The organism is Rhizobium sp. P1_B8, assembly GCF_056406515.1.
This window is the reverse complement of record NZ_JBFTZZ010000023.1, coordinates 57672-100107: the sequence shown is the minus strand read 5'-3', so window position 1 is coordinate 100107 and position 42436 is coordinate 57672. Positions and strand designations below refer to the sequence as shown.

Sequence of the window (42436 nt, the reverse complement as noted above, 5' to 3'; positions counted from 1 at the left end):
CAGCGTCATCTGATCGAGTGCTGCTTCTCCAAACTCAAACAATTTCGACGCATCGCCACCAGATACGAGAAAACCGCCCGAAACTATCGGGCAATGATCGCAATTGCCGCAACAATCCTGTGGCTCAGGTAACTGTCCACAGCTCCTAGCGCACAAGCCCGGAAATCGAAGCGGATTTCCGGAGAGGATGACGCGAAAACGAAAACAACAGAGCCCGCGCGTCCGATAGGAGGTGCGGGCTCTTGGTTTAGAGCCTTTCCGGGTTAGATTGAAGCATTCTGTTGGCTCAAACGGAGTCGGATGGTCGACCGGCCGGCGCGCGTCGTAGCCAAGCTCTACGGCCAAGCCGGCCGGTCGATCAGCCGGCCCGTTTCAGCCAACCCGAAGGGCCGGGCATCTTTCCGCCAGGGCAAAGGCGATCGACTCGGACGTACCAAGGGGTATGCCCTTCGCCAATCGCCTTTGCCTGACGAAAACCGGCTCCGGCAGAATGCCTCAATCTATCCCGGAAAGGCTCTAGCTCTCGAAGACATGCGCCTTGCCGGCGATGTCGAGGCGAACGAGGTCGCCTCGCGCCGGAAGCGCGACGCTCGAGGTCTTGATCAGGATTGGCGGCAGGGCGACGCCGTCGAGCGAAACCGCAACAGTGCAGACCGCACCGCCGAACTCCACCTCGACGACACGTCCGCCATAGTTGCGATCGCCGTCATCGGCAACAACACGAATCTGCTCGGGCCGCAGCATGATCTCGGCCTTGCCCTGACGACTGCCCTCGACGGCGACGCGGCCGAGGGCGCAGTCGGCAAGGCCGTTTCGGATGATGGCGGGAAGCAGCACGGCATCGCCGAGAAACAGTGCCGTCTCGCGATCGCGCGGATGCAGATACAATGATTGCGGCGATCCGGCCTGGATCAGCCGTCCTTCCCTGAGCACTGCGACCTGATCGGCAAAGGTCAACGCCTCTTCCTGGTCATGGGTGACGAGAATGGTGGTGATGCCGGCCGCCTGCAGCACGCGCGCAACCGCCTTGCGCATGTTTTCTCGCAGGCCGGTATCGAGTGCCGAGAAAGGTTCGTCGAGCAGCATCAGCCGCGGCTTGCGGCCGAGCGCGCGGGCCAGCGCCACACGCTGCTGCTGCCCGCCGGAAAGCTGATGCGGGCGCCGCGCCAGCATGCCGCGGTCGAGCTCGACCATGTCGAGCAACTCGACGATGCGCTTCTCGCGATCGGCTGCGCCTCGTTCGAAGCCGAAGCCGATATTCTCGGCAACGCTTAAGTGCGGAAACAGCGCGCCGTCCTGCGAGACGATGCCGATACCGCGCTTGTGTGCCGGTACTGTCGCCGGACCGTCCGCGAGCAGGTCGCCATCCAGCGTCACTCTGCCGACATCGGGTTGCTCGAAGCCGGCAATGATGCGCAGCAGCGTCGTCTTGCCCGAACCGGACGGGCCGACGACGGCCGTGCGGCTTCCGGCCGAGACCTCGAGCGAAATATCCTTCAGCGCCTGGACGGGGCCATAGCGCTTGCTGATGTTCTCGATCGTGAGCAGCGTCATTGGCCGGCGGTCCGTTTCGATTGGGTATAGAGCATCAGGGTGAGCGGCAGCGACAGCACGACCATCATGAAGGCGTAAGGGGCGGCCGAGACATAGTCTATCTCGCTGGTCAGCGACCAGAATTTCGTCGCCAGCGTATCGACGCCATTGGGCGACAGCATCAATGTTGCCGTGAGTTCATTGGTGATGCCGAGTGCGGCCAGCGCGACGCTGGCGGCCGCTCCGGGTGCGGCAAGCCGCATGGTGATCTGCCGCACCGCCTGGCCTGGGGTGCGGCCGAGGCCCATCGCGGCGCGCTCCAGCTCCACCGGGGCCTGGGCGATGCTGGCGCGCAGCCCGACCATGGCCCGCGGCAGGAAAAGCATCACATAGGCGACGAGCAGCGTTGCGAATGTCTGATAGAGCGGCAGCACGAGACGCACGGTGATCGTCACCAACGCCAGCGCCACGACGACGCCCGGCAGCGAGCCGACATAATAATGGCAGGCTTCGAGCACGCGCTGGAGGCGGCCGGGCGCCCGCACGGAAAGCCAGGCCATGGGTGCTGCGGCAATCGTCGCCAGCACGCCGCCGACAATGGCAAGCACGATCGTCTGCAGGAAAGCGTTGCCGACTTCGATGCGCCAGATATCGGTGCCGCCGAGATAGAGCCAGCGGCCAAGCGTCACCAGCGGCACGCCGAGCGTCAGTACCGCCAGGATGACAGGTAGCAAAACGGCGGGCACCACGAACCAGCCCAGCCGGCGGCGGTCCGTGGGGCGTGGCGAGCCCGAGCCGACGCGGGCATAACGTTCGTTGCCGCGCACCAACACCTCGAAGCCGAGCAGAAAAAGACAGCAGGCGACGAGCACGCCGCCGAGCATGTTGGAAGCCGGGCTGTTGTAGGAGGACTGGAACTGGTCGACGATCGCCGTCGCGAAAGTGTCGAACCGGATCATGACGAACAGGCCGTACTCCGAAAGCAGATGCAGCGCGATCAGCAGCGAGCCGCCGCAGATGGCGAGTCTGAGCTGCGGCAGCACGGCCCGGAAGAAGACCCGCCACGGATTGAGCCCCAGCGAAGCCGCGGCATCCTCGATGGCCGGATCGAGGCGGCGCAATGCTGCTGCGACCGGCAGGTAGAGGAACGGGTAGTAGGCGATGACCGAGACGAAGACGCCGCTCTGCAGGCCGCGCATGCCGGGAACCAGGCTGACCCAGGCATAACTGTGCACGAAGGCGGGCACGGCGAGCGGAGCGATCGCCAGCCAGGCCCAGAGCCGCGCAAAAGGAATGTCCGTCCGCTCGGTCAGCCAGGCGAGCGTCACCGCAAGCGCGATCGACACCGGGATGGTGATCGATTCCAGGAGAATCGTATTGACGAGAAGTTCACCGACGCGCGGTCGGAAGACCAGGGCCTTCACCGTTTCCCAGCCGACATCGTAGGTCACCCAGCCGATGAAGCCGAGCGGCACGAGACTGAAGATCGCGACGATGGTTGCGAGGAGGACCACGGAAGCGTGCGGCATGCGTCCGCGTGGCAAAGCCATTCGCGTGGCCCTCGGCGCGACCGGCGCCTGGTTGCCGGATGCGAGCAATCTGTTGTCCTGCAGCAAGGCCGATGCCTTTACACGCTGAAAAAGGAAGGCAACCGCCTTGGAAAGGCGGTTGCCGGATATCGTCATGCCCTAAGGTTTTCTTGAGCCAAATGCAATAGTTTTGGCCGGAAGACGCCTGCGGCAGAAAGGTCTAAGCATGTCGCGCAAAAGTGTGCCGCGGTTTTGCGACGACGACATGCGGAAAACGACAGATCTAAAGTGTGGCGCGCCACGCTTTAGATCAAGCCGGCGGCCGTCATCAGCTCCACGACCTTCTTGCTGTCGAGGGTCGAAGCTTCGACCTTCGGAGCATTGAGATCGGCAAGCGGAGTGAGCTTGTCGTTGGAAGGCGCATCCTTGCCGATGGCATATTCATAGGAATCGCCGTCCTTGAGGACTGCCTGGCCGGCCTTGCTGGTGAGGAACTTTAGGAAAGCCTGGGCTTCCTTCATGTGCTGCGTGGACTTCAGGATGCCGCCGCCCGAAACGCTGACGAAAGCGCCCGGATCCTGGTTCTTGAAGTAGTGCAGGCCGACATTCTTGCTGTTCTCACCGGTTTTGGCCTGATCGCCGAACCAATAATAGTGATAGATGATCGCCCCTTCGACTTCGCCGGCGTTGACCGCCTTCATGGCGACGCTGTTGCCCTTGTAGGGCGTGGCGTTTTCCTTGAGAGCCTTCAGCCAGTCGGCCGTCGACTGCTCGCCCTTGAGCTGCAGCAGGGCGGCGACGATGGCCTGGAAGTCGGCACCGGCAGGTGCTGCTCCCCAGCGGCCCTTCCAAGCCGGATCTGCGAGGTCGAGCATCGACTTCGGCAGCTTGTCTTCGGTGAGCTTGGTCTTGTCATAGGCAAAAACGGTGGTGCGGGCGGCAATGCCGGTCCACATGCCGTCGGCCGGGCGATACTGATCCGGAACCTGATCCAGCGTTTCCTTTTCGATGGGGGCGAAGAGGCCCGCGCCATCGACCAGCGTCATCGCCGGCGAATTCTCGGTCAGGAAGACATCCGCGGGAGAGGCGTCGCCTTCCTGGATGATCTGGTTGGCGAATTGCATGTCGCTGCCCTGGCGCATGGTGACCTTGATGCCGGTCTCCTTGGTGAAGGCATCGATCCATTCACGGCCCAGGCTTTCGTGCTGGGCATTGTAAACGACGAGACCTTCGTCCTGCGCACTAGCGCTGCCAGCGAGCGCAGTGGCGGAGAGAAGCGAAGCGGCAAGCGCGAGGGAAAAACGGTTAAGAGCAATGTTCATGATGGCCTCCGTGACGATGTCACCCGAGCTCTCCAAGGGCGATGAGAGGCGTATATTTTTCCTGACTGCGGATTTCAAGTTTGGCTTGGCCAGAAAAGCCATCACAATATCTTGACTAAATATTTCATGTTACAGGGGAATAAATCTCGATTTGGCAAAAAAGGCGACGCTTCCCGAGCGCCGCCTCTCTTTGCAGACTTTTGCAGCCGGCTTATTCGACGTCGAACTTGACGCCCTGCGCAAGCGGCAGCGTCCTGCCGTAATTGATCGTGTTGGTGGAGCGGCGCATATAGGCCTTCCAGGAATCCGAGCCGGATTCGCGGCCGCCGCCGGTTTCCTTCTCGCCACCGAAGGCGCCGCCGATCTCGGCACCGGATGGCCCGAGGTTGACGTTGGCGATGCCGCAATCCGAACCGCGGGCGGACACGAAGGTCTCGGCCTCGCGCATGTCGTTGGTGAAGATCGACGACGACAGCCCCTGCGGCACGGCATTGTGCAGCGCCAGCACGTCGTCGAAATCGCTATACTTCATCACATAGAGGATCGGCGCGAAGGTCTCGTGCTCGACCGGCCCGGTCTGATCAGGCATTTCGACCAGCGCCGGACGAACGTAGAAGGCGTCAGCCGAACCGCTTTCGACGCGGTCACCGCCGGTCACCGTGCCGCCGGCCGACTTCGCCTCGCCAAGCGCAGCCTGCATCTTCTCGAAAGCCTGGCCGTCGATTAGCGGTCCGACAAGCGTACCGCTTTCCAACGGATTGCCGATGGTGACGGAGCCGTAGGCCTTCTGCAGGCGCGGCACCAGTTGGTCGTAGACGCTGGCATGGACGAAGAGACGGCGCAGCGTCGTGCAGCGCTGGCCGGCCGTGCCCATGGCGGAGAAGGCGACGCCGCGCAGCGTCAGGTCGAGATCGGCCGTCGGGCAGACGATCGCCGCATTGTTGCCGCCGAGCTCGAGAATGGCGCGGGCAAATCGCTGCGACAGGCGCGGGCCGACGGCGCGGCCCATGGCCGTCGAGCCTGTGGCGGACACCAGTGGGATCTTCGGATGATCGACCAGCACTTCGCCGACCTCGCGGCCGCCGATGATCAGCGTCGACAGATTGGCCGGTGCGCTACCGCCCTCGGCGACGAAACGCTTCAGCGCCTTCTCGAACAGCGCCTGCACCGCAAGCGCCGTCAACGGCGTCTTTTCCGAAGGCTTCCAGACGGTGGAATTGCCGCAGACCATCGCAAGCGCCGCATTCCACGACCAGACGGCAACAGGGAAGTTGAAGGCGGAGATGATGCCGATCACGCCGAGCGGGTGCCAGCTTTCCATCATCCTGTGCTCCGAGCGCTCGGTGGCGATCGTCAGGCCGTAGAGCTGACGGGAAAGGCCGACGGCGAAATCGCAGATGTCGATCATCTCCTGCACTTCACCGAGGCCTTCGGAGGTAATCTTGCCGACCTCGATCGAGACGAGACGGCCGAGCGCCGTCTTTGCGGCGCGCAGCTCCTCGCCGAGCAGGCGGACCAGTTCGCCGCGCTTCGGCGCCGGCACAGCACGCCATTCGAGGAAAGCCTGGTGCGCCGCTTCGATCGCCGCTTTCGTCTCGGAAATGGAATGTTCCCTGAGTTTGCCGATTTCCTTGCCGGTGACCGGCGAGGTGACGGAAAGCGTGCCGCCGTGACAGCAGCTGGCATCGACGCCGAGTTCGGCAAGCAGCTTGGCGGTTTCGGTGGCGAGATCGAGGACGGCGATGGTCATTGTCGTGTTTCCAATCTTATTGTGCTTAGAAGCGTGCATCGGCGAAATGGGCGACCTGAGCGCCGGCTTCGTACCATATTTCCTTGAGCGCACGGAAGCTCGGTTTGCTGGGCGCGGTCAGCGGCAGCGGCAGATCGGCTTCGCCAATCCGGCCGAGGACATGCTCCGCCAGCGTGCGACCAAAGACCGTGCCGGGCGCAATGCCGCGGCCATTGTAACCCGAAAAGCCGACGACATTCGGGGCGAATTTGTGGAAGCGCGGCAGCGCATTGTCGGTCATGCCGATCTGGCCATACCATTCGCACTCGAATTCGACATCGCCGATAATAGGGAAGAGCCGCTTCAATGCGCGTTTGGCCCAGCCCTTGTGTATGGCCAACCCGGTATTGCGCAGCGCCCCGACACTGCCGAAAACGAGCCGGCCGGCCTGGTCCATGCGGAAGGAGGAGAGGATTTCCTTGGTATCCCATGCGCCTTCGCGCCCCGGCAGGATCGACTGACGCAGATTGTGGCCGAGCGGCACGGTGGCAAAATTGAAATAGGGCAGATGCACCTGTTCGCTGCGCACCTGCTCCCACGGACCGGTGCTGTAGGCATCTGTCGCGACGATGATCCACTCGGCGCTGACTTCGCCGCTTGCCGTCTTCACGGTCCAGCGGCTGCCATTCCGCTCAGTAGCGATGACCGGACTGGATGTATGAATGGCGACGCCGGCCTTGAAGGCGGCATGGGCAAGACCGCGCGCATAGGCAAGCGGCTGCAGCGTGCCGGCGCGTTTGTCGAGCAGCGAACCGGTATAGGCATCACTGCCGATGCGCTTTGCCGTTTCCGCCGCATCAAGCAGCGTCACGGCTGCGCCGCGGGCGGACCATTGCGCCGCGCGATCCTCGATCTCCTTCAGCCCATCCGGGCCGACCGCGCAATGCAGCGTGCCGTTCCGTTCGAGTTCGCAGGCAATCTGATGTTTGTCGATCAGCTCCATGACGAGCTTCGGCGCATTGCCGAGCAGATCGAGCAGACGTTCGCCATGCACCGGGCCGAGCACGCTGGGCAGATCGTTGGGCATCACCCACATGCCGGCATTGATCAGCCCGACATTGCGCCCGGCACCGCCGAAGCCGATCTCCTTGGCCTCCAGCAACACCACCTTCGACCCGGCTTCGGCAAGATGAAGGGCGGAAGAGAGGCCGGTGTAACCGCCGCCGACGATGACGACGTCGGCCGAAATCGCGCCGTCGAGAGGCGAGGTCGTCGGCGCTTCGGGCGCTGTCTTTTCCCAGAGGCCGTGGGAGCGCGGATCATTCAGCATGGCTCAGTCCGATCAGAGCGAAATCGCGGATACTCTAATGCATAAAAGAAAGTGTTGAACTTGCCATTTCACGCAACGGTCTTCAGCGGCAGGCCCGCAAGGTCGAGCGCGGCCAGTGCCGAATCCAGCGATGCAGCCTGACGTTCGGCGTAAAGTGCCAGCTCGTCCTGAACGGTAGCACCCAGTGCTGCCTCGAAGGCGTCACGGTTCGAGCGGGTCGCGTAGTTCTGCTGCTGGTCGGTGCCGAGGTTCGACTGGAAGATGCCGGCCGCGCTGACGGGCAGGAAGTCTTCGTAGACGATGGGGGTGAAGGCAAGGTAACCCTTGGCGATCAGCGCCTCCGGATCGCCGGGCAGCATGCTGCCGGCCGCGGCGGCAATGCCCGCAGGCGTCGCGGCATAGCGGAAGAAGGCCAGATCCGCCCTGCGCAACTCATCCCAGCTGTCCGGGAGTGCCTTGAAACGTGCGGCGAGTTCGTCGTCGTAGGCGCCGGCCTTGGCGCCGCCGGCGCCCACCTGCACCTCGCCGCGAACCGAGGCGAGCAGCCGGTCGTAGAGCGCCCGGCCCTTCGCCGTCAACGCCACGCCGCGCTGTTCGATCTCCCCGAAGCGGGCGGTATGCGTCCCTTGAATCGCACCATCATCATCGGAAAAGGCGATCGCTTCCTCCAGCGCCTTGAAACTCGTCTGTCGCAGCAGGATATCGCAATGACGGCGCGGCGGGCCTTCGATGACAGCCTTCGGCGTGATGCCGCGTTCCGGCATGCGGGCCTGGACCGCGTCGATATCGAGCGTGCGCGGCGTCAAATGGTTGATATGCGGCCCCTTGAAGCTGACGACGTCGGCGATCAGCCGATGCGCATCATGCAGCCGCTTATAGGTTTCGGCGCTGACTGTCGCCTCGCCATGCCAGCGGAAGGTTTCCAGCGCCTCGGCGACGAATTCCGTCGCTTCCGCCTCGGTCAGGCCGCCGTTCTGCTCGTGGCGCTCGATCAACGCGACGGCACGCGGCGTGTAGATCCGCCGTTTCGCCAGAATGGCTTCGGCTTCGCCGCGCAACTCCTCGTCCTCGATCAGCTCCAATCGCAACAGCGAGGTGAAGACGCGGAATGGATTGACGTTGAGCGCTGCCTCGTCGATGGGCCGGAAGCTGGTGGAATGAACCGGCACACCGGCGACCGAAAGATCGTAATAGCCGACCGGCTGCATGCCCATGACTGCAAACAGCCGGCGGATGGTGAAGAGCTCGTCAGCCGTACCGAGCCGGATGGCACCGTGGCGCTCGACATCGATGCGCTCCAGCTCGCCGGCTTGGGCCAGACGTTCGCGCAGATCGGGATCGTTTTCGAGGCAGCCGGCATTCACATCCGCCACCAGTTCGATCAGCGTGCCGTATTGCGGCACCTCCGCCCGATACATCTGCGACATCGCCTCGGTGAACAGCGATCGGATGCGGTCTGGGGAAACGAAGGCTTGCGGCATTGGGAAACTCCGGCTCATTCCGTTTTTGCAGGATGAACCTCTTTACACGCGCGACAAAGCCGCAAATATCGCTATTTCGGAAATAGCCCATTCTGAAATGGAATGACCATGCTCACGTCTAGACGTTTTCTGCCATCGATTTCGCATCTCGCCGCCTTCGAGGCGGTTGCCCGCACCGGCAGCGTGACCGCAGCGGCGCGCGAACTCGATCTGACGCAGAGCGCCGTCAGCCGCCAGGTAAGTGCGCTGGAGGAGCAGCTTGGCGTCGAGCTCTTCCTGCGCGAACGCCAGACCATGCGGCTGACGCTTGCCGGTGACGGATATGCTCGCGAGATTCGCGAGGCGCTGCGGCGGATATCGAGCGCCTCGCTGAACCTGCGCGCCAATCCGCATGGCGGCACGCTCAATCTCGCCATCCTGCCGACCTTCGGCACGCGCTGGCTGGCGCCGCGCCTGGGGCGCTTTCTCGCCGCCAATGCCGGCGTGACCATCAATCTGGTGACCCGACTTTCGCCCTTCGATTTCCGCCTCGATTCGATCGACGCCGCCATCCATTTCGGCCATCCGCACTGGCCGGGCGCCGAACTCGCCTTCCTGATGTCGGAGCGCACGGTGCCGGCCTGCAGTCCTGATTTTCTGCAGCGACACGCGATCAAAGCGCCAGAGGATCTGCTTGCCGTTCCGCTTCTGCATCTGACGACGCGCCCTGACGCCTGGGAGCAGTGGTTCGCCAGCAACGACGTTTCCTTCGAAAACGTCCACGGCATGCTCTTCGACCAGTTCGCCACCGCCGCGCAGGCGGCAATCGCCGGCCTCGGCGTCGCCCTGCTGCCAACATTCCTGATGCAGGAGGAGATCAGGCGCGGCGATCTCGTCGCCGCTGTCGACCGTGAAATGGAAAGTCGCGAGCGCTATTATCTCGCCTTTCCGCCCGAGCGCGCCGATTATGCGCCGCTTGCCGCCTTTCGTGACTGGATCGTCGCGGAAGCGACCACCAACCTGGCTGTGTGACGAACGGCTTGCATCGGCATGGCGCTTTCGACCATTATGTGCTCCAAACAACTTTGCAGGAAATCTCCATGAAGCCGATCTTCGTCCAGCTCCAATGCGCACCCGGCAAGACCTATGATGTCGCCGACGCCATCTACCAGACTGAACTGGTCTCGGAGCTCTATTCCACAAGCGGCGACTACGATCTGCTGCTGAAGGTCTATATCGAGGAAGGCCAGGATATCGGCAAATTCATCAACGACAACATCGCCAATATTCCCGGCATCGTCCGCTCGCTGACCACGCTGACCTTCAAGGCATTCTAGAGCAATTCCAGCAAAAGTGCGTAGCGGTTTTGCCAGGCAAAGCGTGAAACGCTATTGCCGGGAATTGCGTGAAAACAAAAGAGATAGAGCGTTTCCGTGATTCGAGAAAAACGGAAACGCTCTAAATTCCCGTCAGACACGGTTAACCCTTTTCGCGAAGATTGGCCCTCGCAAGCGGTCGCCTAAACCGCGCCTTAACGCCGGGCATATCTGGTCGTTGTTATCACGGGCCCGCATCAGCGCGGGCCGGCACGTGCAGCGATAGGTGGAAAATGTCGATCGTCGAGGCAGATAGGGTGCGCGCGAAGCCGAAGTTGGAAACAGCTCCGCTGATCGTCCATGTCGTGCGCCAATTCCTGCCCAATCGCGGCGGCTTGGAAGACGTGGTCGCCAATCTCGCCCGCCAGACCGTGCGCCGCGGTTACCGCGTGCGCGTCGTCACGCTGGATTCGCTCTTCACCGCGCCTGAAGACAAGCTGCCGCTTCGCGAAGATATCGACGGCATCGAGGTGGTGCGCATTCCCTGGTCCGGCTCCAGCCGCTATCCGCTGGCACCGCAGGTTTTCCGCCATCTCGCCGATGCCGATCTCGTCCATGTCCACGCCATCGACTTCTTCTTCGACGCGCTCGCCTGGGGCCGGCTGCTGCACGGAAAACCGATGATCGTCACCACCCATGGCGGCTTCTTCCACACGCGGAAATACGCGGCAATCAAGAAGATCTGGTTCCGGACGCTGACCCGCGCTTCAGCGATGGCCTATCGCCGCGTCGTCTGCTGCAGCGCCTCCGACCTCAAGCAGTTTTCCGAGATCGTGCCAGACAGTCTCCTGATCGAAAACGGCGCCGATATCGGCAAGTTCGCCGACACCGCATCACGCCGGGCAAAGCGCCGCATCGTCACGATCGGCCGGTTCTCCGTGAACAAGCGCATCGACCATCTGCTCGATGCGATGGCCGCGTTGAAGACCCGCGACCCGGAATGGCATCTCGACATCGTCGGCGCCGAATCCGACCTGAACCGGGCGGATGTCGAAGGCGCAATTGAACGCCGTCATCTTTCCGGCCGCGTCACCCTGCATGTGTCGCCCGACAACGACACCATCCGGCGCATCATCGCAGAATCCTCGATTTTCGCCTCCGCCTCGGAATATGAAGGTTTCGGCCTGGTGGCGCTGGAGGCGATGAGCGCCGGCCTCCTGCCGGTGCTGAACGCCAACGATGCCTTTGCGACGCTTGCCGCCCGGCATCCCGTTCTCATGCTTGCCGATTTCACGAATCCTGAGACCGCCGCCACGGCGATCGAAACGGCCTATGAAGACCTTTCGCGCCAACCGGACGTGGTGCGGGCCGGGCTTCTCGACGCCGCGTGCGGCTATTCCTGGGATATCGTCGCCGAACGCTATATCGATCTCTACAGATCGCTTGATGTCGTCGCCGCGGAAAACATCTGATCCCGCCTAAAGCGCGTCGCGATCTTTCAGATTCGCTTGCCGGACTTTAGATCTTTGCTTTCCGCATGTCTTCGGCGCAAAACCGCTGCACACTTTTGCGCGACATGCTTCAGAGCAATTCCAGGAAAAGTGCGAAGCGGTTTTCCGTCCGGAATTGCGTAAATACAAAAGGCTAGAGCGGTCCTGCGCTTCCGTTAAAAGCTGAACCGCTTTGGCTGAAATCCCGGTCATGCTCTGGCGAGACGGATGATCTCGTCGAGCACAAATTTGCGTGATTGCGGCGGCGTCAGATTGTGGTCGGCATCCGGCAGCATCAGCAGGCGCACGTTCGGATAGCGGGAAAGCCTGGCGCCGCGCGGCCCGAAGTGGAAATAGACGTGGTCGAGCCCGACATCGCCCTCGCTGTAGATCAGCGTCAACGGCACCCTGCGCTTGCCGAACAGCGCGAAGGAGTGCCGGACCTCGCGGGCGATATGGCGCCGGTCGGGAAGCAGCTCGAGCACCGGCGCGATCCACGGCGACAGCCGGCGGCCGGCAGCGATGACGATATTCTGCAGCGCCGAAACAACATCCACCTGGCCGCGCAGCAGCCGCTTCAGCGTGTCGAGCCGCGCCAGGCGCTGGCTGTAGTCATCCAGGCTGCGGGGAACGGAGACGACATGCTCCCTGCGCACCGGCATGTCAGGATCCCAGTAATAGACGAAGGGATTGATCGACACGACAGCCTTCAAGCGCTCGTCGGCGACGCCGGCGCGGAAGGCGACATAGCCGCCGCTGCATCGGCCGGCGACCATGACCGGGCCGGCGACGACGCCTTCGAGCAGATCGAGCGCGGCGACCGCATCTCCGGTCTGCGTATCGGAATAAAGTACCTGTTCCGGTGCATCCGGCCGCGGCGGGCTGTCGCCGACATTGGCGGAATCGAAACGCAGCGACACGACGCCTTGGCGGGCGAGCTCGCGCGCCATGTCGACCGTCGTCCGTCCCCAGCCGGCATGCCGGTCATAGGCCGTCGACAGAAAGAGCACGGCATTGCCCTTGATCTCGCCGAGCGGCCGGCTGACGACGCCGACCAGATGATTATGGCTTCCGAAACGGACAGGCGTTTCCGCAAAATCATCGCCGGCAAGCAGCGGGTTGTCGATCACCGCCGGCGAATGGGCGGCGGATGTCTCTGTCGTTGTTGCCTCCAGCCACGTCGTCAGCAGCGCGACGACAGCCATCGGCGTCTTGGCAAACAGCGGATTGGTGGCGAGTTCGTCATAGCCTTCGAAGGCCTTCTGCTCGACATCGGCGCCAAGCGCTTTCATCGCATCGGCAAAGCCGGTATCCTCGGCCTTGGCAGGACGTTCGAGGATCAGATAGCGCGAGGCTGCGAGCCCCTGCGGCGAGGCGATGTTGAGCTTGCCGAGCTCGGCAGCGATTTCCTCGGGCATGACGAGCCCGGCGATCTGCACCTTCGCGGTCTGGACATGCTCCTTGCCGAGGCCGAGATCGGCATCGATGATCTTGGACCACATGTTGAGTTCGCGCAGATAGGCCCTGCCGCTCAGCACCGGCGCCAGCATGACGAGGCTGTCGACGCCTTCGATCGAAGAACCGACGCGGTGGGCAAGCGTCGCGCCGAGGCCCTGCGCGATGAGGATGATACGGTCACAGCCGCTCAGCGACTTCAGCTTGTCAGCTGCCGCACGGATCGAGTTTTCCCAGGTTTCCAGCCTTGCCGGCAGCGCCCCGAAATCGAGCGCGTCACCGGTGCCGCGATAGTCGAAGCGCAGGCTCGGCACGCCAATATCCGAGAAATGCTCGGCCGCGACGCGGAAGAATTTGCGGCTGCACATCTCCTCGAAACCCCAGGGGCTGACGAAGAGCACGGCGGCCGAACGTTTCTTCGTGAGAGGATTCTCAGGCATGAACAGCCCGATCGTGCCGTCGAAGACGACAGGCAGGGCAGCGTTGCGTCCCGCCCCCTCGGCCGGCTCCAGCGAGAATTCGCCGGGCGCGACTTTGGCGCGGTCGGGATCGCCGGGAAGCCGCGGCGCGATGAAATTGATCGCGTGGCCAACCGGTCGCCGCAGCAGGGACGGCATCTTGTCGAGAATGGAGCGCATGACTTCGACATCCTCGCCCGGCACGGCGCGCAGCACCCGGAGCGCCGCGAAATAGGCGAATGCGCCGGCGATGATCGCGCCGACCAATCCGGCCGGACCTTGGACGAATTCCAGCACGGAAATCGCTCCGCAAGCACAGAGGACGGAGGCGAGGGTCACCTTCGTCAGGCTTGCGTAGAGACCCGAAAGCTGGGATCCGAATCCTGTCTGTCTGATCATCATCACCGACATCGCAACGAATACGAGGATGCGCACAAGTGCGGCACCCTCGGCCGCAAGCCTAGGTACGATCAGTAAACAACCCGCTACCATCAGTAGGCCACCTATCACACTGATGTTCAGGCGGGAGCGGGCCCTGTCCATCGACAGCAGGTAGAGGCTGAGGATCTGCATGAAGGTATAGGCGGGAGCGACGAGCGCAAGCAGCGCCACCACCGTCCCGCTGCGGCGGAACGCTTCGCCGAACACCACGAGCACCAGTTCGCTGGAGATCGCGGCAAGCCCGAGGCTCATCGGCAGCACGATATAGGCCATGCTGCGGGTGACGGCGGCGAAGACCTCGACCGGCAATGTCGAATCGTCGCTGCTGTGGCGCCGCTCGGAATAGTAGGGCAGCAGGCTGCCGGTCATCTGGATCGGCAATTGCAGCGCGATATTCGCGATCGACAGGCCGACGGCATAATAACCGACCATCTCCACCGACCAGAACTGCTGCAGGAAGAGCAGCTCGAGCCGGTTGAGGAAAATGGAATCGATGATGAACTGGATCGACAGGATGACGGAGGAAGAGGCGAGATATTTCAGCGAGACCCCGCACCAGTCGCGCCGTGCAAGAAGGATCGGCAGCGTGGCGAAAAACAGCACCAGCTGGCCAAGCGCATAACCGACGAGAACACCCTCGACGCCATAGAAAACGGCACCGACGGCAACGCCGGCAAGCTGCACGATCGAGACGGCGACCGTCAGCTTGAAGAAGGCGCCAAGCTTCTTTTCGCCGATCAGGTAGAATTTGACGAAGGATCCGATCGCCTGGATGAAGAACAGCACGCCGGTGACCAGAGCGACGGATGGCGCGGTGTCGGCCCAGTGCATCTTTTCGGACGTCAGGAAAAACAGCGCGTAGAGCGCCAGCAGCACGACGGTCGAGAACATCATGAAGCTGACGAGGATGGCGGCAAAGCCCCGCCGGCGACGCGCATCGAAACCCTCCGCCGAAAGTTGCGGCAACGTCTTCAGCAGTGTGATGCTGGAGCCGAGCTCGGCAATCGAGGCGCCGGTCACCACCAGCCAGAGCGAAAAGGCGACGATGCCGTTGGCTTCCGGCCCGAGCAACCGCGCGGTTATGATCGAGGAAACGAAGCCCGTCAGCAGCAGCAGCATGCCTGCCGCCGCGTTCATCACCGAGTTTGCGATAATACCCTTCGACATCTGTCCATCCGTCAGGATCGGCCTACCGCCGCATACCCGCCATCTCTAATGCGAAAATGTTAAAATAAAGCGGAGTGACGACCTCAGCTTAGCTGGCCTGCATCGCCGTCAATGTCTGAAGCGCCTTCTCGTAGCTGTTTTCCGCAAGGTAGCGCAGCAGGAACTCCCGCGCCTTCCCGGCCTTCTCTCGTGCACGCTCTGGCGCGCGGAAAATTTCCCTCAAGTACCCGGCCGCCGCCTCGGGTGAGGGGTCGGCCCAGACTGCACCCTCGAGCCCGGCAAATTCGGGATGGGTATCGACCACAGGAATAAGGGGAGAGCCAACCAGCCAGCTATTGTCGGGATCGCAGAAGTCCGCTGTGCCCGACCAGGCCGTGGAAATGACGGGCGTACGCTGCATGATCGCCTCGGCAACCGTCAGCCCGAAGCCCTCGGAACGATGCAGCGAAAGATAGGCGTCGGAACAGCGGATGAGGCCGTTGATATCGGAGTCCGACAGCCTGTCGGTGACGATCTTGATCCGGGTATTGCCCTTAACCGAAGCGACCAGTTCGCGCAGGCCTTCGTCCTTGCCGATATCGCCGCTGGCCTTCATCAACAGGAAGGCGCTGGGGCATTCGGCGGCAAATATCCGGAAGGCCTCGATGACGGCCTGCGGATTCTTCCGGTTGATCGAGGAGCCGGCGCTGAAGATGAAGCTGACGAGAAAGGCGTCTTCCTCAATGCCGAATTTCTGGCGCATGCCTTCGGTCGCCGGCTTCTCGGTAACGGGATGCGGAACGACGATGACCGGCGCCGTGGTGAGCGGCGCAATCGCCAGCCTGGTGAATTCCGACGGCACGAAGACGGCATTCATGTAATGCATCGCATTGCGCCACTCCGCCGGCACGACTTCGAGCTCCCAGGCGAAATAGCCGATGTTGAAAGCGCGGCTGAAATTCGCAACGCCCTTCTTCAGGATGGCGCGCGGCAGCATCGGCGGATTAAGATGCCAGATCCGGCTTCCCGCCGGTTCGGTGGAAAGATGCGACGGCGTCCATCCGGCGAAGGAATTCTCGTCAGGATGCGTGCTGACGTCGGAGAGTGAAATCGCCAGCCCCGCCTCCGACAATGCGTCGGCGCAGAGCCTTGCCGATTCGCCGACACCGACCGCCATCGAGAGATAACCGACGACTTCCACCGGCCTGCGTGGGTTGAAGGCAACACGCGACCGCGGGATCAGCCGCTGCAGGACATGGGCGCGCAGAAGGCGGTATATCGTTCTCAAATCACGGTCTTTCCCAATGGATCGGCATCATTCTTCGCAGGGGCATCAGCCCTCGATTGCGACGCGATGCGAACTGCCTAGACTTCTGATCTCTCCCGCAGGCGGAGTATCGCTTTGCGCGCCGGACAGCGGGTGGAGCTTCACCCGCCGCATCGCGCCGGGGGCAAGGTGGAACCAGTCGTCGTCGGCCCGATAGCCCTCGACGTCGATATGCACCGATTGCGCCAGCCGGTCGGTCCTGAGATCGACGAACCAGTCGTCGTCTCTGCCGAATGATGCTTCGATCCCTGCGTCATGCAGCGCCCTCCCCCGTCCGCAGGGGAAGTGGAAGCTCTCGGCGAGAATGGCGCCGTCCACAAGCGAACGCAGGCGTGCGACGCTTGCATCATGCGCCGGCGGCCCGAAACGGAAGGCATAGGTCGTATCGAAGAAGGCGCCGAACAGCGCGGTGCAGGCAAGACGCTCCGTGTCCCTTGCCGCCAGCTTGAAGGCCCTGCTGCCGCTGACGACCTGCTGTTTTCCGTCGCGCAGGCAGACGACCTCGAGCTCGACGTCGAGCGCGGCATCCGTCTCGTTAACGACATGCACGTCGAGACCGTTCGTTCCCTCGTCGGTGAAGATTGCCTGAACCGGCCGGAAGGCACGGCGCATCGCATACCAGACGGGCTTCGGCTCTCCGGTGGAATCGATCACCCCCCAGCCGGGGCCAGGCAGCAGGTCCTGCAGCGTCCAGACGAGCGCGCCATTGCAGGCCGAGCCTTTGCGCCGCCATTCGGCAAAAGTCTCTTCGATCACCTCCCCGGTGACGGCGCGGGAGAGATCGAGATAGCGTTCCGGATCTTCGCGGCGCAGCTGGGCCGGATCGAAACCGTAGAGAAGCTGCAGGTAGAAGTCGCGAACATCCTCGAAATCCCACGATGCGCTGCGGTCGCGGGGCACGCGAGCCTTCCATAGCGGGCTGTGGACGGCGGGCACGTCGAGATGACGTTGCAGCGTCCTCTGCTGCGGCACATGCGCGAAGGCGAGGCTTTCGGAGGCAAAACGCACATCGGCGCGGCGCGCATCGGCAATCGGCCGCATATAGGCGCCGACGCCGTAATAATGGGCGATACCGGCATTCGGCGAAAAGGGCATCGCTCCGCCATAGGGCGAGTTCGGGACATAGGGCACATCGGGGCGCATGCGCGCGACGACCGCCGGGATGATTTCATCAGTGACCGGTCCGCTCCAGAATTCCGCCGGCAGACCGAGCATTGCCGCCTGCTGGTGGATTTCGCTGCCGCCGCAGAGCACAGCCAGCGAAGGCGACGCCTGCACGCCGTGCAGAAGTTCCTCGACCTCCGCATGCACGTGACCGAGAAAAGCCTTGTCGTTGCGCGGATAATCGAAATTGGCGAACATGAAATCCTGCCAGACGAGCAGACCGAGCTCGTCGCAGAGCGCGAAGAAATCAGGCGTTTCGTAGGCCATGGTGCCGCCGATGCGGATCATGTTCATGCCGGCTCCGGCAGCAAGCCGCAGGAACGGCTCATAATCCGCCCGCCCGCTCGGTAATCGCGCGATATCGGCCGTCGTCCACACGGCGCCACGGCAGAAGATGCGTTCGCCGTTGACGAGGAGCGCGAAGTCATCGCCATCTGCACCGCGGTCGACGTCGATGCGCCGGAAGCCGGTCCTGCCGAGCGGATATTCCACCCCGTCGGAAACCAGCGTCAGCTCATAGAGACGCGCAGCGCCATGCGTATGCGGCCACCAGGGCTCGATATCGGAAAGCTTGAGGATAGCCGAGTAATGACTGTCGCCGACCTTCTCGAAGGGCTGCTCCATCCCGCCGCAGCGCAGCAACATTGAGGGATTCTCGGCATTGCTATGCAGGGACACGCTGAGACGGCCGACACCACTCTCCTCGAATACGGCGCGGATGGAGACATTGTCGATCGAGACGGGATTGCGCCGCACCATCCAAATCGGCCGCCATGGCCCGACGGCATGGATATCGGGGCACCAGCCCGGCATATGACCGAGCAGCGTCGTGCGGAAATTCTTCAAGCCCGCCGGCGTGATCATCTGCGGCCGCCAGCGCGCACGGGGCCCCGGCTCCGACAGGCGGGGACCGAGCGCCCGGAAGCACAAAGCCAGTTCATCGCCGCCCGAAAGCGTCACCGGAATCTCATGCGCCGTGAACATGCTCTCGGAAAACAGGATTTCCTGGCCGTTCAGGAAGACATGGCAGAGCGTCGCCAGTCCTTCGAAACGCAGGATCGCGTCGCCGGGCTCGGCATCGAAAAGCCGGCAGAGATACCAGGCATCCCGTGTGTTCAGCGGCTCGGGATTTTCCCGGTCGAAGAGCCCGGCTTTTTCAAGCGCGGCGGCGACGGTGCCGGGAACCGGTGCTGGAATCAACTGCGCCGAGAGCGGGATGTCGTGCGGCACGGCGCAGGCGCCCGGCTCCGTCAGGATCAGGTTCCAGCCTTCGGAAAGTAGACTTTCCTCGGCACCGATGCTCGCCAAACGCCCCCGCATGGTCAGATCTCCGGCCTCAGATTCGCCCCGCAAGCGACGCCATCATGGAATCCCATGCATCGGCGGCAGGATCAAGAGCTGCCTGCAACGGCTCGAACTTCTTGCGGGTGACAGCGCGGGCAAGCTGGAACTGCACCGATTTCGCCACCTCCGAAATGCGCCTGGCATGCTCGGCGGCAGCCGCAAATTCACCAGGGGAGAGCCAGGTGAGATGATCGGCCGCCAGCTCGAAATTGGCGCCTACCTGGCGAAGCGTGTTGAAGGCGTATTTATGGAAGAAGCCGAACGGCCGTTCCGCCACCGCCTCGACCTGTTGCGGAAAGATGCTTGCAAAGGCGCGGATCGGGTTTTCGCGGGGACGCCTGATGAAGTGAAAGCCGGCCAGCCGCCGCGCGGTCGATCGCAGATGCTCTTCATCAGCCGGTCTTTCCGGGAATCGGGCAAATTCCGTGTAGGGCAGGAACGGCGGGTCGTTTTCCGTCAGCTGCAGCTGGAACAGACCGTCGAAATCCTCGCCTTCGAGACGGAAATAACCGGCATTGTGGAAATAATCGACGCGCTTTGCCGCAACATCCAGGCGGTTGATCGCAACCGTCGTCTTGCCGTGCTCCTGCCGGTAGGCGGTGCCGCGCGTATCCGGCATGTAAAAGGAATCCATTTCGATCAGGCAGAGACGGCCCCGCGCGATCTGAACCTCGGCATGGCGTTCGACACGGTCGTAGATGGCAAGCTCAGTCGCACGAATGCCGTAGAGCGCTTCGAGATCCTCGAGCGGCACCTTGAAGAAGGTGAACTGGTCGCCCTCGAAATCCTGCGTCAGGGTAAAACCCAGCATCGCCTCTGGTGCAACGCCTGATGTCGCCAGCACTTCGATCCAGAGATCGACATAGCAATTGGTTTCCGGCCAGGCGCGCTCGCCGGAATGCAGCGCATGCGCCCGGTAGGTTTCCGGGTCGATTCCCGAAAATACCGATGTCATCGATTTGCTCAGCCCCACAACGCTTTCCGTACGCTGGCCGGCCATTGCTTCACATCGAGCCCGTGATGATGGAAGAGGGCAAGGGCGATGCGCTCCAGTCCGAAGCCGACGCAGGCGGTGTGCGCGACACTGCCGTCTTCGAGATTGAGACCCCATTTGGTGCCGAAGGCATCCTGATGGTAGTTGAAGCTCATGCAGGCGGTCGGATTGGCAGCCGAGGTAATCGGGATCAGCAGCTCGAACTTCAGGTTCTGGTCGCGCTGATTATTGGCGAGCATCTTGCCGGCGCGGCCGAAGAACGGATCATTGGCGACGTCGATCGTCACCTCGAGACCGACGGCCTTCATCATCTCGACACCGCGATCCATCCAGCGCTGGCGGAAATCGGTGACGTGCAGCTCGGTGCCCATGCAGACATATTCACGCATGCGGAACAGCTGCTGGCGGGCCGGGTCTTTCGACGGCTCATGGCGGAAGCAATAGGATTGCAGGTCGAAGAGGCCGCCCGACTTCGGCAGGTTGCCGCGTTTGGCGATCGTCGGATAGAGCGGATAGCAGGCAGCCGGCGTCAGCACGATGTCGGTCGCCTCCTGCCCCTTGGTCCAGTCCTCGCCGACTTCCATGCATTGCAGCAGGCTGACATGATCAAGCTCGCTGCCGCAGAAGCTGTGCACCGTGCCGGCGAGCTGCGGAAAGCTCTTCATGTAGCCGCTCTTTTCGAAGAAGGCGCGGTTCATGCCGGGCGGAAAGCGCATGGCCTCCGCACCATCGGCGCCGCCGAACGTGTCGATCAGGCGCTCGAAGGCAGCGATCACGTCTTCGAACTGGCCGCTACGGCCGTAGAGCCCGTCGATGCCGGTATCGATCAGCAGGCCGGATTCGAAAAGCCGGTCCAGAAACGAGGTCTGCATATCCATGACTGTCACCCCAGTAGGCTAGTGTCCTGCTTATGGACAAGAAGCATGCTCGACGTGTTGCCGAGGATGCGGTCATTCGAGATCATGAGCTGTGCGGAATGCGCGTCGCGCAGATGGCGTCCGAGGCTGAAGGGCGTGCCGTTCTTGTAGCCCATGATGCCGCAGATCAGCATCGCATGGTTGACGATCTCCAGGATCGTCTCGGACGAGGCGATTTTGACGTTGTTCATCGCCACCGCAAATCCCATCGAAGAGAGCCTGTCGGCATCGGCCTTGGCATCTTCGTAGGCCTTGAGGCCGGCAACCACGTTGGATTTCACCATCTGCAGCAGGTTCGAAACCTCGGCAAGGCGCAGCGCGCCCGGCGGCTGGGCATCCGGCGCCTTGCGGGCAGCGGCGCGCACGAAAGCCTGGGCGCGCACAACGGCATCGACGGCGATGCCGTACCAGACGCCGCTCCACAAGAGGTGCGAGGAGGCAAGCATGGATTGCGCCGCGATCTCCGCGAAAGGCTTCGGCAGGATCTGATGCGCCGGCGCTTCGCCCTTGAACAGGAAGCCGTCGGAGCAGGTTCCGCGCATGCCGAGCGTATTCCAGACATGCGTTTTCTCGAGCGTGTACTGGTCCTTGTGGAAGGCCGTCAGCACCTGATCGGAGGAAGCCGCCTGCGCGTGGGCACGCGAGGTGATGAGAATGGCGTCGGCATGCGAGCCATAGGAAATGACGGTCGCATCCTTTTCGAGACGGCACGTGTCGCCATCGACCTCGACCGCACAGATGCTGTTGCGCAGGTTTCCGCCGATACCGCCTTCGGTGGTGGCGGATGCGATCAGCAGCTGCTCAGCGGCGATGCGGCGCATGAAACCGCGATGCCATTCGCTGTCGGCGCCGTGTTCAACGAGGCTCGACAGCTTGATGTGGTGCATGGCGAAGACCATGGCGCTCGCGGCGCAAACCTGGCCGAGCAGCGAGCACAATTCGGCGATCTCGGTGATCGAGGCGGATTCGCCGCCGAGATGGCGCGGCACCTGGATGCCGAGCAGCCTTTCGGCCTTCATCGCATCCACGGCTTCCCGGGGGAAACGGGCTTCAGCATCAACGGCATCCGCGTGCTTCGCAGCGATTTCGGCGACGCGGGCCACCCTTGCGACAAGACCGTCCTGCATGATCTTGACGGGGAAATTCATCACGCGACCTTCCGGCTGTCCCGGATCAGATCGACGGTCCTGGCGATGGCCGAGATGCTCGCGAAGGATTTGCGGTTCAGGAGATTGTCGGGAAATTCGATGTCGAAAGCCTCTTCGAGACCAAGCATCAACTGCACAGAAGCAAAGGACGTCAAACCTGCCGCATAAAGATCGGCGTCGTCGGCGACCTGGTCGATCGACCCAGGAAGCTTGCCGAATTTGGCTACGAGGTCGCGGATTGCCTTATTCATCCCATCACTCCAAGATTCTCATGATCCCGAACCGGCGTTCATCGCCTTGTCATGAGCGTTCTTTTAGTGCGGAAAACAGAACATTCCGCTAATTAATTGAGTTAAATATGACTAAGGCTCATAGTTAGGATTTTAGCGATCCTTTCCGCACTGTCGTAAATAACCATTTTATATCAGTGTCTTATGATAATTTCGACGCTGCGACACACTCTAGCGTCTGGCGTGGCGAGTACAGAAATGACACGCAAAACGCCGACTTTTGTCTCAATCGGCGGGCGGATAGGAATGCTCGCCACCGCGATAATCGGTGACGGAATAACATCCGTCGCCGGTCGCCCGGATCGCGCTCCCACTGACGACGGCCTTGCCGTGACCGCCTGGGATATCGAGGATGTAGGCCGGCTGGCAGAGACCGGAAATCCGCCCGCGCAGCGCCGCGACGATCTCCTGCCCCTCTTCGATCGTCACTCTGAAATGGCCGGTGCCGGGCGCCAGATCTGGATGATGCAGGTAATAGGGTTTGACGCGGATTTCGATGAAAGCCTTCATCAACTCCGCAAGCACGGCGGGATCGTCGTTGACACCCTTGAGCAGCACCGACTGGCTGACCATGGCGATGCCGGCATCGACGAGGCGGGCGCAGGCGGCCCGCGCTTCCGGCGTCAGTTCTCTCACATGATTGGCGTGCAGAGCCACATAGACCGTCTTGCCGCTTGCCCTCAGCGCGTCGATCAGCGCCGCATCGATCTTTTCGGGATCGACGACCGGAACGCGGGTGTGGAAACGCACGATCTTCACATGCGCGATCCCGGCAAGCGTCTCCATGATCTCGTGGAGCCGGCGCGGCGAAAGCACCAGCGGATCGCCGCCGGTGAGGATGACCTCCCAAATCTCCTCGTGACCGCGGATATAATCGAAAGCGGCCTGCATCGCCGCGGCATCGAGCGTGCCGAGGCCCTGCGGCCCGACCATTTCGCGCCGGAAGCAGAAGCGGCAATAGACCGGGCAGACATGAACGGCCTTGAGCAACACACGATCGGGATAGCGGTGAACGATGCCTTCGACGGGGCTGTGGGCATGATCGCCGATCGGATCGGCGCGCTCTTCGCGGGCGACCGTGAGTTCGGCTATATCAGGCACGAATTGCCGAGCGATCGGATCACTGGGATCGGTGCGGTCGATGAGCTTGCTGATCGCAGGCGTCAGGGCAATCGCGTAACGCGCGGCAACCTCCTCGAGACTTGCGCGATCGGCAGACGCGACCAGTCCTGCCTTTACAAGATCGTCGACGCTCTTGATCGGTTTGACGACATTCATCTTCCGTACTCCGCAACCGGCGCCCAGAGCACCTGGTCGATGCGTGATGCTCCCGTTGCGAGCATCACCAGCCGATCGAAGCCGAGCGCGATGCCGCTTGCCTCAGGCATCAGCGCCAGTGCGGCAAGGAAATCCTCGTCGATCGGATAGGTCTCGCCGTAGATCCGTGCCTTCTCGGTCATCTCGATCTCGAACCGTCGCCGTTGTTCGGCAGCGTTGGTAAGTTCGCCGAAGCCGTTCGCCAGCTCGACGCCGCAAGCATAGAGCTCGAAACGCTCGGCAACCCTGGGGTCGCGTGCCGAGGGACGCGCAAGTGCTGCCTCCGAGATCGGATATTCGTCGAGGATGGTGATACGGCCGAAGCCGAGATACGGCTCGATCTTTTCGACCAGCACCCGGCTGAAGAGATCGGCCCAGCCGTCGTCATCGGCAACACGCATGCCGACGCGCCTGAGCTCGGCCGCTAGATGGTCGCGATCGGTCGAACCGTCGGCGGCGACCGAGGCGAGAAGATCGATGCCGGCATGACGCTCAAACGCTTCGGCAACGCCGATCCGCTCCGGCCCGGCAAAGGGATCGCTCTCGGCGCCGCGATAGGCAAGCTTCCCGGTCTTCACCGTTTCGGCTGCAAGCGCCAGGATCCGCACGCAATCCATCATCAGGCTCTCGTAGCTTTCGCCGGCCCGATACCATTCGAGCATGGTGAATTCGGGATGGTGCAGCGGCCCGCGCTCGCGGTTGCGATAGACATGGGCAAAACACGAGATGCGTTCCTCGCCCGCCGCAAGCAGCTTCTTGCAGGCGAATTCCGGCGAGGTGTGCAGGTAGAATGGCGCCTTTTGCCCATCCGTCGTCAGTGCTTCCGTGGCGAAGGCATGCAGATGTGCCTCGTTGCCGGGCGAGACCTGCAGCACAGCCGTATCCACCTCGACGAAATCCTCGCGCGCGAAAAACCCGCGCAACGCCGCCTGGATCGCATTGCGCCCGATCAGGAACGGACGGCGGTCGGCATGCACGGACGGGGTCCACCAGGGGGACGCTTTCGCCGAAGAGTTCATTCCAAGCTTTCTTCGCCGGAGAAGCCGGTATAGGGGGTGGCTATTTCCCGGATTTTAGGTTAGTTGCGCCCCAAAGAAAAACATTTGCGTCTTCGGAGCGTCTCGGCAGTCATCTACGACGCCGAAAGCCGAGTTACAAGGAAGTCTTATGGTCAAGGTCATCGCCTCTTCGGTCCGCAAGGGCAACGTTCTCGATGTCGACGGCAAGCTTTACGTCGTTCTCACCGCCCAGAACTTTCATCCGGGCAAGGGCACACCGGTCACCCAGGTCGACATGCGCCGCATCGTCGACGGCGTGAAGGTTTCCGAGCGTTGGCGCACCACCGAACAGGTCGAGCGCGCCTTCGTCGAGGACGTGAACCATCAATTCCTCTACGAGGACGGCGAAGGCTTTCACTTCATGAACCCTGGAAACTACGATCAGGTCGTCGTCGATGTCGACACGATGGGGGACGACAAAGCTTATCTGCAGGAAGGCATGACCTGCGTTCTGTCAATGCATGAAGGCATTGCGCTGGCGATCCAGATGCCGCGCCACGTCACGCTCGAAATCATGGAGACGGAACCGGTCGTCAAGGGCCAGACGGCATCGTCCTCCTACAAGCCGGCCATGCTGTCGAACGGCGTCCGCACTCTGGTGCCCCCGCACATCAATGCCGGCACCCGCGTCGTCATCGCCACGGAAGACAATTCCTACGTCGAACGCGCCAAGGACTGATCCTGGTTTCAGCCTATTCAAGAGGCCGGCTCACGCCGGYCTCTCACTGAGATGTGGAATTCAGGCAGGTGTCGATGCCGAGTCCACTCGCAGCACGAGATCGTTTCAGACGGCCCATTCTGCCGGAAATATCTTCGTTCAGCTGAAGCTGCATCCAATCCCCAGATCCGAATTCAGATTACCTTCCGGACCTCGCTCTCAAAGCTCATGACATGAGCCATCGCGATCTTTTCGGCCTCATCTGCGTCACCTCTGCACACCGCCTCAAGCATGAGGACCTGATCATGCAAGACGTCCTCAAGGCGCGGCACCAAACTTGGAAACCGTTTCATGGCGACGTACAGGATTCTCAGCGACAGATTGTGGTAGTGATCCAGCGTATCGGACAGGAAAGGGTTTTTCGCCACTTTGTAAATGAAGCGGTGAACCCGGCGATCGAGAGCAAGTATGTCCTCCAACGCCATCGGACCGGTTGTTTGCTTGAGCTCATCGATCAGTTGCCGCGCTTCTTGCCGCTCGAACTCGCGCAGCCTTTCCGCAGCTAGTCGGGTCGCCCAGGACTCGATCCGTGCTCGCGCCTCATAAACCGCAGTAAGATCATTGATATCGATCTTGCTCACAAATGTGCCGCGCCGCGCGCTGACGACAACGAAACCATCATATTGCAGACGCTGAATCGCCTCCCGGACCGGCGTGCGCCCGACGTCCATGCGTTTCATGATTTCGGCTTCGCGCAGAAGTGTGCCCGGAGGAAGCAGCGTCGTAATGATGTCGTCGCGCAGCCGAATGTACGTCCGTTCCGCCAGTGTCGATTCCGCCGCTTCGTAATCCACTTCGAATGCCGACATATTCAGCGTTTTCCTCTCTCTGCCCGTTTCAGCATAGCTAGACGCTTTTCCGCCTAGAAAAAGCCGCTCAACGAATCTGCTTGACTCCATATCATGTCTGCATATTCTTAATATATCAGCAATATATAACCACAAAGAGGGGTTCCAATGAAACATGCTGAATTGACGAAAAAATCGCAGGCGAACGGGATTATTGCCTTGGCGGTCTTGGGTTTGGGGCTATTCGCGACGGCGGTGCCATCCACTGCAAACGCCGACGATCTGGAGCTGATGAAGCCGGGCACGCTCGTCGTTGCAGTGCAGCCTTACATGCCCTATACGGCGGTCAAGGATGGAAAGCTGGTCGGTCTCGACAGCGACATCCTGACAGCCGTGGCCGATAAGCTCGGCCTCAAAATGGAAATCAACGTCACCGACTTTCCAGGCATGCTGGCTTCCGTCCAGACGCAGCGGGCTGATATAACCATTGGCGGAATTGCATGGTCCGACGCTCGCCAGAAGGTCGGCCTGTTCACGGACCCTCCGTACTATTCGCCGCCGGCCATGGCGGTGAGCGGCACGGCGAGCTTTCCGGATGTTGCGAGTCTGGAAGGCAAAAATCTCGGCACTGTGACGGGGTATGTCTGGGCGAAATCGATCGCGCAGGTCCCTAACGCATCACCACATACGTTCCCGAACGCCGAAGGTGTGTTCCAGGATATTTCTTCCGGACGTCTGGACGTTGGCTTTCTTGATCCGCTGCTGATCACCTATCAACAGCAGCAGCGCCCCGACATGAAGGTCCACATCGAATATCTGAAGCCGCCGACAAACGAACAGGTGGCCGCACACCCCGATTACAAATATTTTCAAGCCTACATGACCGGATTCTACCTTCCCAAGCAGTCGCTGAAGCTGGCCAAGGCTGTATCCGATCAGATCGACGGCATGTACAAGGATGGATCCCTTGCGGCTTTGATCACGAAATGGGGCGGCGATCCCAACCAGTTCCTGGTTCCATCGCCCGAGATGGCGGCACAGCGGCGCAGCGTTGACCGTCCCGCCGACTGGAACCCGCCTTCCATCGCGAAGTGAGATCGGGGCATGACGGCGCTGTCATCCTTCACCGATGTTTTCCAGGTTCCCTGGAATGACTACGTCGGAAGCATTGCCGGGGGTCTGCTCAGAACCCTCGGCTACACCGTGGCCAGCTTCATTGGCGCGACGATTCTTGGTCTTACACTTGCGTTGATGAGGCTCAACCGGCTGCGGCTCGTCCGCGTCCCTGCAGCGTTCTATACCGAGCTCTTTAAAAACGTACCGCTTCTGGCGATCATATTCCTCACATACTTCGGCCTGCCTTCCGTAGGCATCAGGCTGGAGGTTTTCGAGGCTGGAGTGTTGAGCTTGGTGCTCTTCTACGCCGCTTACCTGTCCGAGATCTTTCGGGCCGCTATCGCCGGCGTACACCAAGGACAGCAAGAGGCGTCTCAAGCTCTCGGGCTAGGGCGCGGCAAAACGTTCACCCATGTCGTCCTGCCGCAGGCAGTGCGGCTCGCGCTTCCCGGTACGAACACAATGTTCGTCGACCTGATCAAGTCGACCTCGCTGCTTGTCACGATCTCCGCCGCCGAACTGATGACACAGGCACAGTTGATAGCCTCGGAAACATTCCGAGGGCTTGAAGTGTATCTCGTGATCTCTACGGCCTATTTCGCTATCTGCTACCCGGTGTCACAATGTCTGCTTCTGCTGGAGCGCAAGATCCATGCGGGCGTGCCATTGTCCTTGGCCAGAAGGCGCCGGCTGAAATTAGCGAGGACCTACCTCGCCGAGGGGAGGATCTGCCCATGACGACCATCCCTGCCAAAACTCCTTTCGTGTCACGGCAGCCGGTCGGACGCCCGGCCGTCAAAATCAGCGGATTGCGCAAGTCTTTCGAAGGGCGCCTGGTGCTTGACCGCGTCGATCTCGAGGTTCCCGCTGGCAAGATCGTGAGCATCATTGGCCAGAGCGGCGGAGGAAAGACCACCCTCATGCGCTGCGTCAATTTGCTTGAACGTCCCGATCAGGGAACGATCACCGTCGGCGATGAGACGATCTTCGCCAATGGCGAGGTGACCTGCCGCAACCTTGCAAAGCTTCGGCAACGTGTCGGCATGGTGTTTCAGCGCTTCAATCTGTTCCCGCATCTGACGGCCGTGGAGAACGTCGTTCTCGCTCAGATGCATGCAGCCGGGATCGGCGAGAGAGAGGCTGTGGAACGGGCCGTGGAACTTCTGACGAGAGTAGGCCTCGCCAAACGGGCGATGGCTTATCCGGAACAGATGTCGGGCGGCGAGCAGCAGCGTGTGGCGATCGCACGCGCCCTGGCGCTAGAACCAACGGTGTTGCTGTTCGACGAGCCGACATCGGCGCTTGATCCTGAATCGACCGGGGAAGTTCTACGCGTCATGCGGGAACTTGCGGCCGACGGCATGACGATGATCCTGGTCACGCATGAGCTGCCCTTCGCGAAGGAAGTGTCCGACTGGGTCGTGTTCATCGACGGTGGTCTTATCATCGAGCAGGGAACCGCCGGAGATGTCCTTGACCGTCCAACGGAAGCACGCACGGCGGCTTATGTCGCGCGCTACGCTTCGCCAGGCTAAAGCATGTCGCGCAAAAGTGTGCAGCGGTTTTGCGGCAACGACATGCGTAGAAATAAAGAGCTAAAGCGCAAGGAGCGAATCTGAAAGATCGCGACGCGCCTTAGTCCTCGATTGAACCGAACCGGCCCGGCGGCGCATGGCGCCGCCGGGTTGGCGAATTCACATAACGGATCGCGGCATCACAAGGCGCCGAGGTAGATACATAATTACATGGACAAACTAACGACAGATATCGCCGTCATCGGCGGCGGTGTGATCGGCGTGGCAACCGCGCTGCGGCTACGTGCAGACGGTCGCGATGTCGTAGTGATCGAACCTAACAAACCCGGTTCGGGAGCATCTTACGGCAATGCTGGAACGATCGCCGACTATGCAATCATTCCCGTCGGTACGCCCGCCATCCTCAAAAACCTGGCCTCGCTGCTTCTCAATTCCGACAGCCCGCTGTCCATCCGCAAAACGGCATTGCCCACGCTGTTTCCTTGGCTGATGCGTTTTGCCTACGAATCTCTCCCGCACAGATACAGAGACAATACGAGCCGCATCGCCGACCTTCTGTCCGACGCTTCATCGGAATGGCTCGAACTCGCGGCAGAGATCGGCGCATCCGATCTTTTGAGCGCGAAGGGATGCCTCTATCTCTACCAGACGCCCGAGGCCTTCAAGGCAGCCGCTTCGGATGTCGAGCTTCGCCGAACCTATGGGATAGCGCAGCAGCTTCTCACACCCGACCAGGTGCAAAGCCTGGAGCCTCGGCTGCCGCAGGTCCATGGCGGAGGGCTTTTCTTTCCGAAAGCGATAAACTTCACCGATCCCGGCCAGGTCATGAGCGTGATGGAAGCCGCCGCCAAACGAGCGGGCGTCGAGTTCGTTCGAGACTCGGTGACGACTATTTCGCGTGAGCGGAGCGGAGTGAGGATGATGGCTTCGGCCCACAGCATCCATGCCCGAGCGGCGGTGATCGCTGCCGGCGCCCATTCCCGCGGTCTGGCTCTGCAGCTCGGAGAGCGGGTCCCCCTGGATACCGAGCGGGGTTATCATCTCGAATTCGATATGGAAACATTGCCGGTGGAACGACCGGTATGCCCGACGCATCACGGATTTTATTTTTCCCCGATGCGCGGCCGCCTGCGGGTGGCCGGCACTGTGGAACTCGGAGGCATCACCGCGCCTTCGAACCCAAGGCGCCTCGAAGTGTTGTTGGCAAACGCTCGCAGGATTTTCCCGACGCTTGGCGAACCAAGCCGCAGTTGGATGGGCTTCCGCCCTTCCATGCCCGATTCCGTTCCGGTCATCCGGCCTTCAAGAGGAGGAAGGGACGTGGTGTTTGCTTTTGGACACGGGCATATCGGTTTGACGCTGGCACCGCGGACGGCTCGGATGGTCAGCTCCATTCTTGCCGCTTGATCGCGTCAGGAGCATGTCTCGACATACGGAACTGTGATTGCGACACCGCTTCGCTCCCATCATCAGAGATGCGGGTTGCGCGGCCGGTATTTCCGCACGAGCTTCTGGTTGATCTCGGCAGCACCCGGCATGTTGGCGCTGAGATAAATTGGCGCATCGCCGGATTTCGAAAGCTCCGAGGCGACTTCGGCGAAGATCGCGTTGATGACCGTCACCCCGACCGCCGTCGAGACCGGCCCGACCCGAAGCCCCGTGCCTTCGAGATTGACAACGGCATCACCCGGCGGCAGCCCGTTATCGAGCACCACATCGGCCACGTCGGCGAGCCGCCGGCGGCCATTGGCGATCGCTGAGGAATAGGCGATCGAGGTGATGGCGATCACCTTTGCGCCGATTTCGCGCGCATAGTCGGCGGCCTCGATGGGCGCGGCGTTGACGCCGGAATTGGAGGCAATGATGATGACATCGCCCGGCTGCATGCCGTAACGCTCCAGCATCGGCCGCACCAGGCCCTGTGTGCGCTCATAGACCGAGCTGATGACCGCACCCTCATGCAGCATGGCCGAGCCGACGAGCACCGGCACGGTGAAAGCGAGCCCGCCGGCACGATAGTGCACCTCTTCCGCCAGCATGTGCGAATGGCCGGTGCCAAAGACATAGACGCGCTTGTCGCCGTGGGCAGCATCGAGGATGACGGCTGCTGCCTGCGCCATCGGCTCGGCAAGCACCTGCTTCAGCTCTTCCAGCCGGCCGATCAGGTTGGAGAAATAGGCATCGGTAATGTCGGTCATCCCACTTCTCCTAGAGCATGTCGCGCAAAAGTGTGCCGCGGTTTTGCGATAACGACATGCGTAAAAACAAAGATCTAAAGCGCGAAGAGCGAATCTGAAAGATCGCGACGCGCCTTAGCGTTCAGGCCGCTTCGCCGCCGAGCCAGGTGGCGGTGACGGCAAGCGCATCGGTCAGATGCACGAGATCGGCGCGTGTCCCCGGCGAGAGATGGCCTCGATCAGCAAGCCGGAGGAACCGGGCGGGATAAAGGGTCGCCATGCGCAACGCCTCGGCGAGCGTCAGATCGAGATAGGTGACGCCGTAACGGATCGTCGAGATCATGTCGACATCGGAACCGGCCAGCGTGCCGTCGGAAAGCACCAGCTTCGAGCAGAAGCCGCCTCTTTCGCGCCGGACGGTGCGCCCGTTCAGCGTGAACGAATCCTTCTCCGAGCCGACAAGCGACATCGCGTCGGTGACGAAGAACAGCTTGCCTTCGCCGCGCTTGGCGCGCAGTGCCGTGCGCAAGGCCTTCGGATCGACGTGATGGCCATCGGCGATGATGCCGCACCAGGTCGAGGGATGATCGATCGCCGCGCCGACGAGACCAGGCGCACGGTGTCCCAGCTGGCTCATGGCGTTGAAGAGATGCGTGACGCCCCGCGCGCCGGCATCGAAACGCTCTTCCGCCGCCTCGCTCGAACAATCGGAATGGCCGATGCTGATGGTGACACCGGCTTCCGCAAGCTCGCGCACCTGGGCAACCGTCACCTGCTCGGCCGCCATTGTGACGAGCAGAGTGCCGATCGCCTCGCGTGCCTGGATGAAGGCCTTGACGTCGCGGTCCTCCACCGGTCGCATCAGTTCGGCCAGATGCGCACCCTTCCTCGCAGGCGCCAGATGCGGACCTTCGAGATGCAGACCGGCAACGCCGCGGTTCGCCTTGACAGCCTCCTTGGCCGCCTCGATGGCGGCAATGGACGCTTCTGATGTATCGGTAATCAGTGTCGGCAGCAGCGACGTCGTGCCATAGGGCCGGTGCCCGCCGGCGATAATGTCCATCGAGGCGGCGGAAGGCTCGTCGTTCAGCATCCGCCCGGCGCCGCCATTGACCTGCGCATCGATGAAGCCGGCCGACAGAATACCGCCCGCAAGCGTCACCACCTCGCCGTCCAGCAGATCATCTCTGGCGACGATCGCTTCGACGCGGCCATCGGCAACGATGAGCGCCTTGTCGTCATGGAAGCGCTCGCCGTCGAAGATGCGGGCGCCGAGGAAGATCTTGCGGACCATCAGACCGTCTCCGTCACCTTGAGCAGGTTCGCCGGCTTGTCGGGATCAAAGCCCTTGCGGCGCGTCACCGACTCGATCAGCCGGTAATAGACGAGCAGCGACACCAGCGGATCGACGAGGCCGTTGCCCGTCGTCGGCACGCGCAGATGGACACCGGAAAGCGGCTGCGCCGAGAAGCCTACAGTGGTGGCGCCGAGCTTCTGCAGGCGCTCCAGCGCCTGGACATTGTTGGCGAAGGCCGCATCGTCGGGTGCGAAGGCGACGATCGGGAAGCCCGGCTGCACCAGGCGCATGGGGCCGTGCATCAGTTCCGCCAGCGAGAAGGCCTCGGCATGCAGGCCGGAGGTTTCCTTGGCCTTCAGCGCCGCTTCGAGTGCGATCGCAAAGGCCGGGCCGCGGCCGGCGGTATAGAGCGAGGTCGCGTTGAAGAGCACCTCCTCGGCTGCCGCCGTGTCGATCCCGGCGGTCGCCGACAGCGCCTGCGGCAGCTTGTCGAGCGCGGCCTGCAGGTCGGACGCGCCGCCGATCGCAGCCGTCACACCGGCAAGGGCGGCGACCGAGGCTATGAAGGATTTCGTCGCCGCGACGCTCTTTTCCGCGCCGGCATTGAGGCCGAGAACGATATCGGCCTGTTTCGCAAGCGGGCTGTCGGTGACGTTGACGACGGCGATCGTCGTCGCTCCGCCCTTCTTCGCCGCATCCTGCAACGCGACGATATCGGGACTGGCACCCGACTGCGAGACGGTGAAATGGACGCCGCCCTTCAGATGCAGCGCCGCACCGTAGACGGAAGCGATCGACGGACCGACCGAGGCGACCGGAACGCCGCAGGTAATCTCGAAAAGATATTTGAAAAAGGTGGCGGCGTGGTCCGAGGAGCCGCGCGCCGCCGTCGTCACCACGCTCGGGCGGGCGGACGAAAACAGCCGGGCAATCTCGGCAAAGACCGGTTTTTCCTTTTCGAGAAGCGTAGCCACCACCTCTGGCGATTGGCCGGCTTCTTGCAGCATCAGTGACTGGTTGTCATTCATAGGTCATCTCCGATTCTCAATTCGGCTACGAAATCATAGGCATCGCCGCGATAATGCGAGCGGGTGTATTCGACGACGCGCTGGTCTTCCAGGCGCGAGACGCGTTCGATCAGGAGCGCCGGCGCGCCCGATTTGACGTTCAGGATTGCGGCGGAGGACGGGTCGAGCGTGACCGCCGTCAGCCGCTGCAGCGCGCGCACGGGCCTGTGGCCGCTGGCCGTCAGCGCATCGTAGAGCGATCCCTCGCCGCCGGCATCGTGCCCGAGGAACTTGATCGGCACCACGGCGCGTTCAATCGCCAGCGGCAGGCCGTCGGCAAGGCGCAAGCGGTCGAGTCTCAGCACCGGCTCGTCGCCGCCGAGGCCGAGCAGGAAGGATTCCTCCGGCGACGGCGTATTGACCGCCCGCGACAATATCCGTGCGGCCGGCAGACGCCCGCGTGAACGCATGTCGGCGGAGAAGGAGGACAGCCGCCAGAGCGACTGTTCCATGCGCTCCACTCTGCTCGACACGAAAGTACCGCTTCCGTGGCGCGATTCCAATGCGCCGGACGCCATCAGATCACGATAGGCGGTGCGCACGGTCACTCGGCCGAGCTTCAGAGCTTCGGCAAGGTCGCGCTCGCCCGGGAGTGCGGTGCCGGGCTTCAGCAGGCCTTCCTGAATGAGGCCGGTCAGCGTCTGCGCCAGCCGCTTGTAGAGCGGCCCGGTCAATGCCTCGTCACGCAGGCCGCGGCTATTCAATTCCGCTATCAGACTGGTTCTATCCATGGACGCACAATAGAACCTATATAGGACCAATCGGCAAGACAGAATCGAATGCCGAAAGAAAAAACCCTCGCCGGCGGGCCGGCGAGGGTTTCATAGCGACCAAATCTGACAACCGTGCGTCGACAGCGCCCCGCGTTAGAAACGCGCGGCGCTGGAGGACGCTCAGTTCTTGGTGAAGATATAATCCGTCTCCTGGCGCAGCACTTCGCCGGGGCGCAGAACCGCATTCGGAAAACCTTGGTGATTGATGGCATCCGGCCAGACCTGCGTCTCCAGGCAGAAGCCGGCGAATGGACCGTATTTGCGCCCGCCGATGCCGGGAGCCCCGGTATCGAGCTTGAAGCCGGCATAGAACTGTACGCCTGGCTCGGTGCTGCGCACTTCCAGCGACACACCGGAATAAAGGCTGCGGGCGAGCGCGACACTCCGCTTGGCGGTGCGCTCGGCGGACAGGCAGAAATTATGGTCGTAGAACACCTGTTCGCTGTCGACGAAACGCTTCATCGGCGCCATCTCGCGGAAATCGAATTCGGTGCCCTCGACGGAACGGATCTCGCCGGTTGGCACCTGCTTCTCATCGGTCGGCAGATAATGATCGGCGGCAATCATGATATCGTGGCCAAGCGCATCGTCGCGACCGTCGAGATTGAAATAGGCGTGCTGGCAGACATTGGCGAGCGTCGGCTGGTCGCTGGTCGATTCGTAGGTGATCGACAGTTCACCGTTGCCATGCACCCAGAAAGTCGCCTGGATGGTGCAATTGCCGGGATAGCCGGCGCGGCCATCGGGATCGACGATCTTCAGCACCACGCGGTCGACGTCATGCTCGACGATCGTCCAGTTGCGTTTGGCGATATTGTCGCTGCCGCCATGCAGATGCGTCACGCCGTTTTCATTCAGTTCGAGCTGATAGTCCTTGTCGTCAAGCGTAAACCTGCCGCCGCCGACGCGGTTGGCGCAGCGGCCGGGTGTCGCGCCGAAATAGGATGAATAGAGGGGGTAGCTGTCGAAATCGTCGAAGCCGAGCTGCAGCGGCGCGTCATGTCCCTCGAGGCGCAGATCCTGGATGACTGCGCCCCAGCTTATGATCTTGGCCGTCAGCCCACCGCCCTTGATCACGACGCGATAGACGGTCTCGCCCGCCTTCGTCTGCCCGAAAACGTCCCGCTCCAACTTATCCGACATGATCGACCGTCCATTCTATCTCTGCTGCAAATTCTCAATTCGGAATCGATTTGAGGAATTTGAAGCGATTCAAACTGTGCATTGCACGTCCGATGAAGACGCGCGGTGTGGTAGGTTTCGGGACAGGAACCTGCCCGCATTTGCTTCAATCCGCAACCGGCGGATCGGAAAGAAAATGCCGCAGCGATGAGGCGGCGGCACCGGCTCGAGGGGCGATCGGCAACGGTCAGAGGTCCGTGCCGATCTCTTCCACATCAAAAGGCGTCGTCTGGTAGATTTCGTTGATCCAGTTGCCGAACAGGAGATGCGCATGGCTGCGCCAGCGGTTCTGCGGCGCAAGCGCCGGATCATTATGCGGGAAGTAATTGTGCGGCATCTTGATCGGCACGCCGGCATCGACGTCGCGAAAATACTCGTCGGAAAGCGAAGTGGAATCATATTCGACATGGTTGAACATGTAGAGCCGCCGGCCCTTCTTCTCGTGCACGAGACACACGCCCATCTCGGCTGATTCCATCAGGATCTCCAGCCTTTCGGATTTCTCGATATCGGCGCGGCGCACTTCGGTCCAGCGCGACACCGGCACCTCGAAATTGTCGGAAAAGCCGTTGAGATAGATCGACGAAGGCTTCAGGTTGCGGTGGCGGTAAACCCCGAAGGCCTTCTCTTTGAGCTCGTATTTCGGAACGCCGTGGAAATGATAGATCGCCGCCATCGCGCCCCAGCAGACGTTCATCGTCGAATGGACATTCGTTTCCGTCCAGTCGAGAATCTGCTGCATCTCCGCCCAATAGGTGACGTCCTCATAGGGCAAAAGCTCGATCGGCGCCCCGGTGATGATGAAGCCGTCGAACTTGCGATGTTTTACCTCCTCCCAGGTCTGGTAGAAGGCAAGCAAATGATCTTCTGACGTATTCTTCGCCTTGTGGCCGCCGATACGGATGAGCGACAGTTCCACCTGCAGCGGCGAGGCGCCGACGAGACGCGCCATCTGCAATTCGGTCTTGATCTTGTTCGGCATGAGGTTGAGCAGCCCGATCTGCAACGGTCGGATATCCTGACGGATCGCCAACGTCTCGGTCATCACCCGCACACCTTCCTGAACCAGGGTTTCGAAGGCGGGCAGCGTATCGGGGATCTTGATGGGCATTGCGGTCACTCGATCAAAAACAAAAACCGGCGGCGAAAAAAATCGCTACCGGTCCGCACGCGGCCCTTTAGCGACTTTTTTAACGTGGCTGCAAGCCGGCCGGCCAAATCACCACGGAGCGCTTTAATTAGACCCAGTCGGGTCGCGAATCAACTGTCGACTGCAGTCAAGTGACCTCTGCCGCATCATCACAGTTTAATGAATGATAGAATCTGTTGATAGACCCGTAACGCCACCATGTTATTTATAGGGGCATGGGCGATTTGGAAAAGCGTAATGGCAGATAAGATCGAGGGGAGGCCGGGCATCCGAAGGCAGGATAGGGTAGGGTATGATTTCAGCCTGACATATCGCCTCGGCGTCATGTTCTCAGCATTCTGGAATTCGGAAGTGCGTGGCAGGGTGCTGTTTCTGGCGACCGTGCTGATCCTCGTTATCCTGGCGACGTCCTACGGCCAGGTCATATTGAACGAGTGGAATGCGCCCTTCTATGACTCGCTGGAGCGCCGCGACCTCGGCGAATTCTTCCACCAACTCGAAATCTTCGCGATGATCGCCGGCACGCTGCTGCTGCTCAACGTGCTGCAGGCCTGGCTGAACCAGATGACGGCGCTCTATATGCGTGAAGGCCTGTCACGCGATCTCGTCGACCAGTGGCTGAAGCGCAAGCGGGCACTGCGGCTTGCCTCCAGCGGCCTGATCGGCGTCAATCCGGACCAGCGCCTGCACGAGGATTCCCGCAACCTTGCCGAAAGCACGACAGGGCTCGTTCTCGGCCTGCTGCAGTCGACCATCCTCCTGGTGAGCTTCATCGGCGTGCTCTGGGAGCTTTCGAGCGGCTTCATCTTCCGCATCAGCGGCCACAGCTTCTCCATTCCGGGCTACATGGTCTGGGCGGCGATTTTCTATGCCGCTTCCGCCTCGGTGCTGAGCCAGGTCGTCGGCCGCAAGCTGGTCAAGCTCAATGCCGACCGTTTTTCGAAAGAAGCCGAGCTTCGCTTCACGCTGATGCATGCCAATGAGAACATGCCGGCGATCACCGTTGCCCGCGGCGAGGAGAACGAGCGCCGACGTATCAACACCGACATCAGCTCGGTACTGACAGTCGTCAAGCGGCTCGCCATGGCCAATACCAATCTCACCTGGGTTTCGGCCGGCTACGGCTGGCTGGTAATCGTCATCCCGATCATCGTTGCCGCCCCAGCTTATTTCTCCGGCGGCCTCACCCTCGGCCAGCTGATGATGTCGGTCGGCGCCTTCAACCAGGTCAACACGGCGCTGCGCTGGTATGTCTCCAATTTCGGCCCGATCGCCGAGTGGCGCGCCACGCTGATGCGCGTCACCGATTTCCGCCAGGCGCTGCTCGACATGGACGAGGACTTCGACCTGAAGGACAGTATCGCCTATGAAAACGCCGCGCCCGACACACTGACGCTGAAGGATGTGGTGATCGTCGCCAAAGTCGGCGAAGATATCGAGGAATGCGGCGGTTTCCGACTGCGTGAAACCAATGTCGTGATCAAGGCCGGCGAAAGGATCATGATCAACGGCGATCACAGCGTCAACCGCAAGCTGCTGTTCCAGGCGATGGCCGGCCTCTGGCCGTGCGGTAGTGGCACGATGGGCCTGCCGCCAATCGACGACATGCTCTTCGTTCCGCAGGTTGCCTATGTTCCCGGCGGCACGCTGCGCGAGGCGCTGGCCTTTCCCGAACGTCCCGAAGCCTACGAGAAAGCCGCCGTCGAGGCGGCCCTCGACAAGGTTGGCCTGCATTCGCTGATCGCAAGGCTCGATACCCGCGCCCGCTGGGACAAGCTGCTCGACGGCGACCAGCAGAAAGCGATCGGATTTGCCCGCCTCCTGCTCGTGCGCCCGCGCTGGATCATCTTCGACGAAGTGCTGGAAGGCATGGAGCCGGAACTGCAGGAAACAATGGCGAACCTGCTCGTCTCCATGCCCGAAAGCGGCATGATCTATATCGGCCGCTCCGAGGCCTATCTCGAGGCGCTGAAGCCGCGCGTGCTGCATCTGCAGGCGCTGCCGTCAATTTCCGAGGAGCCGCCTGTCGCCCAGACCGGCGCCAGCGCCAGTGCGGGCGCTGCCGCCGTGCCCGCGCCGGCGCTTTAATACATGCCGCCCAAAAGTGTGGAGCTGTTTTGGGATGACGGCCTGCATAAGGTAAGGATTTGAGCCGCTGGTCACATCGGCGGCGTGATGCCGTTGAGGCCGACGGCGATCTGGCTGGCCGAGATGCTGCCGTCCGCCGCCTTTTCGCCGGTGACGACGACGCCGGCGCCGGGCTTCAGATCATCCTTGGTCGCAGGCGCCAACGTCACGATCGGCGTGCCATCGGCAATCGCGATCGTCTTTTCCTTGCCCTGATAAGTCAGCGTGATCGTGTGGCCGTCCACGGATTTGACGGCGTTGCTGACGGTCGCATTGGTCATCTGGCTGTTCGGCTGCGCATCCCAGGGACGGTTGCCCTCGCCGGTTCCCTTCATCGACGCCGGAAAGATCAGCACCTCGATCGCCCCGTCCGGGCCCGTGCCCTTCGGAAGTGAAGCGACGCCGACGAAATCGCCGGGCTTGATATCCTCGACCGAGGCTTTCTTGATGCCGCCGACCTTCCAGCCGGATTTCAGCGCGATCGTCGCATCGCTGCCCTCGCGCGTCTTGACGACGAGCGTATCGCCGCTGAAGCTTTCGATGGCGCCGCGAACACGAATGCGCTGGGCATCCTGCGCCTGCGCGGCTTGCGACAGGGCAAGGGTCACGAGGCTACCGGCGACAAACGCCGTGAAAATTCCGGAATAGGGCTTGCGAGACATCTGACTTTTCCTTGTCGCCATTGCGATCGGCAATATCCCCGGCTGCCGGACGGCACCTTATGCCGCAGGACGACACACTGACGAATCAAGGAAAAGTGAGCCTTCAGCCTCGAGAAAATCTCAGCCTTCCAGCTCTTCCCGCAGCATTTCGAGCTCCAGCCACTCCTCTTCCATCTTTGTCAGGCCGGCGCGCAGTTTTTCCATCTCGCTGGCAAGTCGGTTGAAGGCGGCAGGATCGCGCGTGAAAAGATTGGGATCTGCCATCACCTGTTCGCGCTTGGCGATTTCGGCTTCGGCCTTCGCCATTTCCTTCGGCAGGTTTTCCAGTGCGAATTTCTGCTTGAAGGAGAGTTTGACCTTCGAGCTGCCTGGCGCTGGTGCCTCCTGCGTCTTCGGCTTCTCCGCCGCCTTCTCGGCTTTTCTGCGCTCCTCGAGCGCGCCCTTGCGTTGCACAAGCATGTCCGAGTAGCCGCCGGCATATTCGATCCAGCGGCCATCAGGCGCATCCGGCAGGGCGGGTGCGATCGTCGAGGTCACGGTGCGGTCGAGGAAATCGCGGTCGTGGCTGACGAGAATGACGGTGCCGGGAAAGCCTGCGACAATCTCCTGCAGGAGATCGAGTGTTTCGATATCGAGATCGTTGGTCGGCTCGTCGAGGATCAAGAGATTCGTCGGGCGCGAAAGGATGCGCGCCAGCATCAGCCGGGCGCGTTCGCCGCCGGAGAGGTTTCTGATCGGCGTACGCGCCTGTTCCGGCTGGAACAGAAATTCCTTCATATAGCCGGTGACATGGCGCTGCTCGCCGTTGACGAGCAGGTTTTCGCCGCGCCCGTCGGTCAGATAGTTGGCAAGCGTATCCTCGGGGTCGAGATCCTCGCGCTTCTGGTCGAGCGTCGCGATCTCCAGATTGGTGCCGAGCTTCACCGTGCCGCTATCAGGCGCAAGCTGCCCGGTCAGCATCTTCAGCAGCGTCGTCTTGCCGGCGCCGTTCGGTCCCACGAGACCAATGCAGTCGCCGCGATGCACGCGGATCGAAAACGGCGTGACGATTGCCCGCTCGCCGAAGCTCTTGGTGATCTTGTCGGCCTCGATGACCAGCTTGCCGGATTCCTGCGCGTCCGAAACCGTCGCCTGCACCGTGCCCTGCGGCCCCTTGTGGCCGCGATAGTTCGAGCGCATCGTCTGCAGCTCGCCGAGACGGCGCATATTGCGCTTGCGCCGCGCCGTGACGCCATAGCGCAGCCAGTGCTCCTCGCGCTCGATCGACTTGCCGAGCTTGTGCTGCTCCAGTTCCTCGGCCTCCAGCACCTGGTCGCGCCAGGCTTCGAAATGCGCAAAGCCGCGGTCGAGCCGGCGCGAGGTGCCGCGGTCGAGCCAAACGGTTGCCGTCGAGACCTTTTCGAGGAAACGCCGGTCGTGCGAGATCAGCACCAAAGCGCTGCGCGTCTTTTGCAGCTCGCCTTCCAGCCATTCGATCGTCGGCAGGTCGAGATGGTTGGTCGGTTCGTCGAGCAAAAGAATGTCCGGCTCCGGTGCCATAACCCGGGCAAGGGCAGCGCGCCGCGATTCGCCACCGGACAGCATTCTGGGGTCTTCTTCGCCGGTCAGCCCGAGATGCGACAGCAGATAGGTGACACGATAGGGGTCATCGCCCGGCCCGAGGCCGGCCTCGGCATAGGCCTGCACCGTGTTGAAGCCGGCAAAGTCCGGCGCCTGTTCGAGATAGCGCACCGTCGAGGACGGATGGCGGAAGACCTCGCCGGACTGTGCCTCGACCAGGCCGGCGGCAATCTTCAGCAGTGTCGATTTTCCCGAGCCGTTACGCCCGACGAGACAGATTTTGTCACCGGCCTCGATCTGCAGGCTAGCACCCGCTAGCAGCGGTGCGCCGCCGAAGCTCAGGAAGATATCGTCGAGTTTTAGAATGGGAGGGGCCAAAAATCAGACTCCGGAAAGATCATAGGGCCGGGCGAGCACGATTGCCCGGCCGCTGCGGAGCGAAAAGCGAACGGTGCCTTCCGCAACATTGGAAATGGTGCGCGACGAGCCGAAAGGCAGATGGAAATCCGCCAGCGGATAACGCGCATTCTCGATGGAAAGCCCTCTCAGCTCGCTGAATCCGGGCACGGAAAACAGGCTGCCCTTGGGAAGGTCCAGTTCGATCGTACCGGCAACCAGCGGCACTGCCTCCTCCTTGCCCGAGGTCAGCAGCAGGTCAAAACCCTCTTCTGCCAGGCTGACGGCCGACAGCAGATGCTGAAGCGCATGATCGGAGCGTTCGCCGCCGAGCGCGCCGGCGAGGATGAGCCGCCGCGCGCCCCGCGCGATTGCTTCCGCCACGGCGATTTCGCCGTCCGTCGCCGCCTTCGCTGCCGGATAAGGCTGTTTCGGCACATTCGGAAATGCATCCGCGAGATCGGCCGGTGTCGAATCGAAATCACCGACCCAGAGCTCCGGCTCGATGCCGAGTGCTGCCGCATGCCGCATGCCGCCATCGGCCGCAATGAAGCGGCTGTCGGCGATGGCATGGCGCAGGCGCTCCGTCAGGCTGAGTTCGCCGCCAAGGAGAATGGTGAAGGTGGATTGGCTCATGGGCATTGCCCTTAGCGCAAACGGGGGGTCGAGGGGAAGGGGCGCCGCTTGCCTGAAAGCGCCGTGCGTCCAACACCAACGGGACGCTCGATCACTTTAAACTGCCGCCTAGCCCGGCGTATCCTTGTCGCGCGACAGGAAGACCGCCTCGTAGCCGCCGATGAAGCGCTCGAAAAGCGCTGCGAAGCGCTCGACATCTTCCTGCGGCCAGTCGGAAACGATCTCGGAAATGATTGCAAGCTTCTGCGCGACGATCTCGGCAAGCAGGTCCTGGCCGACCTCGGTCATGACGACGACGATCCGCCGCGCATCGGCCTGCGAGGCCTCGCGGCGCAACACGTTGCGCCCGACCATGTCGGCGACCACCCGGCTTGCCCGTGACGGATCGATGCGCAGCATCTCCGCGATCATGCCGACCGTGACCTCGCCGGCAGGCTGCGCCCTCCGTACGGCATCGAGCACGTCGAGATGCGAAAGCTCAAGG

36 protein-coding genes and 1 riboswitch (1 of these 37 running past the window's edge) are annotated in these 42436 nt (G+C 61.9%); of the genes, 10 read left to right on the top strand and 26 right to left on the bottom strand.

The genetic code is table 11. The features are described 5' to 3' along the window. Positions 1 to 132: transposase (locus tag AC1D2N_RS25050; protein ID WP_477982220.1), on the top strand; the 132-nt coding region annotated here is incomplete at its 5' end. A gap of 384 nt (positions 133 to 516) precedes the next feature. Here AC1D2N_RS25050 and AC1D2N_RS25045 read toward each other — a convergent pair. The 6 genes from AC1D2N_RS25045 to hglS form a co-directional block, all read right to left on the bottom strand. Then, entirely contained in the window at positions 517 to 1554 is a 1038-nt protein-coding gene (locus tag AC1D2N_RS25045; protein WP_018244019.1) for an ABC transporter ATP-binding protein, read from the bottom strand. After that, positions 1551 to 3218: an ABC transporter permease gene (locus AC1D2N_RS25040; protein WP_113542527.1), complete on the bottom strand. Its 1668-nt coding sequence runs from the start codon at positions 3216 to 3218 to the stop codon at positions 1551 to 1553. The genes AC1D2N_RS25045 and AC1D2N_RS25040 overlap by 4 nt, the downstream gene beginning before the upstream one ends. A 149-nt stretch (positions 3219 to 3367) precedes the next feature. Then, positions 3368 to 4384, bottom strand: a complete 1017-nt coding sequence (locus tag AC1D2N_RS25035; RefSeq protein WP_018448296.1) for an iron ABC transporter substrate-binding protein — start codon at positions 4382 to 4384, stop codon at positions 3368 to 3370. A 211-nt stretch (positions 4385 to 4595) separates the two neighbouring features. Beyond that, a complete protein-coding gene (amaB, locus tag AC1D2N_RS25030; RefSeq protein ID WP_130653264.1) occupies positions 4596 to 6134 on the bottom strand; it encodes an L-piperidine-6-carboxylate dehydrogenase in 1539 nt (512 codons plus the stop codon). 25 nt (positions 6135 to 6159) lie between these two features. Continuing rightward, positions 6160 to 7443 (bottom strand): NAD(P)/FAD-dependent oxidoreductase, encoded by a 1284-nt coding sequence (locus tag AC1D2N_RS25025; protein WP_130653265.1) that lies wholly within the window; start codon positions 7441 to 7443, stop codon positions 6160 to 6162. 68 nt (positions 7444 to 7511) lie between these two features. Beyond that, positions 7512 to 8942, bottom strand: a complete 1431-nt coding sequence (gene hglS / locus AC1D2N_RS25020) for a 2-oxoadipate dioxygenase/decarboxylase HglS (protein WP_113542530.1) — start codon at positions 8940 to 8942, stop codon at positions 7512 to 7514. 84 nt (positions 8943 to 9026) lie between these two features. On the opposite strand from hglS, the gene AC1D2N_RS25015 reads away from it, so the two are divergent. The 3 genes from AC1D2N_RS25015 (at position 9027) to AC1D2N_RS25005 (ending at position 11691) form a co-directional block, all read left to right on the top strand. Then, complete coding sequence (locus AC1D2N_RS25015) at positions 9027 to 9935, top strand: LysR family transcriptional regulator (protein WP_197728271.1); 909 nt, start codon at positions 9027 to 9029, stop codon at positions 9933 to 9935. A 68-nt stretch (positions 9936 to 10003) separates the two neighbouring features. Beyond that, the gene (locus AC1D2N_RS25010; RefSeq protein ID WP_003543721.1) at positions 10004 to 10240 is read left to right on the top strand and encodes an Lrp/AsnC ligand binding domain-containing protein; all 237 of its coding nucleotides are present in this window, start codon (positions 10004 to 10006) and stop codon (positions 10238 to 10240) included. A 272-nt stretch (positions 10241 to 10512) separates the two neighbouring features. After that, a complete protein-coding gene (locus AC1D2N_RS25005; protein WP_130653267.1) occupies positions 10513 to 11691 on the top strand; it encodes a glycosyltransferase family 4 protein in 1179 nt (392 codons plus the stop codon). Between the two features lie 227 nt (positions 11692 to 11918). On the opposite strand, the gene AC1D2N_RS25000 is transcribed toward AC1D2N_RS25005, so the two are convergent. From AC1D2N_RS25000 to epmA, 9 genes are all read right to left on the bottom strand, one after another. After that, positions 11919 to 15230: an oligosaccharide flippase family protein gene (locus AC1D2N_RS25000; protein ID WP_130653269.1), complete on the bottom strand. Its 3312-nt coding sequence runs from the start codon at positions 15228 to 15230 to the stop codon at positions 11919 to 11921. An 88-nt stretch (positions 15231 to 15318) separates the two neighbouring features. Beyond that, positions 15319 to 16497, bottom strand: a complete 1179-nt coding sequence (locus AC1D2N_RS24995) for a glycosyltransferase family 4 protein (protein WP_130653270.1) — start codon at positions 16495 to 16497, stop codon at positions 15319 to 15321. Between the two features lie 45 nt (positions 16498 to 16542). Then, positions 16543 to 19020: a glycoside hydrolase family 2 protein gene (locus tag AC1D2N_RS24990; protein ID WP_130653271.1), complete on the bottom strand. Its 2478-nt coding sequence runs from the start codon at positions 19018 to 19020 to the stop codon at positions 16543 to 16545. Between the two features lie 16 nt (positions 19021 to 19036). Continuing rightward, positions 19037 to 19999 carry a DUF1839 family protein gene (locus AC1D2N_RS24985; RefSeq protein WP_115157642.1) on the bottom strand — a complete coding sequence of 321 codons (963 nt, stop codon included), beginning with the start codon at positions 19997 to 19999 and terminating at the stop codon, positions 19037 to 19039. Positions 20000 to 20007: 8 nt separating this feature from the next. Beyond that, positions 20008 to 20916, bottom strand: a complete 909-nt coding sequence (locus AC1D2N_RS24980) for an amino acid--[acyl-carrier-protein] ligase (RefSeq protein WP_112905519.1) — start codon at positions 20914 to 20916, stop codon at positions 20008 to 20010. 5 nt (positions 20917 to 20921) lie between these two features. Next, complete coding sequence (locus AC1D2N_RS24975; protein WP_113542535.1) at positions 20922 to 22103, bottom strand: acyl-CoA dehydrogenase family protein; 1182 nt, start codon at positions 22101 to 22103, stop codon at positions 20922 to 20924. After that, positions 22103 to 22354 carry an acyl carrier protein gene (locus tag AC1D2N_RS24970; RefSeq protein ID WP_003543737.1) on the bottom strand — a complete coding sequence of 84 codons (252 nt, stop codon included), beginning with the start codon at positions 22352 to 22354 and terminating at the stop codon, positions 22103 to 22105. The genes AC1D2N_RS24975 and AC1D2N_RS24970 overlap by 1 nt, the downstream gene beginning before the upstream one ends. Before the next feature lie 264 nt (positions 22355 to 22618). Further along, on the bottom strand, positions 22619 to 23671 hold the full coding sequence (locus tag AC1D2N_RS24965; RefSeq protein ID WP_028733575.1) for a lysine-2,3-aminomutase-like protein: 1053 nt from the start codon (positions 23669 to 23671) through the stop codon (positions 22619 to 22621). Then, positions 23668 to 24729, bottom strand: a complete 1062-nt coding sequence (epmA, locus tag AC1D2N_RS24960; RefSeq protein WP_018244035.1) for an EF-P lysine aminoacylase EpmA — start codon at positions 24727 to 24729, stop codon at positions 23668 to 23670. Before epmA ends, AC1D2N_RS24965 begins: the two co-directional genes overlap by 4 nt. 148 nt (positions 24730 to 24877) lie before the next feature. Here epmA and efp point away from each other — a divergent pair, with 148 nt between their 5' ends. Beyond that, complete coding sequence (efp, locus tag AC1D2N_RS24955; protein WP_018244036.1) at positions 24878 to 25447, top strand: elongation factor P; 570 nt, start codon at positions 24878 to 24880, stop codon at positions 25445 to 25447. A gap of 173 nt (positions 25448 to 25620) precedes the next feature. Here the strand turns inward: efp and AC1D2N_RS24950 are convergent, their stop codons facing one another. Further along, positions 25621 to 26295: a GntR family transcriptional regulator gene (locus AC1D2N_RS24950; protein ID WP_018244037.1), complete on the bottom strand. Its 675-nt coding sequence runs from the start codon at positions 26293 to 26295 to the stop codon at positions 25621 to 25623. A gap of 147 nt (positions 26296 to 26442) precedes the next feature. On the opposite strand from AC1D2N_RS24950, the gene AC1D2N_RS24945 reads away from it, so the two are divergent. The 4 genes from AC1D2N_RS24945 to AC1D2N_RS24930 all read left to right on the top strand — a co-directional run bounded on the left by AC1D2N_RS24945 (position 26443) and on the right by AC1D2N_RS24930 (position 30332). After that, the gene (locus AC1D2N_RS24945) at positions 26443 to 27369 is read left to right on the top strand and encodes a substrate-binding periplasmic protein (RefSeq protein WP_130653272.1); all 927 of its coding nucleotides are present in this window, start codon (positions 26443 to 26445) and stop codon (positions 27367 to 27369) included. A gap of 9 nt (positions 27370 to 27378) precedes the next feature. Next, a complete protein-coding gene (locus AC1D2N_RS24940; RefSeq protein ID WP_130653273.1) occupies positions 27379 to 28128 on the top strand; it encodes an amino acid ABC transporter permease in 750 nt (249 codons plus the stop codon). Next, positions 28125 to 28925, top strand: a complete 801-nt coding sequence (locus AC1D2N_RS24935) for an amino acid ABC transporter ATP-binding protein (RefSeq protein WP_477982212.1) — start codon at positions 28125 to 28127, stop codon at positions 28923 to 28925. The genes AC1D2N_RS24940 and AC1D2N_RS24935 overlap by 4 nt, the downstream gene beginning before the upstream one ends. 210 nt (positions 28926 to 29135) lie before the next feature. Next, complete coding sequence (locus AC1D2N_RS24930; RefSeq protein WP_130653274.1) at positions 29136 to 30332, top strand: NAD(P)/FAD-dependent oxidoreductase; 1197 nt, start codon at positions 29136 to 29138, stop codon at positions 30330 to 30332. Positions 30333 to 30394: 62 nt separating this feature from the next. Here the strand turns inward: AC1D2N_RS24930 and AC1D2N_RS24925 are convergent, their stop codons facing one another. The 6 genes from AC1D2N_RS24925 to metA form a co-directional block, all read right to left on the bottom strand. Next, positions 30395 to 31123, bottom strand: coding sequence for an SIS domain-containing protein (locus tag AC1D2N_RS24925; protein ID WP_130653275.1), 729 nt, complete (start codon positions 31121 to 31123; stop codon positions 30395 to 30397). A 121-nt stretch (positions 31124 to 31244) separates the two neighbouring features. Next, on the bottom strand, positions 31245 to 32396 hold the full coding sequence (nagA, locus tag AC1D2N_RS24920; protein ID WP_130653276.1) for an N-acetylglucosamine-6-phosphate deacetylase: 1152 nt from the start codon (positions 32394 to 32396) through the stop codon (positions 31245 to 31247). Next, a complete protein-coding gene (locus AC1D2N_RS24915) occupies positions 32396 to 33427 on the bottom strand; it encodes an SIS domain-containing protein (protein ID WP_047620237.1) in 1032 nt (343 codons plus the stop codon). The genes nagA and AC1D2N_RS24915 overlap by 1 nt, the downstream gene beginning before the upstream one ends. Next, the gene (locus AC1D2N_RS24910; RefSeq protein ID WP_003543751.1) at positions 33424 to 34197 is read right to left on the bottom strand and encodes a GntR family transcriptional regulator; all 774 of its coding nucleotides are present in this window, start codon (positions 34195 to 34197) and stop codon (positions 33424 to 33426) included. Before AC1D2N_RS24910 ends, AC1D2N_RS24915 begins: the two co-directional genes overlap by 4 nt. Before the next feature lie 162 nt (positions 34198 to 34359). Then, positions 34360 to 35382: an aldose epimerase family protein gene (locus AC1D2N_RS24905; protein WP_130653277.1), complete on the bottom strand. Its 1023-nt coding sequence runs from the start codon at positions 35380 to 35382 to the stop codon at positions 34360 to 34362. Positions 35383 to 35608: 226 nt separating this feature from the next. Further along, entirely contained in the window at positions 35609 to 36532 is a 924-nt protein-coding gene (metA, locus tag AC1D2N_RS24900; protein ID WP_130653278.1) for a homoserine O-acetyltransferase MetA, read from the bottom strand. Between the two features lie 47 nt (positions 36533 to 36579). Continuing rightward, positions 36580 to 36657: riboswitch (SAM riboswitch) on the bottom strand. Between the two features lie 112 nt (positions 36658 to 36769). Here metA and AC1D2N_RS24895 point away from each other — a divergent pair. Continuing rightward, positions 36770 to 38659 (top strand): ABC transporter ATP-binding protein/permease, encoded by a 1890-nt coding sequence (locus AC1D2N_RS24895; protein WP_018244047.1) that lies wholly within the window; start codon positions 36770 to 36772, stop codon positions 38657 to 38659. Between the two features lie 71 nt (positions 38660 to 38730). Here AC1D2N_RS24895 and AC1D2N_RS24890 read toward each other — a convergent pair whose 3' ends face one another. The 4 genes from AC1D2N_RS24890 to AC1D2N_RS24875 all read right to left on the bottom strand — a co-directional run. After that, entirely contained in the window at positions 38731 to 39360 is a 630-nt protein-coding gene (locus AC1D2N_RS24890) for a hypothetical protein (RefSeq protein WP_130653279.1), read from the bottom strand. Between the two features lie 120 nt (positions 39361 to 39480). Further along, positions 39481 to 41298 carry an ABC-F family ATP-binding cassette domain-containing protein gene (locus AC1D2N_RS24885; protein ID WP_130653280.1) on the bottom strand — a complete coding sequence of 606 codons (1818 nt, stop codon included), beginning with the start codon at positions 41296 to 41298 and terminating at the stop codon, positions 39481 to 39483. A gap of 3 nt (positions 41299 to 41301) precedes the next feature. After that, on the bottom strand, positions 41302 to 41958 hold the full coding sequence (locus tag AC1D2N_RS24880; protein ID WP_028733584.1) for a thiamine diphosphokinase: 657 nt from the start codon (positions 41956 to 41958) through the stop codon (positions 41302 to 41304). Positions 41959 to 42060: 102 nt separating this feature from the next. Continuing rightward, positions 42061 to 42436: the 3' portion of a MarR family winged helix-turn-helix transcriptional regulator gene (locus AC1D2N_RS24875; RefSeq protein ID WP_130653281.1), read on the bottom strand. It continues 152 nt past the right edge of the window; the window shows 376 of its 528 coding nt (coding positions 153-528); its start codon lies beyond the right edge, outside the window — the gene reads right to left on this strand; the stop codon is at positions 42061 to 42063.

Excerpts from the sequence above, each read along its gene's own strand:
- AC1D2N_RS25045 (WP_018244019.1), bottom strand. The coding sequence starts at position 1,554 with ATGACGCTGCTCACGATCGAGAACATCAGCAAGCGCTATGGCCCCGTC.
- AC1D2N_RS25040 (WP_113542527.1), bottom strand. The coding sequence starts at position 3,218 with ATGACGATATCCGGCAACCGCCTTTCCAAGGCGGTTGCCTTCCTTTTT.
- AC1D2N_RS25035 (WP_018448296.1), bottom strand. The coding sequence starts at position 4,384 with ATGAACATTGCTCTTAACCGTTTTTCCCTCGCGCTTGCCGCTTCGCTT.
- amaB (WP_130653264.1), bottom strand. The coding sequence starts at position 6,134 with ATGACCATCGCCGTCCTCGATCTCGCCACCGAAACCGCCAAGCTGCTT.
- AC1D2N_RS25025 (WP_130653265.1), bottom strand. The coding sequence starts at position 7,443 with ATGCTGAATGATCCGCGCTCCCACGGCCTCTGGGAAAAGACAGCGCCC.
- hglS (WP_113542530.1), bottom strand. The coding sequence starts at position 8,942 with ATGAGCCGGAGTTTCCCAATGCCGCAAGCCTTCGTTTCCCCAGACCGC.
- AC1D2N_RS25015 (WP_197728271.1), top strand. The coding sequence starts at position 9,027 with ATGACCATGCTCACGTCTAGACGTTTTCTGCCATCGATTTCGCATCTC.
- AC1D2N_RS25010 (WP_003543721.1), top strand. The coding sequence starts at position 10,004 with ATGAAGCCGATCTTCGTCCAGCTCCAATGCGCACCCGGCAAGACCTAT.
- AC1D2N_RS25005 (WP_130653267.1), top strand. The coding sequence starts at position 10,513 with ATGTCGATCGTCGAGGCAGATAGGGTGCGCGCGAAGCCGAAGTTGGAA.
- AC1D2N_RS25000 (WP_130653269.1), bottom strand. The coding sequence starts at position 15,230 with ATGTCGAAGGGTATTATCGCAAACTCGGTGATGAACGCGGCGGCAGGC.
- AC1D2N_RS24990 (WP_130653271.1), bottom strand. The coding sequence starts at position 19,020 with ATGCGGGGGCGTTTGGCGAGCATCGGTGCCGAGGAAAGTCTACTTTCC.
- AC1D2N_RS24985 (WP_115157642.1), bottom strand. The coding sequence starts at position 19,999 with ATGACATCGGTATTTTCGGGAATCGACCCGGAAACCTACCGGGCGCAT.
- AC1D2N_RS24980 (WP_112905519.1), bottom strand. The coding sequence starts at position 20,916 with ATGGATATGCAGACCTCGTTTCTGGACCGGCTTTTCGAATCCGGCCTG.
- AC1D2N_RS24975 (WP_113542535.1), bottom strand. The coding sequence starts at position 22,103 with ATGAATTTCCCCGTCAAGATCATGCAGGACGGTCTTGTCGCAAGGGTG.
- AC1D2N_RS24970 (WP_003543737.1), bottom strand. The coding sequence starts at position 22,354 with ATGAATAAGGCAATCCGCGACCTCGTAGCCAAATTCGGCAAGCTTCCT.
- AC1D2N_RS24965 (WP_028733575.1), bottom strand. The coding sequence starts at position 23,671 with ATGAATGTCGTCAAACCGATCAAGAGCGTCGACGATCTTGTAAAGGCA.
- epmA (WP_018244035.1), bottom strand. The coding sequence starts at position 24,729 with ATGAACTCTTCGGCGAAAGCGTCCCCCTGGTGGACCCCGTCCGTGCAT.
- efp (WP_018244036.1), top strand. The coding sequence starts at position 24,878 with ATGGTCAAGGTCATCGCCTCTTCGGTCCGCAAGGGCAACGTTCTCGAT.
- AC1D2N_RS24950 (WP_018244037.1), bottom strand. The coding sequence starts at position 26,295 with ATGTCGGCATTCGAAGTGGATTACGAAGCGGCGGAATCGACACTGGCG.
- AC1D2N_RS24945 (WP_130653272.1), top strand. The coding sequence starts at position 26,443 with ATGAAACATGCTGAATTGACGAAAAAATCGCAGGCGAACGGGATTATT.
- AC1D2N_RS24940 (WP_130653273.1), top strand. The coding sequence starts at position 27,379 with ATGACGGCGCTGTCATCCTTCACCGATGTTTTCCAGGTTCCCTGGAAT.
- AC1D2N_RS24935 (WP_477982212.1), top strand. The coding sequence starts at position 28,125 with ATGACGACCATCCCTGCCAAAACTCCTTTCGTGTCACGGCAGCCGGTC.
- AC1D2N_RS24930 (WP_130653274.1), top strand. The coding sequence starts at position 29,136 with ATGGACAAACTAACGACAGATATCGCCGTCATCGGCGGCGGTGTGATC.
- AC1D2N_RS24925 (WP_130653275.1), bottom strand. The coding sequence starts at position 31,123 with ATGACCGACATTACCGATGCCTATTTCTCCAACCTGATCGGCCGGCTG.
- nagA (WP_130653276.1), bottom strand. The coding sequence starts at position 32,396 with ATGGTCCGCAAGATCTTCCTCGGCGCCCGCATCTTCGACGGCGAGCGC.
- AC1D2N_RS24915 (WP_047620237.1), bottom strand. The coding sequence starts at position 33,427 with ATGAATGACAACCAGTCACTGATGCTGCAAGAAGCCGGCCAATCGCCA.
- AC1D2N_RS24910 (WP_003543751.1), bottom strand. The coding sequence starts at position 34,197 with ATGGATAGAACCAGTCTGATAGCGGAATTGAATAGCCGCGGCCTGCGT.
- AC1D2N_RS24905 (WP_130653277.1), bottom strand. The coding sequence starts at position 35,382 with ATGTCGGATAAGTTGGAGCGGGACGTTTTCGGGCAGACGAAGGCGGGC.
- metA (WP_130653278.1), bottom strand. The coding sequence starts at position 36,532 with ATGCCCATCAAGATCCCCGATACGCTGCCCGCCTTCGAAACCCTGGTT.
- AC1D2N_RS24895 (WP_018244047.1), top strand. The coding sequence starts at position 36,770 with ATGTTATTTATAGGGGCATGGGCGATTTGGAAAAGCGTAATGGCAGAT.
- AC1D2N_RS24890 (WP_130653279.1), bottom strand. The coding sequence starts at position 39,360 with ATGTCTCGCAAGCCCTATTCCGGAATTTTCACGGCGTTTGTCGCCGGT.
- AC1D2N_RS24880 (WP_028733584.1), bottom strand. The coding sequence starts at position 41,958 with ATGCCCATGAGCCAATCCACCTTCACCATTCTCCTTGGCGGCGAACTC.